The 57,671-nt window shown below is 44.8% G+C and carries 55 protein-coding genes, 4 tRNA genes and 1 pseudogene (1 of these 60 running past the window's edge); 46 read left to right on the top strand and 14 right to left on the bottom strand.

Annotated elements, in window-relative coordinates; all coding sequences use genetic code 11:
• The 25 genes and pseudogenes from Q8O20_RS09030 to Q8O20_RS09150 all read left to right on the top strand — a co-directional run.
• A pseudogene (locus tag Q8O20_RS09030) lies at window positions 1–166 on the top strand (methionine adenosyltransferase); the annotation flags it as partial.
• Window positions 163–1,350 carry a UDP-N-acetylglucosamine 4,6-dehydratase gene (locus Q8O20_RS09035; protein WP_305530886.1) on the top strand — a complete coding sequence of 396 codons (1,188 nt, stop codon included), beginning with the start codon at window positions 163–165 and terminating at the stop codon, window positions 1,348–1,350. The pseudogene Q8O20_RS09030 and the gene Q8O20_RS09035, both read left to right, overlap by 4 nt.
• Complete coding sequence (locus Q8O20_RS09040; RefSeq protein WP_305530887.1) at window positions 1,350–2,492, top strand: LegC family aminotransferase; 1,143 nt, start codon at window positions 1,350–1,352, stop codon at window positions 2,490–2,492. Before Q8O20_RS09035 ends, Q8O20_RS09040 begins: the two co-directional genes overlap by 1 nt.
• On the top strand, window positions 2,489–3,064 hold the full coding sequence (locus tag Q8O20_RS09045) for a NeuD/PglB/VioB family sugar acetyltransferase (RefSeq protein WP_305530888.1): 576 nt from the start codon (window positions 2,489–2,491) through the stop codon (window positions 3,062–3,064). Before Q8O20_RS09040 ends, Q8O20_RS09045 begins: the two co-directional genes overlap by 4 nt.
• Window positions 3,061–4,056 (top strand): N-acetylneuraminate synthase, encoded by a 996-nt coding sequence (gene neuB, locus Q8O20_RS09050; protein WP_305530889.1) that lies wholly within the window; start codon window positions 3,061–3,063, stop codon window positions 4,054–4,056. The genes Q8O20_RS09045 and neuB overlap by 4 nt, the downstream gene beginning before the upstream one ends.
• Window positions 4,053–5,213 carry a UDP-N-acetylglucosamine 2-epimerase gene (gene neuC / locus Q8O20_RS09055; RefSeq protein WP_305530890.1) on the top strand — a complete coding sequence of 387 codons (1,161 nt, stop codon included), beginning with the start codon at window positions 4,053–4,055 and terminating at the stop codon, window positions 5,211–5,213. The genes neuB and neuC overlap by 4 nt, the downstream gene beginning before the upstream one ends.
• Window positions 5,210–6,259: a nucleotidyltransferase family protein gene (locus Q8O20_RS09060; protein WP_304743073.1), complete on the top strand. Its 1,050-nt coding sequence runs from the start codon at window positions 5,210–5,212 to the stop codon at window positions 6,257–6,259. Before neuC ends, Q8O20_RS09060 begins: the two co-directional genes overlap by 4 nt.
• Window positions 6,256–7,167, top strand: coding sequence for a Gfo/Idh/MocA family protein (locus Q8O20_RS09065; protein WP_305530891.1), 912 nt, complete (start codon window positions 6,256–6,258; stop codon window positions 7,165–7,167). The genes Q8O20_RS09060 and Q8O20_RS09065 overlap by 4 nt, the downstream gene beginning before the upstream one ends.
• Entirely contained in the window at window positions 7,160–7,861 is a 702-nt protein-coding gene (locus Q8O20_RS09070) for a cytidylyltransferase domain-containing protein (protein WP_305530892.1), read from the top strand. Before Q8O20_RS09065 ends, Q8O20_RS09070 begins: the two co-directional genes overlap by 8 nt.
• Window positions 7,854–8,624 carry an oxidoreductase gene (locus tag Q8O20_RS09075; protein WP_305530893.1) on the top strand — a complete coding sequence of 257 codons (771 nt, stop codon included), beginning with the start codon at window positions 7,854–7,856 and terminating at the stop codon, window positions 8,622–8,624. The genes Q8O20_RS09070 and Q8O20_RS09075 overlap by 8 nt, the downstream gene beginning before the upstream one ends.
• A complete protein-coding gene (locus tag Q8O20_RS09080; RefSeq protein WP_304743064.1) occupies window positions 8,621–9,178 on the top strand; it encodes a DapH/DapD/GlmU-related protein in 558 nt (185 codons plus the stop codon). Before Q8O20_RS09075 ends, Q8O20_RS09080 begins: the two co-directional genes overlap by 4 nt.
• Window positions 9,178–10,689 carry a lipopolysaccharide biosynthesis protein gene (locus Q8O20_RS09085; RefSeq protein ID WP_305530894.1) on the top strand — a complete coding sequence of 504 codons (1,512 nt, stop codon included), beginning with the start codon at window positions 9,178–9,180 and terminating at the stop codon, window positions 10,687–10,689. Before Q8O20_RS09080 ends, Q8O20_RS09085 begins: the two co-directional genes overlap by 1 nt.
• Window positions 10,682–12,517 (top strand): hypothetical protein, encoded by a 1,836-nt coding sequence (locus tag Q8O20_RS09090; protein ID WP_305530895.1) that lies wholly within the window; start codon window positions 10,682–10,684, stop codon window positions 12,515–12,517. Before Q8O20_RS09085 ends, Q8O20_RS09090 begins: the two co-directional genes overlap by 8 nt.
• A complete protein-coding gene (locus Q8O20_RS09095; RefSeq protein WP_305530896.1) occupies window positions 12,514–13,170 on the top strand; it encodes a DapH/DapD/GlmU-related protein in 657 nt (218 codons plus the stop codon). The genes Q8O20_RS09090 and Q8O20_RS09095 overlap by 4 nt, the downstream gene beginning before the upstream one ends.
• Window positions 13,171–13,196: 26 nt before the next feature.
• Window positions 13,197–13,754: an acyltransferase gene (locus Q8O20_RS09100; protein WP_305530897.1), complete on the top strand. Its 558-nt coding sequence runs from the start codon at window positions 13,197–13,199 to the stop codon at window positions 13,752–13,754.
• A 13-nt stretch (window positions 13,755–13,767) separates the two neighbouring features.
• Entirely contained in the window at window positions 13,768–14,904 is a 1,137-nt protein-coding gene (locus Q8O20_RS09105; protein WP_305530898.1) for an NAD-dependent epimerase/dehydratase family protein, read from the top strand.
• Complete coding sequence (locus Q8O20_RS09110) at window positions 14,901–15,887, top strand: hypothetical protein (protein WP_305530899.1); 987 nt, start codon at window positions 14,901–14,903, stop codon at window positions 15,885–15,887. The genes Q8O20_RS09105 and Q8O20_RS09110 overlap by 4 nt, the downstream gene beginning before the upstream one ends.
• A complete protein-coding gene (locus tag Q8O20_RS09115) occupies window positions 15,884–16,684 on the top strand; it encodes a bifunctional 2-polyprenyl-6-hydroxyphenol methylase/3-demethylubiquinol 3-O-methyltransferase UbiG (RefSeq protein ID WP_305530900.1) in 801 nt (266 codons plus the stop codon). The genes Q8O20_RS09110 and Q8O20_RS09115 overlap by 4 nt, the downstream gene beginning before the upstream one ends.
• Window positions 16,685–16,688: 4 nt before the next feature.
• Window positions 16,689–17,510, top strand: a complete 822-nt coding sequence (locus Q8O20_RS09120; RefSeq protein WP_305530901.1) for a glycosyltransferase — start codon at window positions 16,689–16,691, stop codon at window positions 17,508–17,510.
• Window positions 17,507–18,328, top strand: coding sequence for an NAD(P)-dependent oxidoreductase (locus Q8O20_RS09125; RefSeq protein ID WP_304741627.1), 822 nt, complete (start codon window positions 17,507–17,509; stop codon window positions 18,326–18,328). Before Q8O20_RS09120 ends, Q8O20_RS09125 begins: the two co-directional genes overlap by 4 nt.
• A complete protein-coding gene (locus Q8O20_RS09130; protein ID WP_305530902.1) occupies window positions 18,325–19,485 on the top strand; it encodes a glycosyltransferase family 4 protein in 1,161 nt (386 codons plus the stop codon). The genes Q8O20_RS09125 and Q8O20_RS09130 overlap by 4 nt, the downstream gene beginning before the upstream one ends.
• Window positions 19,478–20,101 (top strand): undecaprenyl phosphate N,N'-diacetylbacillosamine 1-phosphate transferase, encoded by a 624-nt coding sequence (pglC, locus tag Q8O20_RS09135; protein WP_305530903.1) that lies wholly within the window; start codon window positions 19,478–19,480, stop codon window positions 20,099–20,101. The genes Q8O20_RS09130 and pglC overlap by 8 nt, the downstream gene beginning before the upstream one ends.
• On the top strand, window positions 20,098–21,225 hold the full coding sequence (gene pglE / locus Q8O20_RS09140; protein WP_305530904.1) for a UDP-N-acetylbacillosamine transaminase: 1,128 nt from the start codon (window positions 20,098–20,100) through the stop codon (window positions 21,223–21,225). Before pglC ends, pglE begins: the two co-directional genes overlap by 4 nt.
• A gap of 61 nt (window positions 21,226–21,286) precedes the next feature.
• A complete protein-coding gene (locus Q8O20_RS09145) occupies window positions 21,287–23,398 on the top strand; it encodes an STT3 domain-containing protein (protein ID WP_305530905.1) in 2,112 nt (703 codons plus the stop codon).
• Between the two features lie 2 nt (window positions 23,399–23,400).
• The gene (locus Q8O20_RS09150; RefSeq protein WP_305530906.1) at window positions 23,401–25,203 is read left to right on the top strand and encodes a UDP-N-acetylglucosamine 4,6-dehydratase family protein; all 1,803 of its coding nucleotides are present in this window, start codon (window positions 23,401–23,403) and stop codon (window positions 25,201–25,203) included.
• A gap of 5 nt (window positions 25,204–25,208) precedes the next feature.
• Here Q8O20_RS09150 and ilvD read toward each other — a convergent pair whose 3' ends face one another.
• Complete coding sequence (ilvD, locus tag Q8O20_RS09155; protein WP_305530907.1) at window positions 25,209–26,897, bottom strand: dihydroxy-acid dehydratase; 1,689 nt, start codon at window positions 26,895–26,897, stop codon at window positions 25,209–25,211.
• Between the two features lie 143 nt (window positions 26,898–27,040).
• Here ilvD and Q8O20_RS09160 point away from each other — a divergent pair.
• The 5 genes from Q8O20_RS09160 to Q8O20_RS09180 all read left to right on the top strand — a co-directional run bounded on the left by Q8O20_RS09160 (window position 27,041) and on the right by Q8O20_RS09180 (window position 27,816).
• Window positions 27,041–27,115 (top strand) — tRNA-Gly (locus Q8O20_RS09160).
• Between the two features lie 60 nt (window positions 27,116–27,175).
• Window positions 27,176–27,262 (top strand) — tRNA-Leu (locus tag Q8O20_RS09165).
• 7 nt (window positions 27,263–27,269) lie between these two features.
• Window positions 27,270–27,343 (top strand) — tRNA-Cys (locus tag Q8O20_RS09170).
• A gap of 30 nt (window positions 27,344–27,373) precedes the next feature.
• A tRNA-Ser gene (locus tag Q8O20_RS09175) sits at window positions 27,374–27,461 on the top strand.
• A 118-nt stretch (window positions 27,462–27,579) separates the two neighbouring features.
• Window positions 27,580–27,816: a CDGSH iron-sulfur domain-containing protein gene (locus tag Q8O20_RS09180; RefSeq protein WP_305530908.1), complete on the top strand. Its 237-nt coding sequence runs from the start codon at window positions 27,580–27,582 to the stop codon at window positions 27,814–27,816.
• Here Q8O20_RS09180 and Q8O20_RS09185 read toward each other — a convergent pair.
• Window positions 27,813–28,700, bottom strand: coding sequence for an AEC family transporter (locus tag Q8O20_RS09185; RefSeq protein ID WP_305530909.1), 888 nt, complete (start codon window positions 28,698–28,700; stop codon window positions 27,813–27,815). The genes Q8O20_RS09180 and Q8O20_RS09185 overlap by 4 nt on opposite strands.
• A 64-nt stretch (window positions 28,701–28,764) precedes the next feature.
• Window positions 28,765–29,067, bottom strand: a complete 303-nt coding sequence (cowN, locus tag Q8O20_RS09190; protein ID WP_305530910.1) for a N(2)-fixation sustaining protein CowN — start codon at window positions 29,065–29,067, stop codon at window positions 28,765–28,767.
• 156 nt (window positions 29,068–29,223) lie between these two features.
• Between cowN and Q8O20_RS09195 the strand changes: the two genes are divergently transcribed.
• Window positions 29,224–30,138, top strand: coding sequence for an MBL fold metallo-hydrolase (locus Q8O20_RS09195; RefSeq protein WP_305530911.1), 915 nt, complete (start codon window positions 29,224–29,226; stop codon window positions 30,136–30,138).
• Here the strand turns inward: Q8O20_RS09195 and Q8O20_RS09200 are convergent.
• From Q8O20_RS09200 to Q8O20_RS09230, 7 genes are all read right to left on the bottom strand, one after another.
• Window positions 30,099–30,629: a YceI family protein gene (locus Q8O20_RS09200; RefSeq protein ID WP_305530912.1), complete on the bottom strand. Its 531-nt coding sequence runs from the start codon at window positions 30,627–30,629 to the stop codon at window positions 30,099–30,101. The genes Q8O20_RS09195 and Q8O20_RS09200 overlap by 40 nt on opposite strands.
• Complete coding sequence (locus tag Q8O20_RS09205; RefSeq protein WP_305530913.1) at window positions 30,626–31,579, bottom strand: hypothetical protein; 954 nt, start codon at window positions 31,577–31,579, stop codon at window positions 30,626–30,628. The genes Q8O20_RS09200 and Q8O20_RS09205 overlap by 4 nt, the downstream gene beginning before the upstream one ends.
• Window positions 31,576–33,120 (bottom strand): cbb3-type cytochrome c oxidase subunit I, encoded by a 1,545-nt coding sequence (locus tag Q8O20_RS09210; protein ID WP_305530914.1) that lies wholly within the window; start codon window positions 33,118–33,120, stop codon window positions 31,576–31,578. Before Q8O20_RS09210 ends, Q8O20_RS09205 begins: the two co-directional genes overlap by 4 nt.
• Window positions 33,098–33,730, bottom strand: a complete 633-nt coding sequence (locus Q8O20_RS09215; RefSeq protein ID WP_305530915.1) for an ABC transporter ATP-binding protein — start codon at window positions 33,728–33,730, stop codon at window positions 33,098–33,100. The genes Q8O20_RS09210 and Q8O20_RS09215 overlap by 23 nt, the downstream gene beginning before the upstream one ends.
• Complete coding sequence (locus tag Q8O20_RS09220) at window positions 33,727–34,806, bottom strand: FtsX-like permease family protein (protein WP_305530916.1); 1,080 nt, start codon at window positions 34,804–34,806, stop codon at window positions 33,727–33,729. The genes Q8O20_RS09215 and Q8O20_RS09220 overlap by 4 nt, the downstream gene beginning before the upstream one ends.
• A complete protein-coding gene (locus Q8O20_RS09225; RefSeq protein ID WP_304741593.1) occupies window positions 34,803–35,261 on the bottom strand; it encodes a hypothetical protein in 459 nt (152 codons plus the stop codon). The genes Q8O20_RS09220 and Q8O20_RS09225 overlap by 4 nt, the downstream gene beginning before the upstream one ends.
• Window positions 35,262–35,331: 70 nt before the next feature.
• Window positions 35,332–36,327 carry a hypothetical protein gene (locus tag Q8O20_RS09230; protein WP_305530917.1) on the bottom strand — a complete coding sequence of 332 codons (996 nt, stop codon included), beginning with the start codon at window positions 36,325–36,327 and terminating at the stop codon, window positions 35,332–35,334.
• 223 nt (window positions 36,328–36,550) lie between these two features.
• Here Q8O20_RS09230 and Q8O20_RS09235 point away from each other — a divergent pair, with 223 nt between their 5' ends.
• Window positions 36,551–37,156, top strand: a complete 606-nt coding sequence (locus Q8O20_RS09235; RefSeq protein WP_305530918.1) for a hypothetical protein — start codon at window positions 36,551–36,553, stop codon at window positions 37,154–37,156.
• Window positions 37,153–38,034: a hypothetical protein gene (locus tag Q8O20_RS09240; RefSeq protein WP_305530919.1), complete on the top strand. Its 882-nt coding sequence runs from the start codon at window positions 37,153–37,155 to the stop codon at window positions 38,032–38,034. The genes Q8O20_RS09235 and Q8O20_RS09240 overlap by 4 nt, the downstream gene beginning before the upstream one ends.
• Here Q8O20_RS09240 and Q8O20_RS09245 read toward each other — a convergent pair.
• Window positions 38,018–39,175 carry an OmpA family protein gene (locus tag Q8O20_RS09245; RefSeq protein WP_305530920.1) on the bottom strand — a complete coding sequence of 386 codons (1,158 nt, stop codon included), beginning with the start codon at window positions 39,173–39,175 and terminating at the stop codon, window positions 38,018–38,020. The two genes, Q8O20_RS09240 and Q8O20_RS09245, sit on opposite strands and share 17 nt — an antisense overlap.
• A gap of 66 nt (window positions 39,176–39,241) precedes the next feature.
• On the opposite strand from Q8O20_RS09245, the gene Q8O20_RS09250 reads away from it, so the two are divergent.
• Window positions 39,242–40,009 carry an RMD1 family protein gene (locus Q8O20_RS09250; RefSeq protein WP_305530921.1) on the top strand — a complete coding sequence of 256 codons (768 nt, stop codon included), beginning with the start codon at window positions 39,242–39,244 and terminating at the stop codon, window positions 40,007–40,009.
• A gap of 53 nt (window positions 40,010–40,062) precedes the next feature.
• Entirely contained in the window at window positions 40,063–40,353 is a 291-nt protein-coding gene (locus tag Q8O20_RS09255; RefSeq protein ID WP_304741579.1) for a cytochrome c, read from the top strand.
• A 3-nt stretch (window positions 40,354–40,356) separates the two neighbouring features.
• Here Q8O20_RS09255 and Q8O20_RS09260 read toward each other — a convergent pair whose 3' ends face one another.
• Together Q8O20_RS09260 and Q8O20_RS09265 are read right to left on the bottom strand one after the other, a co-directional pair.
• The gene (locus Q8O20_RS09260) at window positions 40,357–42,879 is read right to left on the bottom strand and encodes an EAL domain-containing protein (protein ID WP_305530922.1); all 2,523 of its coding nucleotides are present in this window, start codon (window positions 42,877–42,879) and stop codon (window positions 40,357–40,359) included.
• Window positions 42,876–44,213 (bottom strand): diguanylate cyclase, encoded by a 1,338-nt coding sequence (locus Q8O20_RS09265; RefSeq protein ID WP_305530923.1) that lies wholly within the window; start codon window positions 44,211–44,213, stop codon window positions 42,876–42,878. Before Q8O20_RS09265 ends, Q8O20_RS09260 begins: the two co-directional genes overlap by 4 nt.
• Before the next feature lie 228 nt (window positions 44,214–44,441).
• Between Q8O20_RS09265 and Q8O20_RS09270 the strand changes: the two genes are divergently transcribed.
• From Q8O20_RS09270 to Q8O20_RS11980, 11 genes are all read left to right on the top strand, one after another.
• Entirely contained in the window at window positions 44,442–45,776 is a 1,335-nt protein-coding gene (locus Q8O20_RS09270) for a bifunctional diguanylate cyclase/phosphodiesterase (RefSeq protein WP_305530924.1), read from the top strand.
• 27 nt (window positions 45,777–45,803) lie between these two features.
• Entirely contained in the window at window positions 45,804–46,571 is a 768-nt protein-coding gene (locus Q8O20_RS09275; RefSeq protein ID WP_305530925.1) for a M15 family metallopeptidase, read from the top strand.
• A 3-nt stretch (window positions 46,572–46,574) separates the two neighbouring features.
• Complete coding sequence (locus tag Q8O20_RS09280) at window positions 46,575–47,033, top strand: nucleoside deaminase (RefSeq protein WP_305530926.1); 459 nt, start codon at window positions 46,575–46,577, stop codon at window positions 47,031–47,033.
• Window positions 47,034–47,242: 209 nt separating this feature from the next.
• A complete protein-coding gene (locus tag Q8O20_RS09285) occupies window positions 47,243–49,432 on the top strand; it encodes a TonB-dependent receptor (protein WP_305530927.1) in 2,190 nt (729 codons plus the stop codon).
• A gap of 9 nt (window positions 49,433–49,441) precedes the next feature.
• Window positions 49,442–50,260 (top strand): hypothetical protein, encoded by an 819-nt coding sequence (locus tag Q8O20_RS09290; protein WP_305530928.1) that lies wholly within the window; start codon window positions 49,442–49,444, stop codon window positions 50,258–50,260.
• Window positions 50,253–51,254: a 4Fe-4S binding protein gene (locus Q8O20_RS09295; protein WP_305530929.1), complete on the top strand. Its 1,002-nt coding sequence runs from the start codon at window positions 50,253–50,255 to the stop codon at window positions 51,252–51,254. Before Q8O20_RS09290 ends, Q8O20_RS09295 begins: the two co-directional genes overlap by 8 nt.
• A 3-nt stretch (window positions 51,255–51,257) precedes the next feature.
• On the top strand, window positions 51,258–51,905 hold the full coding sequence (locus Q8O20_RS09300) for a sulfite exporter TauE/SafE family protein (RefSeq protein WP_305530930.1): 648 nt from the start codon (window positions 51,258–51,260) through the stop codon (window positions 51,903–51,905).
• Window positions 51,902–52,588, top strand: coding sequence for a TonB family protein (locus Q8O20_RS09305; protein WP_305530931.1), 687 nt, complete (start codon window positions 51,902–51,904; stop codon window positions 52,586–52,588). The genes Q8O20_RS09300 and Q8O20_RS09305 overlap by 4 nt, the downstream gene beginning before the upstream one ends.
• Window positions 52,589–52,661: 73 nt before the next feature.
• Entirely contained in the window at window positions 52,662–53,651 is a 990-nt protein-coding gene (locus Q8O20_RS09310) for a DUF481 domain-containing protein (RefSeq protein WP_305530932.1), read from the top strand.
• A complete protein-coding gene (locus Q8O20_RS09315) occupies window positions 53,651–54,052 on the top strand; it encodes a hypothetical protein (protein WP_305530933.1) in 402 nt (133 codons plus the stop codon). The genes Q8O20_RS09310 and Q8O20_RS09315 overlap by 1 nt, the downstream gene beginning before the upstream one ends.
• Complete coding sequence (locus Q8O20_RS11980; RefSeq protein ID WP_371131553.1) at window positions 54,042–55,556, top strand: HD-GYP domain-containing protein; 1,515 nt, start codon at window positions 54,042–54,044, stop codon at window positions 55,554–55,556. Before Q8O20_RS09315 ends, Q8O20_RS11980 begins: the two co-directional genes overlap by 11 nt.
• Window positions 55,557–55,581: 25 nt before the next feature.
• Here Q8O20_RS11980 and katG read toward each other — a convergent pair whose 3' ends face one another.
• A protein-coding gene (gene katG, locus Q8O20_RS09330) for a catalase/peroxidase HPI (protein ID WP_305530934.1) crosses the window boundary here: on the bottom strand, window positions 55,582–57,671 show its 3' portion. It continues 106 nt past the right edge of the window; only the last 2,090 of its 2,196 coding nucleotides appear in the window; its start codon lies beyond the right edge, outside the window; the stop codon is at window positions 55,582–55,584.

A 57,671-nucleotide genomic window follows, 5' to 3' on the forward strand; every position in this document is an offset into this window, starting at 1 on the left:
CTTCTCTCTTACCCCTAACTGGATTACCCGTAAATTTGATCTTGACCATCCGAGTGAAGAGACATTCCTTTATGCCGATGTCGCCAGCCGAGGTCAAGTAGGTCAAAGCGATTACCCGTGGGAAAAACTCGATGAACTTGATACATTTGAGAGATTGAAACATTGAGTATTTTGTCATTGATCGGTCGGGAAAAAGAACTTTTTATCGATGACATTAATACTCACGAACAACAACTATCCGAGATAGTATCTTCATCCTCTTTTCTCGTCATCGGTGGCGCCGGATCTATCGGTCAGGCCGTTACCAAAGAGATCTTCAAACGCAATCCGCGCAAACTCCACGTCGTCGATATCAGTGAAAACAATATGGTCGAACTGGTACGGGATATTCGCAGTTCATTCGGATACATCGACGGAGATTTTCAAACCTTTGCTCTGGATATCGGATCGGTAGAATACGATGCGTTTATCAAATCAGACGGCAACTACGATTATGTTCTCAACCTCTCAGCCCTCAAGCACGTCCGCAGTGAAAAAGACCCTTTCACGCTGATGCGGATGATTGACGTCAATATCTTCAATACCGATAAAACACTGCGCCAATCGGTTGAAAACGGAACGAAGAAATATTTTTGCGTCTCCACGGACAAAGCGGCTAACCCCGTCAATATGATGGGGGCGAGCAAACGGATTATGGAGATGTTCTTGATGCGTCGAAGCCGCGAAATCACCATCTCGACCGCCCGTTTTGCCAACGTCGCCTTCAGTGACGGTTCCCTCTTGCACGGGTTTAATCAACGAATTCAAAAACGCCAACCGATTGTTGCCCCTAATGATATCAAACGCTATTTCGTTACCCCTAAAGAGTCAGGAGAGTTATGCCTGATGTCCTGTATTTTCGGCGAAAACCGCGACATTTTTTTCCCTAAACTCAGTGAAGCATTGCACTTGATTACGTTTGCGGACATCGCTGTGAAATACCTCGAAAATCTCGGATACAAACCTTATTTGTGTGAAAATGAAGATGAAGCGAGAGAGCTTTCCAAAACACTCCCTGATCAGGGGCAATGGCCATGTCTTTTTACTCCCAGCGATACGACGGGAGAAAAAGATTTCGAGGAATTTTTTACCGACAACGAAACGCTCGATATGGAGCGGTTTCAGAATCTCGGAGTTATCAAAAATGATCCCGTCTATGATGAGACAAAACTCAACCGTTTTACCGAAACAATCGATCAAATGAAAGCTGATAAACAATGGACAAAAGATCACGTTGTCGAGCTGTTTTTTGAGATGATCCCCGGATTCGGTCATAAAGAGACCGGAAAATATCTTGATGGGAAAATGTGATGGATTTTGAAGCCGTAACGAAGTTCATACAAAAAACATTTCAAACCGAAACATTTTTACCGCTCCATGAACCCCGTTTTATCGGCAACGAAAAAGCCTATCTTAATGAGTGCATCGACTCCACGTTCGTATCGAGTGTCGGAGCATTTGTGGATCGTTTTGAATCAGAGTTTGCGGCGTATGTGGGATCAAGATATGCGGTTGCAACCGTTAACGGCACCGCGGCACTCCATATCGCACTCCTTTTGGCGGATGTTCAACAAGATGATGAAGTGATCACTCAACCTCTCACCTTTATCGCAACCGCCAACGCTATTAGCTACATCGGAGCACACCCCGTATTTGTGGATGTTGATAAAGAGACAATGGGACTCTCACCGGATGCCTTACAAATCTTTTTAGAAGCACATTGTAAAGTGAGTGATGCTCGGTGTATCAACACAACGAGCGGAAAAATAATCAAAGCATGTGTTCCGATGCACACGTTCGGTCACCCTTGCCGAATCGATGAAATCAAAGCCCTTTGCGATCAGTGGCATATTGCATTAGTCGAAGATGCCGCAGAATCACTCGGAAGTACCTATAAAAATCGTCACACTGGCACCTTCGGAGCTTTAGGAGCGTTTAGTTTCAACGGCAATAAAATCATCACCAGCGGCGGCGGCGGGGTTATTGTCACCGATGACGAGGATCTGGCAAAGAGGGCAAAACATATCTCGACAACCGCAAAAATACCGCATAAATGGGAATATGTTCACGATGAAATCGGATATAATTATCGCCTACCCAATTTAAATGCTGCCCTTTTATGCGCACAATTGGAAAATTTAGACCGATTTTTGGAAGATAAACGGATGTTGGCATCGATCTATGAACCATTTTTCAGCTCTGCTTCGATTATCTTTGTTAAAGAACCGCAATCTTCCCGATCAAATTATTGGCTCCAAACTCTTATTCTAAACGATAAAGAAGAGCAAGAAGCTTTTTTGAGCTATACGAATGATCACGGGGTTATGACACGTCCTATATGGAGATTAATGAATAAGCTGGAGATGTTCAAAAAGTGTCAATGCGGTGATTTAAGCAATGCATTATGGCTTGAAGATCGGGTGGTGAATATCCCCAGCGGAGTGCGACTATGAAACTGCTTCTTATCGGTGGCGGCGGACATTGCAGGTCTCTGATCGACGTCATTGAAGCCGAAGGAAAATTTGAGATCGGGGGTATCCTCGATACCCGTGAACGGATCGGTGAAAAAGTACTGGATTACGATATTATCGGTTCCAATGATGATCTGGAACGACTCTTCGGCACCTTTACCCATGCCCTCATCGCATTCGGACAAATCAAATCTCCCGATGGACGAATCGCCATGTTTGAGCGTTTGAGCACAATCGGTTATATGACACCTACCATCATCTCTCCCAGAGCCTATGTCTCTAAACACGCCCGTATCGGAGAGGGTACCGTAATCCTCCACGACGCACTTATCAACGCCAATGCAACAATCGGCAATAACTGCATCATCAATACTAAAGCACTCATCGAACACGACTGTACCATCAATGACCATTGCCATATCTCGACAGGAGCCGTACTCAATGGCGGAAGTATCGTCAAAATGGGAAGTTTTTTCGGAAGCAATGCCGTGTGCAAAGAGGCAATTACGATAGAAGAGCGCTCGTTTATCAAAGCGGGAAGTGTGGCAAAATGAGCATTTTCATCATTGCCGAAGCGGGTGTCAACCACAACGGCTCCATCGAACTCGCCAAAGCGCTAATCGATGTTGCCGCACAATCGGGTGCTGACGCGGTGAAATTTCAAACGTTCAAAGCGGACAAATTGGTCTCGAAAACAGCGCAAAAAGCCTCGTATCAAAAAGAGACAACCGATGCGGATGAATCCCAGTACGCTATGATCAAAAAACTGGAGTTGGACGAGAGGGCACACCATACGCTCATCGATCATTGTAAGAAGAAAAATATCCTTTTTCTCTCAACCGCCTTTGACCATGAAAGTATTGATCTCTTAAATCATCTTGGAATGGAAATTTTTAAAATACCGAGCGGTGAGATCACCAATCTCCCCTATCTTCGTCACATCGGATCACTCAAAAAAGAGGTGATCCTCTCTACAGGAATGGCAACCCTCGATGAAATCGATGCGGCACTCCATGTCCTCACAACGGCGGGAACTGCCAAAGAGAAGATCACCATCTTACACGCAACAACCGAATATCCCTGCCCGATAGAAGAGGTAAACCTGCGTGCAATGGACACCATACGAGAAACCTTTGATATACGCATAGGCTATTCCGATCATACACGCGGCATTGAAGTCCCTATAGCCGCGGCAGCAATGGGGGCAAGTGTGATTGAAAAACATTTTACCCTCGATAGGCAGATGGAAGGACCGGATCATAAAGCAAGCTTAGAGCCTGATGAACTCATTGCCATGGTCCAAGCAATCCGAAACATCGAAAAAGCATTAGGAGACGGCATTAAACAACCATCTCCAAGCGAGATGAAAAACATCCCAATTGCTCGAAAAAGCATTGTCGCGTCACAAGCGATTCAAAAAGGGGAACGTTTGAGTGCCGAAAATATCACCGTAAAACGTCCTGCGCTAGGAATTAGTCCTATGTTGTGGGATGAGATAATCGGTACTATCGCTTCCAAAAACTATCATGAAGATGAGGCGATATGAGAAAAGTTTGCGTCATTACCGGAACCCGTGCGGAGTATGGGCTACTCTGCTATCTGATGAGAGCAATCGAAGCCGATCCGGAACTGGAACTTCAGATTATCGCGACGGGGATGCACTTCAGTCCCGAATTCGGACTCACCTATAAAGAGATCGAGAAAGATTTTACGATCACTAAAAAGATTGAAATGCTCCTTTCCAGCGATACTCCGGTGGGAATTTCAAAATCAATGGGACTGGCACAAATCTCGTTTGCGGAGAGCTTTGAGGAGCTCAAGCCCGACCTAGTCGTTGTACTGGGAGATCGATTTGAGATATTCAGTGCCACCAGCGCCGCAATGATCGCGCGTATCCCTATCGCCCATCTACATGGAGGGGAAACAACGGAGGGGGCGTTCGATGAATCGATCCGCCACAGCATTACCAAAATGTCCCATTTGCACTTTACCGCTGCCGAAGAATACCGTGATCGGGTTATTCAACTCGGTGAACACCCAAACCGAGTTTTCAACGTCGGAGGGATGGGGATCGATGCCATCAAAAGAATCACCCTTTTAAGTAAAGAGGAGCTAGAAAAGAGTATTGACTTTACCTTCGGAACCAAGAATCTCCTCGTTACCTTTCACCCCGTTACCTTGGAAAATCATACAGCCTCCTATCAATTTCAAGAATTATTAGATGCCCTTGATACACTGGAAGATACCCATATTATCTTTACCAAGGCGAACAGTGATACGGACGGGCGGAATATCAACACAATGATCGATACCTACGTGTCAAAAAATACGCATAAAGCCATCGCGTTCACCTCAATGGGGCAACTGCGTTATTTGAGTGCCCTACAGTTTGTCGATGCGGTGGTCGGAAACAGCTCCAGCGGTCTACTTGAAGCACCGAGCTTTAAAATCGGTACGATCAATATCGGAGATCGACAATGTGGGCGGTTAAAAGCAGATAGTGTGATCGATTCGGCTCCGAATCAAGAAGCCATCCGTACGAGTTTGACCAAACTCTATACCCCTGAATTTCAACACCAGTTAGCAACGTGTACAAACCCTTATGGCGAGGGGGGGGCGGTTGAGAAAATCATTCATACCCTAAAACATACCGCACTGGATGATCTGCTGAAAAAATCGTTTTATGATATAGGACTCCGATGAAACCGATAGATGCCATTAAACTCTCTTTAACCTCTACCGTACGGGATGCATTGCAAATTATCAACAACGGTGCCATGCAGATGGCCATCGTCACGGATGATCAGGGGAAGCTTTTAGGAACACTTACCGACGGAGATATACGACGCGGATTGCTGGATGGTTTGAGCCTCGGTGATACCGTTGAAACAATACTACATACCACACCCACCGTGGCAACACTCAGTGATACCAAAGAAGATATTCTCAAAAAAGCGCTGAACAAAAAACTTCACCAAATTCCCATCGTAGACGATCAGTATCGTGTACTGGGTATACAAGAGATCAACGATCTAATCCAACCCGCAACCAAGCCCAATATGGTCGTACTTATGGTCGGAGGATTAGGGAGCCGTCTTCGACCTCTGACCGAAGAGACCCCAAAGCCGATGCTCAAAGTGGGAAATAAACCTATATTACAAACCATCGTAGAAAGATTTGCCGAATACGGGTTTAGTGAAATAATCATGTGCGTCAACTATAAATCTCATATTATCCAAGACTATTTCGGAGACGGCAGTGCGTTTGGGGTTACCATCACCTATATCTTTGAAGAGGAGCGTATGGGAACGGCAGGGGCACTGAGCTTACTCAAAACACTCCCTAATGAACCTTTTTTTGTGATGAACGGCGATTTGCTAACTAATATCAATTTTGATCATCTGTGTAATTATCATCTAGCTCAAAACGCGATGGCAACAATGTGTGTCCGTGAATACGATTTCCAAGTCCCTTATGGGGTAGTGAATATGGAGGGCAATACGATCCTCTCCATTCAAGAAAAACCGGTTCATAAATTTTATGTCAGTGCCGGAATCTATATGCTCAGTCCCGACGTGATCCGATACATCCCTAAAAACCAGTTTTACGATATGCCCTCTTTGTTTGAAACCCTTATCCAACAGCAGCAAAAAGCCCTCTCTTTCCTGATACGGGAATATTGGCTCGATATCGGTCAGATGGAAGAATATGAACGGGCCAACCAAGAATATGCGGGTGTGTTTCAGTGAGGGCGCTCATCATCGGATACGGTTCTATCGGTCAACGTCATTATGATGTTCTCACATCGATAGGAAGCTTTGAAGCGATCCATATCGTCACCTCACAAACACTCAATGATCTTACCACGTTTAAAACCTTGGAAGAGGTTCCGAATATTGACACGTATGATTATTTTGTGATCGCTTCTGAGACCTATAAACACTTTGATCAGCTGATCTATCTTGACCGACACGTCAATCAAAAAATCATATTATGTGAAAAACCCCTCTTTGCTCGATATCAAGAGATCACTATCGAAAACAACCGCGTCTATGTCGGCTATGTTTTACGTTTTCACCCGATTTTTGCCTCCATCCGAACTCTTCTAAACGAAGAGACCCCTATCTCGGTATCGATCAAAACAGGTTCCTACCTCCCCGCATGGAGACCGCAGAGAGATTATCGCACCCTCTATAGCGCTTCCAGCGAACAAGGGGGCGGTGTGTTGCTCGATCTGAGTCACGAAATCGACTATGCCCAATGGCTCTTCGGTCCTCTAAGGCTCTTGAGCTCCTACCAAGGCAAAATTTCGGATTTAGAAATCGACTCAGATGATATCACCGTTATTACCGCTCAAGGTGATCACAATGCACTGATAACGCTCTCGCTCGATTATATCTCCAAAATCCCGATGCGGGAGATGAGTATTCATACGAACAACCAAAGTATACTTGCCGACATGATAAACAATACACTAAAAATCGGCACCAAAGAGGGAGAGATTCAAACCATCGCGTTAGAGCCGTTTGAACGCAATGACCTCTTTATCAAAATGCACCGCTCTGCGTTAGGGGACAAAGAAAACCTATGCACACTCCACGAAGGATTAACCGTCATGAAAACCATCTCATATATTCAGGAACACCATCATGACTAAGGTGCTTTGTACGATATGTGCACGCGGCGGTTCAAAAGGGGTTAAAAACAAAAATATCAAACTCCTCAACGGCAAACCTCTCATCGCCTACACTATTGAGCAGGCAAAGCAATCAGGATTATTTGAGCATATCGTCATCAGCACTGACTCCGATCTCATAGCAACCACCGCTCAGGAATACGGCGCTGAAGTCTTTTTCAAACGCTCTCCTGAAATGGCCTCCGATACCGCCGGAAAATTGGACGTTATCCGTGATGCTTTTATCCGATCTGAAGAGCATTATCAGTGCACGTTTGATACTCTGATCGATTTGGATGCTACCGCACCGCTTCGAAGTGTTCAGGATATTACGGATTCGTACGCGCAATTTCTAAGAGACAATAACGATAATCTCATCACCGCTATGCCCTCACGTCGAAGCCCCTATTTTAATCTGGTAGAGATGGATAACTCAGGGAAAGTAGCATTATCAAAAAAACTGGAGTGTGGTGTCGTACGACGACAAGATGCACCGAAAAGCTATGACATGAACGCATCGATTTACATTTGGAAACGGGATATAATTTTGAATGAAAATTCTCTGTTTCTCGAAAAAACAGGATTATATGTCATGCCTGAAGAGAGATCGATCGATATTGATACGGAACTTGATTTTGAGTTTGTCGAATTTTTGATGAGGAAGAATCATGATTAAAGGACAAGTCGTCGTTATTACAGGCGGAGCAGGACTCATCGGAAAAGAGTTCGTTAAAGCCGTTATTAACAACGGCGGTATCGCTATCATTGCGGATATCAATATAGAAATCGGTACAAAAGTAAAAGATACCCTCTCAAATGAACTCAATACCCACAACATCGATTTCGTGACTTTGGACATCACTTCCAAAGATTCTCTCACTGAGACAATTGGCTATCTGAACCAAAAATACGGAAAAATCGATGCATTGGTCAATAATGCATACCCTCGGAATAAAAATTACGGGAAACATTTTTTTGATGTCGAATACGCCGATTTTTGCGAAAATCTCAACCTCAATCTCGGCGGATATTTTCTCGCCAGCCAGCAGTTCGCCCTCTACTTCCAACAGCAGGGATTTGGAAATATCATCAACATCTCTTCCATTTACGGTGTAATCGCCCCAAAATTTGAAGTCTACGACAATACCCCTATGAGTATGCCGGTCGAATACGCCGCGATCAAATCGGCACTTTTGATGCTGACGCAGTACATGGCAAAATATTTCAAAGGGATGAACATACGGGTCAATGCGATCAGCCCCGGAGGGATTTTCGATCACCAAAGCGAGCCTTTTTTAGAGAGCTATAAAAAACAGTGTCTCAATAAAGGGATGCTCGATAAAAGTGATCTGCAAGGGACACTCATCTATCTGCTCAGCGACATGAGCCGATATGTCAACGGTCAAAATATTATTGTGGATGACGGGTTTAGCTTATGATACAAGAGATCGTTTCCAAATACCGATTCGACAAAAGCAGTGACCGTATCGGTCCGGATTGTCCTTTTACCCACTGGAAACTTTATTTGAAATCTTCCATGGTTGCTCTGTGCCAAAATAAATTTACCTATTTTGGGAAAAATGCAGAGTTTCGCCCTGGGGCATACGCTATTTGCTGTAGCAAGATCTCTATCGGTGATAATGTCATCATCCGTCCGGGAACAATGCTCTTTGCCGACCCTAGAGAAGGGAAAAGCGGCTCTATCACGATCGAAGAGAACGTCATGATCGGTTCAGGTGTCCATATGTACGTCCATAACCATCGGTTTGATGATCCGAATCTTCCGATTATGGTTCAAGGACACTACCCGTCCGAATCGATCACCCTCAAAAAAGGCTCTTGGATCGGAGCCAATGCCATCATACTCCCCGGAGTCACAGTCGGTGAAAACAGTGTTATCGGAGCCGGAAGCGTTGTCACGCACGACATTCCCCCCTTTTCCATCGCCGTAGGTTCCCCCGCACGCGTTATTAGAAAAACAACGGATGCCTGATGTCTAGGGAAGATAGCCTTAAAAAAAGATATCTAATAAAACTTTTTTCAAACCTCATCAACGGTGCTATCAACATCCTTTTCATCGCCCTCATCCCTAAAGCTTTGGGCCCCATAGCGTATGGGCAATTCAGCTATCTGCAACAGTTTTTTTCTCAAATTTTCGGCTTGGCAGATGCCGGAACGTCAATGGCATTTTTCACAAAGCTCTCTTCCAATCCGAAACGCAAAGAGTTGATCTCTTTTTACGCTCTGTATATGGGAACGATTTTTATCCTTATCTCTTTCATGATTTATCTCCTGCGATACACCCCATTCACCGAAATATTTTTCCCCACTATTCCGCAAGAGTATATTTTCATCGCAATGGGTCTAGGATTTTTGACGTGGCTAACCCAAATTTTTATTAAACTATCCGATGCGTATGCCCTGACCGTATCGGTCGAACTCCTCAAAATTGTCCATAAATTTGCCTCTTTGGGATTATTGCTCTACTTTATCTATTATCTCACCTTTGATCTCGTCTCTTATTTTCAGTTTAACTACCTCGTCTCACTACTCTTTATTTTCCTTGCCTCCCTCTTGTTTGTCCGACGTAATGTCTTTAGCTCCGATTTATGGCGACAGAGCGTTCATATCGTCCAAAATATCAAAGAGTTCGCCCACTACAGCCACCCTATCCTTTTGTTTTCGATTGTCGGGGTAGCGATTGCGATGTTTGACATCTGGCTCCTCCAAACGATGGGGGGTTCTGAGCAAACGGGATTTTATACGTTGGCGTACTCTATCGCCGCCGTCTCATTTTTGTTCACAAGCTCAATGACCCCTATCATCACCCGTGAGTTTGCCCGCTCCTTTGCACAGGGAGATATAGAAAAAATTCGGCTCCATTTCAAACGCTACATCCCAATGCTCTATTCGGTTGCGACATTTTTTGCCGTTTTTACCGCATTCCAATCCGATCATTTCATCCAAATTTTTACCGATGAAAAATTTGCCCTCGCCGGATCAGCATTAACGGTTATTGCCCTATATCCGATCCATCAGACCTATGGACAATTGAGCGGATCGCTTTTTTTTGCTAACGGAAATACGTCGCAGTATCGCAACATAGGATTATTCACCTCTCTTATCGGTCTTATTTTTACCTTTCTTTTCCTTTTCGTTTTAAATCTAGGAGCACTCGGTCTCGCGTACAAAATGCTCATCACGCAGCTCATCGGCGTCACGATCCAACTCTATTTCAATACAACCTTTTTAAAAACCAAAATGACCCCTTTTCTCTTTCACCAGATATACTCGTTTCTTTTCTTTCTTATCGCGGCTTTTGTGAGCGTTACCCTCACCTCATCGATACAAATGCCGTGGATCAATTTATCGGTTTGTGCCGTTTTTTATACGGTGTTGACTATAATTGGAACAATCATTTTCCCTCAGATTTTTGCAACATCCCGAGGAGAAATCAAAACACTTTTTTCCAAAAAACCGAAGGATACTGCTGTTGATGCCTAACACCGCTGCACCTATTTTTTCATTGAAATCCGAATACCGAAACATTTTTATTCTCGATTCGATAGAGTGGTGGGAGGATGCGACGTATGATCCCGCATTGGATTTGGTACTCACGTACGACTTTGGACTAAAACACAAAATTCACGCCTTGAGAGGCGAGGTTTACTACATCGACCATCTAATCGATCAAGCCACCATGCAAGAAAATAATTTTTTGGTGACCGATTTCTTAAAAAACTGGCATTATGATGCTAACGGAAAGGATATTTTCACTTACAAAAATATCCCGTTCGGATTTTCATTACGATTGGATATTTGGAACGATCTGGTCTCTTACACACGCCTCTCTTTGTGTCTTGCCCAATTAAAAAACATTTCATTCGATGCTCTCTATCTAGGAAGCGACGATATTCGGATAAACACTATTCTAAATAGATATGGCTTTGACGTTCAACCCTCCTCCAAATTAGCTTCCAAAGCGGTCTTTTATTTTCCGATTGCGCAGTGGCTGGATGAAAAAATCCGCTCAACAGGTTTGCGAGGAGGTTTGGTTCGCCTCAGAGAGATCGTTACAGCCATTTACGGCTATACGCTCCCTATTATTGATGCACTTATCCCCAAATCCAAATCTCAACGTGCCCTTTTTATCCAAGAGTACCATCCGACGAGAAAGCTCATTGAGATTCTCAAAAAAGACCCTGCCTTACGTATCGTCTTGGTTAATTTTACACGAGGATCAAAACTGCTTGATCACCGATTTGAGCGTTTGATCCCCATCAGCGGTTCATTAAACGCATTTGATCTCTATGCCTCGGATCAGTTAAGCGCTTTTAGAGAAAACCGTCATGCTTCTCTTATTCTCACTAACGGCGATAATCTTACCGAAGCGATATACACGATCATCGAATCACGGATTGAGTCACGTATATCTCCTATACTTCGTACATTGCACAGTGTTATCCGCTATCTTGATAAACATCCGATCCAGCTCGAAATATTGATTGCCAATATGGGTCTCACCGCAACATTGGTCGATTGTGTCTGCAAAGCCAGAGGTATTCCGAGCTATCTCATCATCAACGGTATGCTGACCAGAGAGTTTATGGATGAAGCCAAATACGCTACCTATATCAACGCATACTCACCGAGTATCAAAGAGCACTATTTTCGAAATATGAAAGACATTGTTTGTCTCGGAGACCCTCGCATGGATAATTATCCTCCGCTCAAAAGCCTCAGAGTTATTAATCGTACCAGCCCTACCATCACAATCGGTACATCTGGATTTAATCCTATCGATTTGAACTCATACGTAGCGGTAGAATTTGAATTTCTATACGATGTGTTATCGGCACTACAGAAGATGATAAATACCCTTGCCCCGATGGAGATTATTATCAAAGTACGGCCTAACGGATACGAAAAGCAATATTCCGATTTTGTAGCAACCTTTTTCCCCGACCTTCGTGTCCAGCTGATAAGTACCGCCTCTATGAAAAGCGTTCTAGATAAGACTGATCTCTATATCACCATCTATTCGCAGACCCTTTTTGAAGCCTCTTGCCTCGGTATCCCCGCGATCTATTATAAAAAAGATGCTGAAATAATGTATCCTCCGTTTGACGGCACATCGGAACTGGTAACGGTTGGCAGTGTTGATGATTTGGTTCAGGCATTTGTTGATTTTCAATCTGATGATACACGTTATAATGCTTTTTTAGATCGCACTGTCATGGAGCGCTATATCGGTCCGCTCGATGGTAACAACATGCAGAGAAATATCGATTTCGTGTATGAACTATTAGAAAAAGATGGGCAAAACCAATGATTTCAGGTATAAAAAAAGCGATACGACTCTGGCAGCTACGTCGTCGATTTCCTATGAGTACCATTCATGCAGGAGCTATTGCTGATTTTTCATCCGTATTGGAATCGTACTCTGTTTTGTTTCCCGATACGATAGTAATACACTCCTCTTTGGGACGATACAGCTATATACAAAGCGGGTCGGTGATCAACAATGCTCAAATCGGCTCGTTTTGCTCTATCGCCGCAAATGTCCAAATCGGATTGGCATCACACCCGATAGATGGGGTAAGCAGCTCTCCCGTATTTTACGATCCCAGCCAACCGCTTCCCCGTTTTTTGACAGCTACATCTCATTACACGGACAATAGCCCTACAACAACTGTCCATACCGATGTTTGGATCGGAACAGGAGCAATGATCAAAGCGGGTATAACCATCGGGACAGGTGCCGTAATCGGTGCGGGTGCAGTCGTTACCCGTGACGTCGAAGCCTACAGTGTTGTCGGCGGTGTCCCAGCGCGTGAAATCAAAAAACGGTTCAACAACGAGACCATTCAAAAATTGCTAGATTCTAAATGGTGGGAACTGGATGAATCGACACTACGACGGCTTGCCCCGCTCTTTTCCGATCCTAAAGCTTTTTTAGATGCTGTAGAGGAAAATACCAAATGATTTCATTTAGTTTTTATAAACGCGTTATGAACACTCTTCAACGACACTGGTTCGCAGCCTTTTTTGCCCATACCTTCAAGCAGTTTGGTAAAAAAGTGGCTATCCTCAATCCTGACATTATTGAGGGGGAGCGCTATATTTCACTAGGAGATTATGTCTCCATTAACACCAAAGTGTGGCTCTTGGCGCTGCGTCAAAATGATACCCTCCCGCAACTCGTGATAGGAGAGAGAACCACGATCGGCAGATTTGCCCATATCGTCGCACTCCGCGAGGTTATGATCGGCAAAAATGTTCTTATTGCCGACAAAGTCTACATTTCTGATAACCTCCACGCGTATAAAGATATTGCTCAACCAATTATGGATCAGCCGATCGTCTTTAAAAAAAGTGTAAAGATTGGTGATAACAGCTGGATCGGCGAAAATGTCTCCGTTATCGGTGCCTCTATCGGAAAGCATTGTATTATCGGTGCCAATTCGGTCGTTACCAACGATATCCCCGATTATTGTGTAGCGGTAGGAACCCCTGCGCAGGTGATAAAAAGGTATAATTCGACTACCAATCAATGGATAAATGTATAATAAGAAAGTGAGCATGGCTACAACTATTTTAATCACCGGCGGTGCCGGATTTATCGGGTCTAATCTCGCCCTTCGCCTTATCGAACAAGGATACCGTGTCACGGTTCTCGATAATCTATCCCCCCAGATTCACGGCGACAATGGAGAAGACTCTGTCCTTTACCGCGCTATTTGCGACAAAGTCCGTTTTATCAAAGGGAGCGTTTTAAGCTACGACGATTGGAAAAATGCCCTCGAAGGGGTAGAGATCGTTGTCCATTTAGCGGCAGAGACGGGGACGGGACAATCGATGTATGAGATCGAGAAATACACCGACGTCAACATCAAAGGCACCTCGATTTTTCTCGATATTTTGGCGAATGAAGAGCACTCGGTCAAAAAAATGGTCATCGCCTCTTCCCGAGCGATCTATGGAGAAGGAAAACATTCCTGTCCCGATCACGGTATTGTCTATCCGACCGAGCGGCTTGATAGCGACATGAAATCGGGTGATTTCAATGTAAAGTGTCCCCTTTGCTCCCAGAATACCGATCTTTTGCCAACCGATGAAGAGAGCAAAATTCACCCTACCTCCATCTACGGTATCACCAAACAGGTTCAAGAGCAGATGTTTATGGTGATGGGTAAATCGCTAAACATCCCCGCTGTCGCGTTCCGCTACCAAAACGTCTACGGTGCTGGGCAATCGCTCTCCAACCCCTATACGGGGATCCTCTCAATCTTCTCAACCCGTATCAAAAACGGTAACGATATCACCATTTTCGAAGACGGTAAAGAGAGCCGTGATTTTGTCTATATCGACGATGTCGTCGAAGCCACTATCTTGGGTATTGAAAAAGAGGAAGCCGCTTATAGCGTTTTTAATGTCGGCTCAGGGGTCGCAACGGATGTCCTCACGGTAGCGCAAACGCTAAAAAGTGCTTACCAAAGCGACTCAAAGATACATGTGAGCGGAAACTACCGTCTTGGAGATATTCGCCACAACTACGCCGATTTAACACATATTACCGAAAAGCTCGGATTTAAACCCTCCGTGAGCTTTGAGGAGGGGATCCGCCGATTTACAAGGTGGGTTGAGCAGCAAGAGGTCGTTGAAGACAAATACGAACAAAGTATCAAAGAGATGAGGGAAAAAGGTCTTTATAAATGATCGATCTCTCGGGGAAGAAGATCCTTTTTATCGCACCGAAATTTTATTCCTATCACACTCAAATCATCCATTATATGGAATCTAAAAACGCTCTTGTAACCTTTTATCCCGAAGATATCTACACCCCCCCTTACCGAACGGCGAAAAAACTCCTCCCTTTCCTCGCCAAAGCGATCAAAAAAAAATATCTCGATAGGATTTTGGAGAGTGTCTCGCCTAACGCTTACGATATCGTTTTTGTAATCCGTGGAGGTATCCTCACTGCTGATGCAATGGAGACATTAAAGACTAAACTTCCGAATGCCAAGTTTGTGATGTATCAATGGGATTCTAACCAACAAAGCAACTACGAACCCATCATTAGCTATTTTGATCGTGTCAAAACGTTTGACAAAGAGGATGCGAAGCGTTACGGGTTAGAGTATCTTCCCCTCTTTTATACGCACCGATACAAAGAGATCGCCGAACATAAACAACCCAAACAATACGACATCGTTTTTTACGGTGCCTATCACAGCGACCGATTGGAAATCGTCAAATTTATCGATGCCTTTTGCCAAGCAAACGGATTAACCTTTAAACACCATCTCTATATCACCAAAATGGCGCTCTTTAGACTCCTATGCTTCGGTATTCTAAAATTCAAAGATTTAGACTACCTAAAAACCTACTCTGTAGGGATGGATGAGATTTTGAACGTCTACAAAAAGTCATTTGCTACCCTCGATATCGAGCTGAACATACAGTATGGACTCACCATGAGGACATTCGAAGCGCTAGGGGCGGGTTTAAAGTTGATTACGACCAATAAAAACATCCAAGACGAACCTTTTTATAATGATCAAAACATTACAATACTCGATCGAAACCACTTGCACATCGACTTGGATTTTTTTAAAACCGATTTTCTAAGCGATCTTGCTTTTGAGAGATATCTCTTTGAAAACTGGTTTAACAACGTATTTGAAGAGGATAAGAGATGAATACCAATTGGATTTCCGAACAAATCAATTTCACAGTCTCCCAGTGGGATACTTCAATGGAAAACGCCTATCCGCAGGTCAAAGAGTGGAACAAAGATTCCACTAAATATTATCATCAGGTATGCGAAGAATGCAATTTTTTAGATGCAGCCAAACTCATCAACTGGAAAAACTATCTCGTCGATGAGTGCACTATTCTCGATTTGGGATGCGGAGGGGGATGGCTGAGCGGCTACCTCTCGACATTTGAAAAGGTCAAATCAATCCTCGCGGTGGATACGAGTAAAAACTATCTTTATAACATCATGCCAGGAGTCATCGAGATCATGCACGGCGACCCCTCCAAAATCACCATGATCGAGGGGATGTTTTCTCCGATTCAGCTCGAAGAGGGCTCCTTGGATATGGTCGTAGCTTCTGCGGCACTCCATCATGCCGATAATTTACAGTTTTTGCTCAACGAAATACGGAGTAAACTAAAATCTGGCGGGATGTTAATGATTATCAATGAAACCCCCTCAGCTTATGGCAAATATCTCGCACGATTGGCATTTGCATTCTCCAAAATCTTTTTACGTGCCGTTTTGGGAAAATATACCCTCGTCTCTCCTAAAATTTCCTCCGCTTTTTTTGAATACGACCCTTATTTAGGAGATAAAATGTATCCGATGTGGTATTGGAAAGAAGCGATAACCCGCGCAGGATTTGAGCTCACGGAGAGCATCGATACGAAGATGGCAACCCTCAAAGGGACGAAAAAAGAGTCGCTAAAACATTTTATTTGTAAAGCTATCTAGTCCTGTGGAACCGACACTTACCCCTCTCATTTCGATCATTATCCCCCTCTACAACGGTGAACGTTTTATTGCCCAGACCCTTGAGAGCGTTTTGGCACAAACCTATCGTAACATCGAAGTCATTGTCGTGGATGATGCATCAACCGATGGAGGCTGTGACATTGTCCGACGCTATGGCGCCGATGATTCCCGAGTGAACCTGATACTATCCGAAACCAACTTCGGCGGTCCCGCAAGACCTCGCAATATCGGTATTGAAAATGCCAAGGGGGAATTTATCGCCTTTGTGGATGCGGATGATGTATGGAAACCTCATAAACTGCAAACCCAACTCGATTTCTTGATAGATAACCCCGACATCGATATGCTCTACTCACCCGCCGAAATCATTGACGAATACGGGGAAATTTCTCCTAGCCGAAAACAGCGGTTTCTTTCACTCCTCTTGCGATTGATGTCACCGAAAAATGCGATAATTTACGGCAATTTCATCAATATCAATACTCTGATGCTACGACAACCCCTCACTAGCCGCTTCATCGAAGATAGTCGCCTTGTCGCTATCGAAGACTGGATGTTTCATATCCTCAATTTGCAAGATGGAATGACAGCCGCCTCCGTTGAGGAGGCACTCATCTACTACCGTGTCCATTCCGCGTCCATCTCCAACCGACACTCCGATAAAAGCTACCGCAAAATCTTTTATATGCTCTCGCTCCTATTCCTCGAAACGCGCATCTCCTTTGGTCATTTTTGCTTGGCAAATATCCTAAATAGCGCTAAACTGTTGCGACGCAAACTTGCTAACGCATGGAGTTCTCATTGACTACCCTCATCATCGGTCAGCACAGTAATCTAACTCAGGCACTTCTTGCCGAACTTCAGGGTTCTCATGCACTTTCCTCACGAAAACTATCCGAAAACATAGAACTCTTAGCCCCTTATACCGATCAAACTATCAATCTCATCTTCAATAATTTTCAAACGGCGACACAACTCAATGAGTCCGAACATATCGCTCAATACATCGAAAATTCGATCCATATTACCGCCAAAGTTTTAGAGTATTTCAACACAACACCTATTGCCAAGATCATCTATACAAGTAGCAGTTCGGTCTATGGAAACAATATCTTCTGTGATGAACAAGATGAAGTAAAGCCTCTCAACCTCCACGCATCACTGAAAGTAAGCAATGAAAAACTGATCGAAAAATATGCCGAAAACCGTCAGATCGACTACACAATCGCCCGTATATTTAACATGTTCGGCGGAAATGACACGTTCTCGATCATCAATAAAATCCTCACTGCCTATACCAAAAATGAGCCATTAACCATCATCAACAATGGCAATGCTATCCGTGATTTTATCCATATCGACAGTGTCGTCAAAGTTTATCAGCGTTTACTCACCACACCCAATATCCCGATCATTAATATCGGAAGCGGCAGAGGAACATCGATCCGCAACGTCCTCGATTTTTTAAAAAATCATCAAATCGAACTGCAAACTCAAAATCTATCTCGTGATGAACTCAAAATTTCCACTGCCAATAATGCGATTATGTCGGAGCTCCTCACGCATAACACCACTATCGATGTCGAGAGCTATCTGTTGGAACGGCTAAAATGCACCCCATGAAAAAGAAAATTTCGATTATTGTTACCGTTCCTCTCTCTCTGGAAACATGGTTCAAAGGGCAGCCCCGATACCTGAGTGATTACTATGATATCGAGATTATCACCTCGAATGGCAGCAGCATCGAAAAAATCAAAGCGTATGAAAACGTTACGATCACCCTTGTCGATTTTACCCGCCAAATCAATCCCTTGAAAGATCTTAAAATCCTCTTCACTCTCTGGTCGCATTTTCGTCGCAGACGACCCGATATGGTCTATTCTATCACCCCGAAAGCCGGACTGCTCGGGATGATGGCCGCTTGGCTTGCCCGCGTTCCTCTGAGAATACACCTCATTGTGGGATTGGCCTATTTCGGCTCACAGGGAAAACGGCGCTTTCTTCTTAAATCGATCGAAAAAATCACCTATTTTTTTGCTACCCATCTCTATGCCAACAGTCTCAATCTCCCGAAGATCATTGCCGAAGAGTTGACCTCCAAAGAGGTGAACGTGATCGGATACGGATCGGTCAACGGGGTGGATACCGCCTACTTTCAAGATACTATGAGTCTCGAAGAGAAATCCTCGCTCCGCCAAAATCTTAGCATTGATGATAGCGATTTTGTAGCCCTTTTTACGGGGCGCATCGTTGCGGACAAAGGGGTAAACGAGCTTGTTATCGCCTTTGATACCCTTGCGCATAAGCACCCAACCTTTCATCTTCTAATGGTGGGCGATTATGAGCATCATCTCGACCCTATCGCACCCAAGACGTATAAGCTTATCCAAAATCACCCCCACATCCACGTGCTCCCTTTTCAGCACGATATCCGCCCCTACTTTTGTATTTCCGATCTGCTGATTCTCCCCTCATACCGTGAAGGACTCCCCAATGTCCTTATCGAAGGGGGAAGTTGCGGGCTCCCCCTCATTGCAACCGATATCAATGGATGTAATGAAGTGATTATCGAAGGGGAAAACGGCCTCCTCACTCAGCCGAAAAATATTACCCACCTCACCCAAACCGTAGAAAAACTCCTGCATGATCCAAGCCTCTACGCGGCGTTAAAAAATAATGCAAGAAAAAGTATCCTCAACCGATACGACCAACATTTTTATTGGGATGCCCTCCACCGTGAGTTGGAAACCCTCTTAAACACGGATTCTTCGTATGTATAAACACTTTTTTAAACCCCTTTTGGATCGCATCGGTGCCCTTTTGCTCCTATTCCTCTTTATCCCTGTTTTTAGTGCAGTAGTGATTGCCGTCTATCTCAAAATGGGGCGACCTCTCTTTTTTACCCAAAAAAGACCGGGGTATCAAGGAAATATTTTTACCATTTATAAATTCCGTACCATGAGCGATGAGCGAGATGATAACGGCGAGCTTTTAAGCGATGAATTAAGACTTAAGGGGGTAGGAAAAGTGATCCGAGCCCTCAGCCTCGATGAGCTTCCGCAACTTTTAAATGTCCTTAGAGGGGAGATGAGTTTTATCGGTCCTCGTCCGTTACTGGTAGAGTACCTTCCGTTGTATAATAGCGAACAAAAAAGACGGCACGACGTTCTCCCCGGTATCACAGGGTGGGCGCAAGTCAACGGGCGTAATGCCATCAGTTGGGAAGAGAAATTTCGTTACGATGTTGAATACGTGGATAGTCTCTCGTTTTGGAATGACCTCAACATCATTTTTTTAACCCTCAAAAAAGTGCTCATCAAAGAAGGTATCTCCCAAGAAGGCTCAGCAACGATGGAAAAATTCCTCGGAAATCCAACACAAAAGAATCGACTATGAATAAGCGCATTTTTCTCTCTCCTCCCCACATGGGAGGAAATGAACTCTCCTACATCCAAGAAGCGTTTGAGAGTAACTACATCGCACCGCTTGGGCACAATGTGGATACATTTGAAGCGCAGATTAAATCCTATACCGGTGCGAAATATGCCCTTGCCCTGACCAGCGGAACAGCGGCAATTCATTTGGCATTACGGGTTTTGGGGATTAAAGAGGGCGATGAAGTGATGGCAAGTACCTTCACTTTTATCGGCTCTATCGCTCCGATTCTTTACGAACGATGTACCCCGTTTTTTATCGATTCCGATACCGCCAGCTGGAACCTCGATCCTAATCTGCTAGAAGAGGAACTATCCCACCGCGCTTCTACAAGGAAAAAACAACCCAAAGCACTTATTCTCACCCACCTCTACGGCCAATGTGCCGATGTGAAACGGATCGCAACCATCTGTGAACACTATGGCGTTCACCTCATCGAAGATGCTGCTGAGAGTTTAGGGGCAACGTATGAGGGGAAACAGAGCGGAACCTTCGGAAAAATGGGGATTTACAGTTTTAACGGAAATAAAATTATCACCACCAGCGGCGGCGGAATGCTGGTCAGTGATGATGAAGCACTCATTTCCCATGCCCGTCACCTCAGTACCCAAGCACGAGACAATGCCCCCCACTACGAACACACCGAATACGGCTATAACTACCGAATGTCGAATATTGTCGCAGGGATCGGTCGGGGACAAATGGAAGTTTTACCCGAGAGGATTGAGCGGCGCAGAGAGATCTTTGAATATTACCGAAAAGCTTTTTCAGAAGTACCTGAAATATCATTTATGCCTGAATTAAAAGGGAGTTTAGGCAATCGGTGGCTTACCACGCTGATATTACCGGAACACCTCTCACCTGAGCGTATCCGCCTCTCTCTTGAAGAGCAAAATATTGAGTCTCGTCCCCTATGGAAACCGATGCACGCACAACCTCTGTTTCATGGCACTAAAGGGCGTCTAAACGGGGTCAGCGATATGCTGTTTCAAAGAGGAATCTGTCTTCCTAGCGGCTCTTCTTTGAGTACGGATGAACTGGAAAAAATTACTTTCCATCTAAAAGCGGTGATGGCGCATAACTAATTGATAATGCTACATCATTTGGCTAAAATACCCTTATAAAAATACGGAGCAACAAAACGAAATGTTAAAATTACACGAAGAACGCAACTCTTTGCGCACGTTATTTATTTTTATCGCTATCGCCTATATTTTTTCCATTTCACTCCGTTTTATTTGGATTGACGCTCTTGGAGATGCTCCGCAGTTTCGCTGGAATAATGAACTGATGATCAACAATAACGATGGATACTACTTTGCTGAGGGTGCCCGTGATATTCTTGCCGGCAACCATACTGCAAATGATCAATCCCCGATTGATGGGGCACCGGCTCAACTCACCGCCGCCCTCTCCAAAATCATCCCCGTGAGCTTTGAAGCCCTTATCCTCTATATGCCGGGATTTCTTGGCTCTTTGATTGTTATCCCGATGATTTTGATCGGCCGTGCGCTCAACCAAACGACCTTGGGCTTTATATCCGCACTCATCGCCTCCGTTGCCCACAGTTATTACAACCGTACAATGATGGGGTACTACGATACCGATATGCTTAATATCGTATTTCCTGTACTGGAGATGTATTCACTCATCCTCGCACTGACCCATCAGCGTAACCGCTATCTTATCCCTATTACCGTATCGATTGCACTTTACCAATGGTGGTATCCTCAAGCCTACGCGCTCGACACCGCTTTATTCGGGATGATTATCGGCTATGCGATCCTAATTGATCGCAAAAATATTTATCTTTACAAAATAGCCCTCTTTATCCTTATCGGTATTCTAGCAATCCCGATTATCAGTAAAATAAGTTTAGCCCTTATTTTATTCGCACTGTTTCATTTTAAAAGAGACCTTTCTAACAAAGTTTTTTTTGCTACCTTCGCTGCTGTGATCGTCCTCTATTTTTCAACAGGCGGAGTGGATCCGATTCTTCATTTTATTCAGGGGTACTTTTTTCGGGGGAACAGCGAAACGGTTAGTGCTTCTTTGAACTTTTACGATGTTATGACTACCGTAAGAGAAGCCGGACATATCCCATTCAGTGTCTTTGCCGAACGAATCAGCGGACATCCCATCACTTTTGTTCTAGCAGTCATAGGGTATGTTTTGGCACTTATTGCTTATCGTCCGCTCCTCATTACCTTACCGCTAGTAGGATTGGGATTCATCGCCATGTCTGCCGGATTACGCTTTACCATCTATGCCGTACCGCCTATGGCAATCGGTATCGCCTTCTTGATTCTTTATGTCAGCCAATTTTTGACAAAACCTTTTCTTAAGTATTTAAGCATCGGAACCTTTACTCTTGTAGCTCTTTATCCCAACTATACCCACATTAAAGCCTATATGACTCCACCCGTATTGACCAATCATGAGGTTCTTGCACTTAGTGAACTGAACAAAATGGCTTCGAGTGAAGATTATATGATAGGGTGGTGGGATTTCGGTTTTCCTATCCGTTATTATGCTGATGTGAAAACATGGGCGGATGGCGCACAGCACTCGGGCGGACAAAACTACCCGATCTCGTTTGTTCTAACCAACCAAGACCCGATATCCGTGGCCCATATGATGCGGCTTAATACCGAATATATGGAAAAAAACTTTCGCGATAAAAATTCTACCTACTCCAGTGTTTTTGAATACATGATGCATGAAGAGGGATTTAAAGATCCTAATGATTTTATCACGGCTATAGCTCTTGCGGAATATAAGACACCCCCTAAGACACGGGATGTATACCTTTATTTACCGTTGCGTATGATGGAAATTTTTCCCACATCCGCACTCTTTAGCAATCTTGATTTGAAAACAGGGAAAAGTTCCCCCCAGCCTTTCTTTTATGCCTCACAGAGGATTCAAGACGCAGGGAAAACTATCGAGTTAGGACAAGGGGTCTCGATCATTAAAGCAACCAATACCCTTAAGCTTGGAACGCAAAATCTCCCGATCAAAGCCTTTTATCAAGTGGGATACGATCCGAAACAAAAACTCCAGGTCAATCGACAAAACTTTGCTTCAGAGGGATTAACCGTTATTCATATGGCAAGTTATGGGCAGTTTCTTGTTATGGATGATTTTTATTTTAACTCCACCTACATTCAGATGTTTGTTTTGGAGCACTATGATCGAAATTTATTTCAGCCCGTTATCCTTAGCCCGTTGACAAAAATTTTTAAATTAAAGATATAAGTATGGCATTAACTAAAAAAGAGGCTAATTTAGGGCTGCCGGCCCCCACTTTTATCACAAGATCACTCTTTTTTTTAAGTGCTGATTTTATCCTCTTTTTTGTATCGCTTTATTTTGCGTATGCGCTTCGTTTTGATTTTAATATCCCTCTACATTATATGTCCCAATTTTATTTTGTCTTCTTTACTCTCGTATTATTAAAATGGGGAAGCTTTTATCTCTTTGGAATCTATCGTATGACATGGCGTTTTTTCGGTCTGCAAGATGCCAAACAGCTCTTTTATGCCCATATTCTTGCCTTTACAGGTTTTTTTATCCTCTATTTACTCAATACTTCCCTCTTTTTTCCGATGCCTCGAAGTGTTATCGGTATCGATATGGTTTTATCCCTTATTTTAATCGGCGCATTACGTTTATCTAAACGGCTTATGATAGAGTCTTCCAAAGGAGATGCCCACAAACCTACCCTGATTATAGGGATCTCCGCGAATACGGCAAACCTCATCAAAAGTATGCTTGAGGATTCAAACGATTATTATCCCGTAGGAATTATTGCGGTACAAGAAAAAAACTATAACCTGATCAATTCAACCATCCAAAATCTTAAAATATCCGGGGCAAATGACCTTGGTGTATTACTCGAATCAAAACGAGTCTCGGCAGCCATTATTGACGGGTCGCTACCCAGTGAGTATCTGCAACACGCCTATAAAATCCTCTCCGATGCCGGGATAACCGATATTAAGCGCTCCACCCTTTTATCCGATGGAAAAGAGTCTATTACCTCTTTATCGGTGGAAGAGCTCCTCGCCCGCCATCCTAAAGATCTCGATACCCAAACCATTGAAGCCTTTATTAGTGAGAAGTGCGTCCTTATCACCGGTGCTGGGGGAAGCATAGGAAGCGAGATTGTTTTGCAATGTCACCGCTTCGGTGCGCAAAAACTTATTTTGATCGATCACAGCGAATACAATCTCTACCAAATCGGTGAAAAAGTCCCCTCAGCCGAGCTCTATTTATGCAATATTATCGATCGTGACACACTAGACGGAATTATAGAAAAAAGCCGGCCCGACATCGTCATTCATGCGGCGGCGTATAAACACGTTCCTCTCTGTGAAGCAAATATCCAAACGGCGATCATGAACAATGTCATAGGGAGCCGCAATGTCATCGACAGTGCGATAGAACATAATGTTCCGAAAATTGTCATTATCTCAACCGACAAAGCGGTCCGTCCTACTAATGTGATGGGAACAACAAAGCGGGTGGTAGAGCTTTATGCCCAAAATGTCGATCCTCGTAACAGTGAAATCGTTGCGGTACGATTCGGAAACGTTCTCGGCTCCAGTGGGAGCGTTATCCCAAAATTCAAATCTCAAATCGAAGCGGGTGGGCCGATTACCCTGACCCATCCCGATATTACCCGCTATTTTATGCTCATCAGCGAAGCATGCCAGCTTGTTTTACAGGCTGCTGCCATTGCACGCGGAGGAGAGCTCTTTATTCTCGATATGGGGGAGAGTGTCAAAATCGCCGATTTGGCACACACAATGATTCGCCTTTATGCGTCCGTACCTATCGATATCGTCTATACCGGCTTACGCCCGGGGGAAAAGCTCTATGAAGAACTGCTTATCGATGAGAGTGAACAAAAAACGGCATTTGAATCGATTATGATTGCCCGTTCCACCCATTACCCGATTGAAACGTTAAAAGAAGATATAGAAAAACTCTTAGCGAATACTAACGCCATTGAAGCGTTGCAGAAGATTGTACCGGAGTTCCAACCCTCCGGTACATGAGAGGATTATAACTCTGTTTTTAATGCGGCACCGTTAGAGGCGTTAGAGACGAGGAGGCTGTAGCGCTTAAGCCATTTTGATGTGATCTCTTTTTTGATCGGCTTCCAATGCAAACGTCGCTGTTCCAACACTTCATAACTCACATTGAGCTGCAAGAGATGGCTATCAACATCGAGTTCGATCTCATCACCGTCTTCGATAAGTGCGATGAGACCTCCCTCTGCCGCTTCGGGACTGACATGACCGATCGAGGCACCGCGAGTCGCACCGCTAAAACGTCCATCCGTGATGAGCGCAACGCTCTCCCCAAGTCCCATCCCCATAATAAGCGCCGTAGGGGCGAGCATCTCTTGCATCCCCGGACCCCCTTTAGGACCTTCATAGCGGATAACGACGACATCACCCGCTTTTACTTTATGAGACATAATTCCGGCGATGGCTTCATTTTGAGAGTTAAAACAAACGGCAGAACCTTTGAATTGTCGCATATTAGGGGTAATCCCCGCTGTTTTAACGACGGCGCCCTCTTCGGCGAGATTTCCGAAAAGAATCGACAAACCTCCCACTGGAGAGTAGGCATTTTCATTAGTATGGATGATATTAGTATCTTTGATCACCGCATCTTTGATCCGCTCTCCTAATGTCTCACCCGTGATCGTCATCGCATCCAATTCTAACACACCACCTCGTCGGCTCACCTCTTTCATAACGGCATTCACGCCGCCTGCACGATTGATATCATCCATGTGTACCGTCGATAATGAGGGAGATATTTTCGCGATATGGGCTACTTTTTCAGAGATTTCATTGATCTTCGTAATATCGAAATCAACCTCTGCCTCTTTGGCGATACTGAGCAAATGGAGAACCGTATTAGAACTTCCCCCCATTGCCATATCGATAACAAAAGCATTGTGAATCGCTTTATCATTCAAAATATTACGCATATTCCATTTTTGAGCATTTTCATCTTTGACCATCTCGACGATACGGCGTGCCGCCGTCTTAACCATCTCGATACGTTCGGGCGTCATAGCGAGAACCGTACCGTTACCCGGCAAGGCAACGCCCATCGCTTCGCAGAGGGTATTCATCGAGTTGGCGGTAAACATCCCCGAACAGCTTCCGCCGCTTGGACACGCTTCACACTCAATCTCATACAGTTCTTCATCCGACATTTTCCCATCGGCGTGTTGTCCAACCGCTTCAAACGCGGTTGCCAAATCGATCGGGGTACCGTCTTTTTTATGCCCGGCCTTCATCGGTCCGCCTGAGACGAAAATCGTCGGCACATTAACGCGCAATGCCCCCATCAACATCCCCGGAACAATCTTGTCACAATTCGGAATACAGATAAGACCGTCGAGTTTATGGGCATTCATCACCGTCTCGATACAATCCGCGATCAACTCACGGCTAGGAAGGGAGTAAAGCATCCCATCGTGTCCCATCGCGATACCGTCATCGACACCGATGGTATTAAACTCAAAAGGGACTCCCCCCGCTTCGCGGATTGCCTCTTTTACGATTCGTCCGTACTCTTGAAGGAAAAAATGTCCCGGAATAATATCGATATGAGAGTTTGCCACCCCGATAAACGGTTTGTCAAAATCTTCGTCTTTAAGTCCGGTTGCTCGGAGTAAACTTCGGTGAGGAGTTTTATCAAATCCCCGTTTAATGGTATCACTGCGCATTTTTATCCTTTATATCTCGTCATTCCCGTGAAGATGGAAATCTAACTCATAATTTTATAATAAAGTGATTATACGGCAAGTTTCTCTAAAAACTCTTTACACACACTAAAAATTTTGATATACTTCCAGTCCACAAAAACAATGCGGGAATAGCTCAGTGGTAGAGCACAACCTTGCCAAGGTTGGGGTCGCGAGTTCGAACCTCGTTTCCCGCTCCAGAATCTCAGTTGAAACATTGCTTTTTGATGTTTGAACTGAGATGTTTTTTTCTACGTGAAGCCCGGATGGCGAAATCGGTAGACGCAAGGGACTTAAAATCCCTCGGTGGTAACACTGTGCCGGTTCAAGTCCGGCTCCGGGCACCATCATGGTGGCGGCATAGCCAAGCGGTAAGGCATGAGCCTGCAAAGCTCTGATCCCCGGTTCGAATCCGGGTGCCGCCTCCAGCATAGAAAAAGATAGCTTCATTTTTATACGGGTCACTGGCAGAGTGGTCGATTGCACCGGTCTTGAAAACCGGCGAGGGTTAAACCTCCCAAGGTTCAAATCCTTGGTGGCCCGCCATCACAAAACTACATAACTTCCTACCTATCAATTATTTCAAATTCTATTAATCCTAAATTTTTATTTCATTCCATTCAACTCATGTTATGATTTTCTACTTTCGCTTGAGGAGTAGTGTATGGAAACCCATTTTCAAAACAACCCGTTTAAAGCCTCATTGGATGCCGATAAAGAGTATTGGTACTGCACCTGCGGACAATCGAGTACCTTTCCGTTTTGCGACGGAAATCATGAAGGAACCGGCAAAACACCGATCAAATTTTCTGAAGAGGTTGAAACCGATAGATGGTTATGTCGATGCGGACGATCCGGTCGTAAGCCCTACTGTGACGGATCGCATCAACAGGGAGGCTAAAGCAACCTCTCCATCAAATACGCGAGCAACGGTAAAGTCACTAATGCCGCAAGTATCCCATACCCTACCAATGCGGCACTAAGTGCCGGAGCAAACCCTGAGGCTATGGCCAATGCACCGGCAGTAATCATCGAAGGCATCCCCGATTCAAGTACCGCCGTTTTCAGAGCGAGCGGGTCGGTTCCCATCGCAAACAAAATCCCAAAAGCAATAAGGGGCATCACTATTAATTTTAGACTCAGTGCTTTTGTAAAAAGGGGATAATCAATATCTCCCCCAAAACGGAGCGAATACCCGACCGATATCAACGCTAAGGGGACAAGAGTTGAAGAGAGGGTTTGTACATAGGGTTGTATAACAAAAGGGAGTTCCCCCCACGCAAGAGCAAACAGCAAAATCAAAAAAGGGGGAAACAGGAGCATCTTTCGGACAATCAGCCGCTTATGAATTTTCCCGCTCTCATATCTCGCAATCACGGCACTTCCATACAACGAGAGGATCAAAAAAGTCCCAAACTGATCATACATTAAAACATACGCAATCGCATCTGAGCCGAGTAAGGTCTGAGTAATAGGAATTCCCACGAATGAGGTATTACCAAGCGGCAGGACAAGGAGCAAGGCGGCGCGGACATGAGAGGGATGATTACGGGTCATCACTATAACGATAGCCACAGTAATCGGTAATAATAGCCAAGGGATCAGCACCACCCCGAATGCCGACATATCCAAATGAATCTTCGGAACCTGCAGTAGTACGGTAGCAGGCAAGGAGACATAAATAACAAAAAAATTGAGACTTTTAGCAAAATCTACAGGAGCAGAACCTCTTTGAAGTGCCATACCGATCAGCAACAAAGCTATGATAAACGCAAACTGCTCCATTTCCTACTCCGATTTTAATTACCGCAATAGTAGTCACAACCCCCTTTCAATCCTCTAAAAAATCTTAGCAGCACTGATACTCGCAGTTTTTCATTAATTCAAGACCTATCGTATGTTGGCTCTCCTCAAATAGCTCTTCGATATAAAAAACAGACGCGCAAACATGGTAGAGAACTTTTTCATCGGATTGTTTCTCATGGTAGCTTTGGGGTATTTTTTCTTTAAATACCTCCCAAAAACGGTTGTTGTATTTTTCATCCTCCGTCACTTCAATAATGGCGTCTATCACTTCGGTCGCATGCTTATAACAGTCGATATTCATAAAAGTGACATATCTATCCACTGTTTCTTTGTTCTCGTGTTCCATCGTTTCCCCTCATCTCATGTGAGAGAATTGTATAGCAGATACGAGAGAACAATGTCCGTTTATACTGGAAAAATTGCTCATTTCTGTCTAAAAAAAAGGCATGAGTGATTAATCATCCAAACGGTACAATTACCTATTGAGAAAAAAAGGGATATTATGCCGCATCATCACACTTCCCCTAAGGTATCCTTTACGACGATACTCAAATGGCAATTCTCTAAATCTTTTCGAAAACGGCGCACAGATCGATCTAACCTCCCCATCCTCTCTCAAGAAGCTCTTCCTGAGGGCGAATATGCTCTCTGGCTCGGACATGCATCGCTGTGGCTTAAAGTGGGAGAAACAACGGTAGCCGTCGATCCTGTTTTAGGAAATATCCCCCTCTACCGACGGCATAGCCCTCTTCCAATCCCAAAAGAACGCCTGCGTGCTGATGTAATCCTCATCACCCATGCCCACTATGACCATTATGATAAATCTTCCGTTTTATTTTTATTGCAACAAAATCCAAATACGATCATTGTTGCCCCCGCTGGATTTTGGCGCTATCTCAAAGGAAAAATAGCCCGCGAACGGTGTTTTGAATTGGAGTGGTGGGAATCGGTTATGGTAGGAGAACTCTTCATCACCTTTGTCCCCTCAAAACATTGGAGCAATCGTACAAATATCGATATGAATAAAGCATTATGGGGGGGATACGTCATCCAAAATAATAATCACACGCTCTATCATAGCGGTGACAGTGCGATGGGCGAGCATTTTAAAGAGATAAAAGAGAGATTTGATATCAATGAAGCGTTTTTACCGATCGGAGCGTACCGACCTGAGCCGATCATGCGCCATTTTCATATTTCACCCCTCGAAGCACTCCAAGCAGCACACGATTTAGGAGCGAAAACTCTGATCCCGATTCATTATGGAACATTCAAACTCGCTGATGATACTTTAGATGAACCGATCGAATGGTTTGAAAAGCTGATCGGTACAAAAAAGTATCCCTTTGAATCTAAAATCCTCCGTGTCGGAGAGATTTATCGTTTTAAAACGACATCCACATTCAAATCAACCTGATCGCGTACGACTAAAAAAACCATTTTCGGCGGAGTGATCCCAAAATCGGTCATTTTCATACTGCTTTTGACTTTGATACGGACTTTTGACGCTTCTTCGCTAACCGTCCCCTCAAAACTCATCGGTTTCGTAACACCGTGGAGATTCATTGCCCCTTTGAGGATGACGTTATCTCCCCCTTTAACCACAACCTCTTTGACTTCAAACACCGCTTTAGGGAAAGTAGATGATTCCAATGTCTCTTGCATATTGGTATCACGCTTTTTATTATCACTAATCAAATCAGACATAGAGATTTCAATCGTCCCTTTTAACGTTGCGGGAGCCGCATCCATTGACAAATGCGATGTTGCTTTTTTTGCAGTCGGATCAATCGAGCTGTCTCCGAATACTTCGGTATGTGCTTTTATACTTCCCGATTCAAAGCTCAAATTCCCCGCAAACGCAGAAGTAGCCAATAAAACCGCCGCCAAACTCACTATTTTTTTCATGTCAATCTCCTAAAATAAAATGGGTATACCAATGCAAAAAGAGTTAGAATAACTGCCGCTATCCAAATCTCATTGTGCAAAGCAATGCCGTTAGCTGCCGATGCCGCTATCCAGCCGACACCGACCATCGATAATCCGATAAGACGTATATCCGCCAAACGTATCAGCGCTTGAAACAACAAAACATTATAATACGAAATGGCAATCGGATAGACAATAGCCAACAAAATCGGCTCTTCTATCCAATACAAAAGATAGCTCAGGACAAATAGAACCCAAATAAGACGGGTTTGGCTCATCAGCTCGCCTCCATAGCGAAAGGCGGCATAGACTCCCGCTAAATGGGCGGTGATAATAAGCAGTGTATACTGACTCCAAATATCCATACTTCCCGATCGGCTAAGGGTCTCAAAGAGTGCCGAATCGGCAAAAATCCAAAGCATCATCACCCCGAGCGTCGGCCAATGAAACGGTTTTTTTTCACTGGTGCGTGTCGATTTAAGCTTGGCAAAATATAACGCGACAATGGAGATAAAAGGAAAAAGAATCGCAATACTGCCGCGCGCTTCAAACGGATAGGTATAAAGAGCCGTTCCCACCGCATAGGAAATGGCCATCCCTACAGATAGCTGTAGCTTGCTCTGAGACTTGAAAATATACAGAAGCAACGGCGTTGTGTAACCGACGACAAAACCAAGCGCCAAGAGCATTCCCAGCGAGTAGTTGGGATAAAACCATGAAATCATGATCTGAATACCGAATAAAAACGAAAGCTCATGTTTCAGCGCGTGATGACGCCAAAATGCACTGAACAGTGCCCCTATCACTCCGCCGATGGGGAGGGTAAAGAGGTCGTGGATATGGGAATCAAATACTCCCACGACTCCCGTTTGTGCAATAAGGAGATAATAAAGAAGCTGTGAGCTGAGGACAATGACGAGAAGATTCACTCTTTACCTCGCAATACCAGCCAATAAAACAGGGCAAATAGCCCATCATAAAATCCCACTAAAAGGGCAATTCCATCCATGGCACCCGCCATATAAAGTGCGACAAATACGGAAGCACAGAGGGCACGCACACTCGCGCTAAGTTCTGCAAAGCGGTGCGGATCGCTGTGGATTCCATACCAGTGCATCAATCCCGTCCCGATCATAAAAGTAAATACAATATACTCATACGTTCCGCTAAAGCTAAATCCCAGCAAAGGAAAAAGTGCCGCACCGCCGAGGATAAGGATTACCCCGCCCCCCGCATCACTCAAAAAACCGCTTAAATGGTAAAACTTCAGCGGTGAATCGAGACGGAATCGAAGCCTCTCATAGGTAATCCAAAGTACCATTCCCACAAGTAACGCACCGATCAACGCTCTAAGGCTCAAGAAAGGCTCTACCACCCCGCTAAATCCTCCCGCTTCGATAATCCCTGCTATCGTGAGGGCAAGTGCCATCAGCGCCATCAACACCGTCCAAATCACCGCATACACACGACGGAACAGATTAGGCAAAAGATAATGCAAAATTGCGAGACCCATAAATGCCACCCCAAGCCCCATCGCGATATGAGCATGCCCCACTACCAAATCGTTACGGTGGATCAAAGCGCGGATTTCAGGGATAAAGAGAAAATTCCCCTGAAGATCGACAAAAACAAAAGCACCGATGGAGAGAATCAGATACGGGTTTGTTTTAAAGTTCACCCCCGCATCACGTAACCATACCCATAACAAAGGGAGGTACAACAGCGTTAAATACTGAAAAAACCACTCTTCACTGTAGCTCAAACTGTGAAAAAAATTACGGATAATGAGCGAGAGGGCATAGCCTGTGAGAGGAACGATCCACAACCAATGCCAGCGGGGTTTAAACTCCCCTGAGCCTACCAGCTTGATGAGAAGATAATAGATCGGGACCAGGGTAAAACTCATCCCCAAGGTATTATCCCCATGCGGCCCCACAAGGGTCTGCTCCACCTGACCGTAATCAGGGTTCATCAATACCACCAACGCGATGGGTGCTGCGATAACCGCCACAAGCGAGACATTAACCCACAAAGGGCGTTTTTCATAGCGGCGCAAGGCATCCACGAGGGCGAGGAGATAAAACAGACCGCTAAAAGCGAGGAGAAAATTGAGCTGATAGGGGAAATCGTAAAACGGCAATCCCCGAATATTTCCAAACAACAATGCCATAGACATAAAGAGTAAAAAGAGGTTCCAAACAACGAAATAGCGGCGCAAATGCCCAATTGCCGTTTCGGACAGTACCCCCTCTTTTTGAAATAGGGCAAAGGGGAGCAGCGAGAGGATCAACGGAAAAAATCCGTACAGCATCTGCGAGATATGAAGCGATCGTGCACGCTCGGGAGAGAGGAGTGTCATGGAACCGTCCAATCCCACCATCTCTACCGCATAGACCAACCCCGCAAAAAGTCCGAGAATCAGCCACAAAAAGGCGAGGGGAAGCTCATCATTTATGAATTTGTTTAACAATGCCATCCTCCATCTCAATAATAACGTCTGCGTAGTCGGCTATCTTTTTATCATGCGATGCTACGACAAATCCTGTTCCTGCGCGCGAAAACTCTCTAAATAATTCATACACCCCAAGTGCATTTTTACTGTCCAAATTCCCTGTCGGCTCATCCGCAAATACGACTGAGGGATGATTGATCAAGGCTCTGGCGATCGCGGCACGCTGACGCTCTCCTCCTGAGACCTCATCACTGTAGCGTTTACCCAGCCGCTCAATCCCCAGGCTTCCCATCAACGGATCGATCAATGTCGCATCCAATGCCGCCAACGCAATATTTTCACGTAATGTCAAATAGGAGATAAGATAGTGAAACTGAAATACAAACCCTATGTTATGCTGACGAAAATGGTCAATGTTTCCGAGTTCATTCAATAGCTTACCGTCATATCGGACGCTTCCTAATGAGGGCTGAAGCAGCGTTGAGAGAATAGAGAGAACGGTTGTTTTCCCGCTTCCGCTCTCCCCGATAATGGCGGTAAAACTTCCCGGTAGAATCTCGATATCAACACCGTTCAATACTTTTTCATGGCCGTAAAAATGTTCCAGCCCACGTGCCTCGATTTTCATGCGCCACCTCTTTGAATCAGACTCATCGGGTCGATACGGGAAGCATACACGGCAGGGAGCAAGGTTCCGAATAATGCCATCGTAACGGAGACGATAAAGACCTTAATCATCAACGCTGCGGTTATCTCACCGTTGATGTAACCCTGAAACTTATCGGCATGCTCGATCATCTCCAAAATACCCAGCGAAGCCCCAAGGGCCACCGCATAGGCGAGAATCGCGATAATCAACGTCTCACTTAAAAGCTTCACAATAATCGTTGTCGAAGAGAGCCCGATGGAACGCATAATGCCAAACTCCCCCTTACGGTCATTCACCACCATACTCATCATGCTCACAATCCCCAGTATTCCCATCAAAAAGGCCATAGCTCCGATCACATCGGAACTGGTTTTGATGATCTTGAACTGATTGTACGAATCGATAAAGCTCTCGGTCGTTTTTGCCTCAATGTCAGAGCTCAGGCTGTTGATCTGCTTAACAATCCCCTCGCTTTTCCCGAGGTCGTCCAAGCTGATCAAAAAGATAGAGGCACTTTTATGAAACAGTTCTCCCGCATCGGTGAGATTCATAACAACCCCGCCGTCTTCAAATCCGATACGGCTTTTAAAGACACCGCTTACGACAAACGTTTTTTTGGAAAGGACGATTTTAGTCGGTTTTTTGAGCGTTTCATAGATTTTTGATCCCAGCATTACTTCGCCCGATTTAGGATAGGTACCTTGTTTGAGGAGATAGCTTTTATACCTGTTCTCGCTTGCTCCGTATATTCCGACAATCGGAAGAGGATCAACTGGTGCGGCACCCAAAATCAACGCGCTCGCCTCTTTAACCCCCTCCATCTTTTCTATAGAAACACTGAGAGAACGGTTAATATCACTGAAAAAAGTATCGGCAATCCCTTTTTGAGTGACAATAATATCACCGTCGGTTTTGAGCATTGCACTGTACATACTCACTACGCCACCCGAAATAGCGCTGATAAGAAAGATAGCGGCAATCGATACGCTCATGCTGATAAAAATAAGGGCGGTTTTAAACCGGTTTTTACGAAGAGCTTTGATCGGTGTAATCACTGCTCAATCGCTTTTTTAAGTTCAGCGGCCGTTTCGATAAACTCCACTTTGGTCAAGAAATTTCCCCGAAATTTCATCACGGTGATCTTATCTTCCTGATATGGAAAATTAAGCCCCTGTACTTCGTCTTGAATCAAGAGTACCGTATGGGAATATTTTCGCATTTTCGGCAAAGCAAAACTCTCGGTGATAAATTTCGGCATCTGGCTGATATCGGCGACAAACGCCGCTTTATTTTTGGCTAAATACCCTTTTTCTTGAACGGTAAGGTATTCATTCACCGTCGCACCCGTCCCTTTTTCGAATGCCATAATCAGCGTTTTCGGCATCATTTTAAGGGCAACGCGCTTGCCGAACTGATCACTCAAATCAAGCGGCATTACCGATTGGCCTACTTTATAGGGAGCGGCCCAGAGAGTTAATGTCACGAATAGTAAAATGATAACCTTTTTCATAATAATCCCTTATACCTAATAATATGACGAAAGTATAGGTGAAAAAAGGATAATTGACGGTTAATAGAGTTTAATGGGTAAGTTTACTCAATACGTTTTCGAGTTTTGTATGCTGCTCGAGAGTGAAAAGAAACGTATCATCCATCACTTTATCCAAATGATTCATTTCGGTGAGGGTAATTCCGAACGGATCTTTTTTTGCCACTTTACTCCCCCCCGACCCAAGCACCACGTTATCTAGTTTTTTAGAGCTGTGACGGATAAAATAGGTCAAAAAGTAGCCGCCGGAGTGATCTTTTTCAATAGCGACGACAACTCGTGATGCGTTTGAACCGTTCCAGCTCAAATCAGGTGCAAGGATTTTAAAATCTTCAACCGAGAGAAATCCGACATACACTTTCGTATAGATATCATGATAGCGCTGTGTCGCGGCACGACGGAAAAATTCTAAATCGATCGGATCTTTCCCGCGTAGGGAACGAAGCATCCACGAGAGGGTTGCATAGTATTTAAATGCCGCAACTTTCAACTCTTCCGCATGAGCGATTTTGCTGCTCTCGATCCGAATCATCGGGGCACGCTCGGACTTAGAGCTCAAACGTTCCAAAATATGGCGTGCGCTGTAAGGTTTTGTCAGCCATACCGACGCATACGGCGGCAAATCAGACGTTCCTGTCGCCCCTTCGTTGAGGACTAAAAGCGCCTTAACACTGTAACGGGGGAAAAGAACTTCGAGCAATGCCCGTTTTTTACGAAGCCGTTTTTTGAGATTGCTCACCGATTTAACCAACGTCATCTCGACAAAATAGAGCTCTTTATCGGTAAAGAGAAGTCCGTCGAATTCACCGATCTCTTTGTGACGGGCACGGTAGATAATCTGCCCTTTCCAGCTCACAGAGAGGGCATCACTTTGAGCGCGGGTACGGTGTTTATGAGGCCCTTTTATAATAAAGCTTTTGATGCGCGGCTCATTGGCGGCGTAGCGGAGAAGCTTTTCATAAATATAGTTCTCATATACCTCCCCCTCAAAAGAACGAAACGCACTGATGTACCCTTCGTCTTCCATCGTGAGCCCTTTCGCTTCAAGGGAGAGAAGATGGTCAATGTTGTAGTCATAATATAAAAGATTATCGCCGAGTTCTGCATCACCTTCGGGGATAATAGTATGGTCGAATGTTAGGATGGGAGCCTCTTCTGGCGGATTAAGGTACTTTCACAAATACCCGCTAACATTTTACCTTATTTTTGACCTAACACTACTCTAAAGATCATCGTGATATACTTTATTTATGCAAAACCGACCGACCGAAGATCAAATCCGTACTCAATTCGTCACTTCGTTGATGAATTATTTTAAAATTGATGAAGATGTTTTTTTACGCAGCCATATCGATGAGCTTATCCGCCCTATCGGATCCACTCGATACAGTAGCTTTCTAAATCGACTCTCATCACGTGAAATGCCGTATAAAACTGCATTTGAAAAAATTGCCCTTATTGCTGAAGAATTTGAAAATGAGACGCTTAGCCCAATTGAGCATGAAGCGCAAGAGCGTGCAGAAAACTTATACCATTTGATGTACGATATCAGACGGGATGTGAGCTTGGTACGTGATGGTGAGAAAAGTGCGTTGGAGCGATTTGAAGCGATCCGATTTACTTCGATCAAACACGCAAACGAAGATAAACCTCTGCTGGATGAAACCGATATTAACGTTGTTAAAATAGTGACGAAGCGATGGATTTACGACTATGTTTCGTTGGATCGGAGCCTCTTTGAAGCGCGCGTTATCCACGAGTACCGTAATGAAATTCTCCGCCGCGAGCGGGAAAAAAATAATGTATTAGCCGCTCCGCTCAAAGCTAAACTTCTCCGTTCGGTAAAAGAAAAATGATTACCCTTCCCACCTCTTTGATCGATCGTGACGATTTGAGCCTCTTAGAGCGCGCGTTGCTCCCCCTCATCGCCCGTTATACGCAACAATGGGGAGATAAACCCGGAGATGTTGATGCATCTACTCTCGCACAAGCTCTCAGGAACACCCCTAGAGAAGTGATCGAAGCACTCGATAGTATGGTGAAAAAAGGGATTCTAAAAACCCTCCGACGCAAAACCGATCAGGGGATGATGATCTACTATACCTTTGCCCCTGTTTCCGTCCTCACATCTGCGGTTGTAACCCTCAGCGCAACTGAATACAGCGATAGCAACTATTATCTTAACCTCTCAAATGAAACATACACAGAGTTACACGCATATGCACTTGAGCTATGTGATCGCGAGGGACTAAGACGGGAGTTATTCGAAGATTTCAATTTGTACCAACGGAGTCAAAACCGCCGATCTTTCGACTGGTGTGCCGAGTTCGAGCGGTGGGTACGCCGTGAAATCGCTTCCAATGCGCCAGTTTTAGCATCGGCACAAGAGCTTGCCGAAACCAAACCAACTATGGAAGAGTTTGAAATGGCGCAGTATTTTATCCGCCATCTCGCCTCCATTGATCCACAGTTCGAAATGCCGGACAATGTTCAAAGCTGGGCAAAGCAGATTAAAACTCTCCTTGATACGGAAGGATACACTCTACTCGATATAAAATCGGCGATTGACTGGCTCTTCAGTGCCAAAGGGGACTGGTTCCGCCCCAACGTTCCCGATGCTTACCATTTACGTAAACATTTCAAACGGCTCATATCCAATACCCGTTCATTTCGTGACGGGAAGCCCCGTCTGCCGGATGGGGTTAATATCTTCGATATTATCGGGCGAGAATAAACTCTACCCGTCTATTTTTCGATCGACCCTCTTCGTTTTCATTGGAAGCTACAGGATCGGCATCGCCCATCCCTTTGACGGTAATAGCACCTGCATCAACTCCCTGTGTCAATAGATAATCGGCCACCATTTTTGCACGTGCTTCCGAGAGGATACCATTCGTCGCATATTGTGCCTTAAGCCGTTGCGGAGGGATATTGTCGGTATAACCTTTGATGGTTACCGAGCTATAACCGCCCGATTTAAAAAGCTTCGCCCATTCGCGCAGACGCTCTTTCCCCACTTCACTGAGAGCAACTACCCTACTTTCAAATAGTTGAAAATTTCGAAAATACTGAGCCGGAGTTGCGGTCGAAGCAACCGGTTTTTCTAAAATCGGCTTTTCGACTATCGCGACAGGTACTACTTCAACTTTTGGTTCTACAACGGCAACGACGACAGGAACTTCAGGCTTTATTTCTTCGATAATCGGTACAACCTTCGGCTCAACATTAACCACTTTTACAACTTCAACTTTTTCTACCTTGGAGAGAGGTTTAATCGGGTCTGCCATCGCCACAACACTTTGACCCGGCTTTAATCTCTCTAGCTCCATCATCACACACGCCCCTTTGACATCGCGGGCGGTGAGCGTAAAGGTATTTCCTTTACGATCCCATTGCGGGTTTTTGAGAGGTTTGAGGTCTTGATCCAACCCCTGATATTTTCGAACACCGTACCCTTTGGGTACATTTACGGTAAGGATATTCTCCGCCGTAACGCAATCAGGGCTCCCCTTACAATCCCCTCCGCTAAGGAGAATCTTCACGACACCGTTTTCTTCAGAGACTAAAAAGTCATCTCTAAAGGCACGTTGAAGATAGGAGTAGCGATCGGTATTGGCAAAAGAGAGCTTCGTCATCCCCTCTTTTGTTTTTTCAATTGTATGTGTAGCGGGGCGGACATACACGATACGATCCGCGTCAAACCCTTTCTCGAACATAAACCCGTAATTTTTATTTTTTTCGCCTTGATAATTAAAGTGAAAAATACCCTCCGAAAAATCGGCTTGCGGATAAAAAATCATCTCTGAAACATCTGCTGAAATAGGACTCCAGCTCAACCATAACCCTAGAAATCCGACTGCTATTTTAGTTTGCATTATCACCTCATTGTAATAAAGGGATGATACAATAAATCAAACCAATTTTCGGTTAAAGGGACGACTATGAATCTACTCTCACTCTATTTGAACCATCCCCTGACAACTGCAACCGTTGAATACGCTCTTGATGTTACCCTTGTGCGAGGGGTAGAAAACGGTTATTACGGGAAGAATGATCTCCTCCACGTCGTACTGGCTCCGTTTGGAGTCCTGACTCTGATCGCTAGAGAGAAAAAAGAGATACTCAACGCCCTCTCATTGCTAAATATCTCGTTAGATTCACAAAACCTCATCACCCAAGATTATCCGATCCTCATCAATCCTCATCTTGATGCACTTTTTGAAGTGACTAATGAAGCCATACTATTGCGTGAAGCTTCAATACTGAATCTCAACGTTATTGCCCTCGCGATTAGCCAAAGCGTCGGATTGGAGCATTACGAGAAACGGCTCGACACCCTCTTCTCCCAAAGTCGCCGTATCGTCGAATCGATCCATACGTTCTCCATCAGCCGACGCTCTCATTTGATGCAATTTGCCAAACGTCTTGCCCTCACTCGACACGATATGGTGAGCAATCTCCTTCTACTCGACAAACCGAATATCCTGTGGGACAATGAAGATGCCGAAACCCTCTATATACGGCTGGCATTCATCCTTGAACTCAACGATCGGCATGAAATTGCCCTCTCTAAACTCTCTCAAATCAAGGAAGATGTTATGCTGGTTATGGATATTATTAACCATAAAAAAAGTGAGTTTTTAGAATGGATCATTATCATCCTCATCGGTGTCGAAATAGTCATGGGAGTTATTGATTTTATCCGCTAGTGTGGCATTACTTTTATGCTACAATAATCCCCTACACTTTGGAGGTGATGAGAATGATGAAAAAGTTACTTGTTTTAGCGGTTCTTGGAGTATCAGCATTGTGTGCTGCCGATGGAGCCAAAATTTTTGGTGCAAAATGTGCTGAATGTCATGGAGCAAACGGAAAAGAAGCTTCTATCTCCGGAAAAGCGATTGCCGGAGACACTGGCGCATTGAGTAAACTAACAGGATACAAAAGCGGATCATTCGGAGGTGAGCAAAAAGCAACTATGCAAGCGTCTCTTGAAGGGCTGAGCGATGAGGATATTAAAGCTCTCGCGGCGTATGTCGGAAGTCTCAAGTAAGCGTTATCCCAACAGTTTTTCAAACTCCTCCGCCTTCACCGGCGGACTTTTAAAATATCCCTGATACATCGTGCACCCTTTTTCTCTTAAGAAATCGATCTGTTCTACCCGTTCCGTCCCCTCAGCCAAAACTTGAAATCCTAATGCCTGCCCCATCGCGATAATAGCCGTAACAATCGCCATATCATCACGTTCATACGGGATATCATCCACAAAACTTTTATCGATTTTAAGGACATCTATCGGAAAGCGTTTGAGATACGAGAGGGATGAATATCCCGTTCCGAAATCATCGATCGCCAAACGGATACCGTGTGCACGAAGAGAATGGAGCATAGTAACCGTCTCTTCTTCGCGCTGCATCAACGCACTCTCGGTAAGTTCAAGCTCCAGCCGATCGGCCGGATAACCGCTTTTTTTAAGAGCCGTCTCAACCATAAGGAGTATATTTTGATGGCGTACCTGATGGGCCGATACATTGACCGCTAAGGTGAGTCTATGTCCTTTGTCGAGCCAAATTTTTCCCTGTCGGCATGTTTCGCTCAAAACCCACTCGCCAATCTCACCGATAAGTCCGATCTCTTCAGCAACATGAATAAATTCGCTAGGCATAACGAGCCCTCTCATTGGGCAATTCCACCGTATTAGTGCCTCAGCTCCGACAATACGCCCCGTCTGCATATGAACCTGTGGTTGATAATAAACTTCAAACTCTTGATTTAGTATCGCACGTCTCAAGCGGGTCTCACACTCGATACGCCGCCGCGCCGAATCGGTCAGTTCATCCGTATAATAGTGATAGACTCCCCGCCCCTCTGCTTTAGCTTTATAAAGTGCCGCATCGCCATGTTGGAACAACATGGCGGCATCTGCTCCGTGATCTGGGAACAATACGATTCCGGCACTTGCCCCGACATGGATGAGTGCACCGCCTGAGAGTCGATACGCTTCAGCCAATGTACCTAACATCTCTTGGGCTAAATGCCCCGCATCTTCAGAATGGGTGATAGTTTCAACTACAACCGCAAACTCATCCCCCCCTAAACGTCCGATCAAATCACCCTCTCGCAGACGTGAAGAGAATCTCTTTGATACCATTTGTAAAAGTTCATCCCCCGCACTGTGCCCATAGCTATCATTGATATCTTTAAAGCGGTCTAAATCAAACATCAAAAGAGCTATTTGCGTTTTATTCCGATTCGCCTTGTCAATCGAATTTTGTAAATGAGCATGAAGCAGCCCGCGATTTGCCAAGCCCGTAAGCGGGTCAAAGTTGGCTAAGATTTCCAGCTGTTCTTCATGCTTTTTACGTTCACTTATATCACAATAAACCGCCATCATATACGGATGGTTTAAAAATCTAATGGCGACAACATTCACTAAAACATCCAGCAATTCGCCGTTTTTAGCCTTATGTTTGGTTTCAAAACAATCTCGACCGTTTTGTATAATAGATTCAATGCGACGGCGTGTTTCGTGGGGAAATTCGATCGCTTCATAATCCGAAATGGTAAGTTCTGAAAACTCATCGGAGGTATACCCCAAATGCTCATACGCGGCACGGTTAAATTCTACTGCCCTCATTGTAACCGAGTCAATCAGCACTACCCCATCGGGAAGTGCTTCAAACAAGGTTCGGAGCTTCAGCGCATTTTGCTCGCTTGAGATTTTTTCCGCTTTTAGCTCGTTTTTGCGCTCTCCGATTTTAGCAATCGTCTCATTTTTCTGATCGATTACCCGAAGGAGAAATTCAAAATAAGCCCCATTGATCGCATGTAAAACATCATGACGGCTCAGCAGTCCAACGAGGTTTTCCCCCTCATCGACAACGATAAGCTGATGGACACCGTGCTCTTCCATCCGTATTGCCGCCTCTTGAAGAGGGGTCCCCTTTTGGATGAAATGAACATTGCGAAGGAGCAGTTTTTCTATTTTTATATCGTTTGAGTTCCCCTTAAGAGCATACCAATGTGCAATATCCCGCTCTGTCACGAGACCGACAGGCTGAGCTCCGCGAAGGACAACCGCATAGTCACATTTACGTTCATGCATCAAGGCCGCCACTTCAAAAAGAGGGCTCTCCAATGAGACAATTAAGGGTGAACCGCTCATCGCATCTGCGACCAGTTTAAATTTTCCCAACTCCTCAAACCCGATATGACGGAGGAAATCTCCCTCGCTTACCACTCCGACAAAACACTTCTGTCCATCAACGACGACTAAATGACGATACCCTTTTTCTTCCATTATCGTATAGGCATCATGCAAATAGACACTCTCTTCAACGCAAAAAGGTTCAAGAGTCATCACCTCACTTAAGGGCTTTTCAAGATTGATAGAATCGGCAACAACACGGAGTGCGTCTCGTTCGGTAAAAATTCCTATCGGCCGGATATCGTCATCAACAATAATAACAGAACTGAAAGAACGCTCCGACATCATTTCAAGGGCGTTTGAAATCGTTTGAGTAGCCCGCAGCGAAAGTACTTGATCGGAAACGATCGATTTAAGGGTAATTAATTTCATATGCGATTAGAACACGCTATAGTCCGATTTCGCCCCATATCTTTTGCCGCATATAAAGCACCGTCTGCACGTTCGATAGCGCTGTGGAGGGAATCTTCCTCAGATACCTCCGTAATTCCGATACTGCACGTAATATGTCCCGCATCCTCAAACACTTGCGATTCGATTAAACTTCGAATTTTTTCTCCTACGCCATAAGCCTCTTCACACCCAGAATTTCGAAGCAGCAAAACGAATTCTTCCCCTCCCCATCGTGCGAATAAATCAGCTTCGCGAATCGTAGAAGCAACTAAAGAGACAAAATTTTTCAGCACATAATCGCCGATATTGTGCCCATAGGTATCATTGACTTGTTTGAAATGATCCAAATCGATCATCATCAAAGAGAGCTTTGTCCCTTGTCGCTTTGCAACGGAAAGTTCTTGAGAAAAAAGTTCGGAAAACATATGCCGATTATGAATCTCCGTCAAAGAGTCTTTCGTCGCCAACTGTGTCAAATGACGATTCTTTTGCTGGAGGATCTGGGTGATCTCTTCAAACTGCTTAAAATGATCCTGCATTAACTGAGACCATTTCAAATAGGTTCGTGAAATAAGGTCCTGTTGGGTAACAATTCCTACCACATGCCCCTCATCATTGATAACGACAATCCGCTTAAAATGGCCGTTGCGCAAATATTCAAGTCCCTCGCTAATCGACGCCTTATCACTCAGCGTATCAACGGGAGAAGACATCACATCCCGTACCTCAATAGAGGCACAGTTCCCTTCTCCGATAAAGTTAATCACATCCTTGGAGGTCAGTATCCCTACCGCCATTCCGCCATCTTGGATAATGACACAATCGCTCAATGAATCTTTCATAAACTCTAGAACGTCCAACATCACTGTAGTGGGGGAAAAACTTTTATACCCGTATTTTTTCTCAAAAATCGTCGAAATTTGAAGTGACTCCAAAATAACTTGAGGATCGACGCTCCCCACAATATCACTGTTGGTGACAAGCCCGTACAAACTTCCATCTTTATTACAGACACAGATATGCTCATCAATATCATTGGTTAAATTGAGGGCATTGATAATATTGCTATCTTTATCGATCAAGGGGAGCGGACGAAGGATGATTTGCGAGAGAGGGGTAGAAAAGTCCACTCTTTCGAGACGTAATCGGATAATATCTTTGGTTGTAATGATGTAATGCAGTGTTTTATTGACCACAATGATACTGCGATGATTATGTTCATGCATTTTATCGAGCGCATCTTGAATAGTATGATACATATCAACGCTAATCACATCGGTGGTCGCTATCAGACCGAGAGTAGGGAAAAACATAAGGAAATCTCCTCTTTACTAGTGTTTTAATTATACCGTTTACAAACACAAAATAGACTCAAACAACCAAGATAGTTTAATGTTAAAATTATATATAACATTATACAATGCATAAAATTGCCTTAAGGATATCGTCTGAATCCCATGAGTTTTTGTATACGCTTAGCCACTTGTATCGGTTGTATTGTTCCGCTCGCGATTGCTTGGCGTGTGTCTCGAATATAATCAGTGATAGAGCTTGTTGCAATCCCCTCTCTCGTACTCGTTTTAGCTCTTTGGGTCGTTCATTCCATCTTTTTAAATCGTCGTCTTATCGAAAGTCAGAAACGGTATCTGCAATTTTTCAGTGATTCCCCTGTTGCTCTGATTGTAATTGATCGTGACTATCGTATCATTGAGTGGAACCAGAGCGCCGAAGCGATTTTTGGATGGAACTACACTGAAGCGGTGGGTGAGAATATCATCGATTTTATCGTTCCCAATTTTGACAAAGACCATGTTGTTTCCGTACTCCAAAAAACCTCTCTTGAGGGGGTAAGCTACTCCAAAAATTACAATACCACCCAGCAACATAATGAAATTTTTTGCGAATGGCGTAATCGTCTTCTGGAGGGGGGAAAAGGGGAAATACTTTGCATGGCGCAAGATATCACCCTCTCAAAAAAAACACTTGATGAACTTAATAAACGTTCTGCCGCCTTGGAAAGTGCCGGCGATGCCATTTTTTATACTGACCATAAAGGGATCATTGAGTTTGCCAATCCCAGTTTTTTCGCCCTTTCACTTAACGATCAACATACCCTCTACGGCACCCATATCGGTAAATATCTTTTTAAAGAACGACTCACATTTAATACAATCTTCTCCCAATTCAGTACAAATCACACATGGAGAGGAACTCTCACTAAAAACTCAGCGTCAGGGGAAAAAGTTTTCAGTACCACCATCACGGCGATCTATCATCACAACCGCCTTGTCAGTTATGTGGCTAATCTCCATGATATCACCCATATCACTTCCCATGTCGATGCCCTGACCTATCGTGTCCAGCATGACCCTCTCACCGGAGCCACAAACCGCACGACATTAAACGATCGACTCGAACATGCTATCACTCGTTCAAAACGGCGTAAAGATAAAATAGCCCTCTACTTTATTGACTTAAATGATTTCAAACTGGTCAATGACCGTTACGGACATGAAGCAGGAGATCGTCTATTGCAAGATGTCGCGAAAAACATTCGGGCATGTTTACGTAACAGCGATACGGTTTGCCGCTATGGGGGAGATGAGTTTATCGTAATGATCGAAGAGGTCAAAGGGGAAGATCATCTGCAAAGCATTCGAGATGCGATAGCGGCTGCCATAAGCGAACCGATCTATCTGGACGAAAAAACCACCCTTTTCGCAAAAGCGAGTATCGGTTTGGCATGCTATCCCGACGATGCAACCGATACGGATAGCTTGATTAAAGCAGCTGATATGGCAATGTACGCCGTCAAAAAAGAGAAAAATTCTAGCGAACGCGCACCAATGCTTTGCGTTGACAGTTACACTCGGTAAAATAGCACCCATTATCGGAGGAACATTATGCGTATATTCACTCTTTTTGCCGCTTCGGCATTACTCTTTTCACATCTCAGCGGAAATCCCCAATGCTATGTCGAAGGATATAACGACCTCATCGCTTCTGCTGATGAAAACGCTCTCATCCTCAAAGACGGAACAAAATTCCCCTATCATACCGACAGTTCAAAATCTTCGTGGGAGGATAAAATAAACAATGCCGACCTCGCCACGCAACTCATCCAAAGCTACGATGCAGGGGGAAGCGAAACACCTCCGCCGTATCTGTTCGATCCGGGACGCTTACGCTATCAGCCCTTTTTTCAATCTCTTTACGGCAAAAACAAAAAAGAGATAGAGAAAAACCTCGTCACCATTACTTGGCCGACACTGGGAGGCTCGGTTAAACTCCCCGTCAATAAAGTGGGAGGGGTGGATAAAAAACTCTACGCCATCGGTCAGGAGATTTCCAAACTACCCAAACGTGATCGTATTTGGGCCGAGGGGGCAACCACTTATGCGTATCGGGTAATCAAAGATACCGACCGACTCTCCATGCACAGTTTCGGAATCGCAATCGATTTGGCACCTGCCAAAACCCAATACTGGAAAGACGAAGCCTCTTCAGAAACGGCTCACATCGGTTACAAAAACACGATGCCCCTCTCCATCGTCCGCATTTTCGAAAAACACGGCTTTATCTGGGGAGGACGATGGTATCACTACGACACGATGCACTTTGAGTACAGACCGGAACTCCTCGCATCTTCGTGTGTAGCAACGGCAAAGTAGTCCATGAACAAATGGATGGCTATGGCTTGCGATGAAGCGCTGAGGGGGATGGGAGCAAACGATGGAGGACCCTTCGGCGCGGCTATCGTCCGTGAGGGTAAACTCATTGCAACGGCACATAATGAAGTACTGGGGACAAATGATCCTACCGCTCATGCCGAAATCAATGCCATACGTCGTGCTTCTGCCGCACTCGGAAAATTCGATCTCTCTGACTGCACTCTCTATACAACATGCTACCCATGCCCGATGTGCATGGGGGCTATTTTCTGGGCACGAATCCCCACGGTTTATTATGCCTCATCCATGAAAGATGCCGCAGAGGGGGGATTTGACGATGAACATTTTTATACGATGATCCGCAGCCCCGAAACGGCTATCGATCTACGTCCTTTGGATGCCGAAAAGGGAAAAAAGCTATTCTCCCAATGGAATGCAAAAGAGGATAAAAAACTCTACTAGCCGATAAATTCAACTACTTTTTCTTCCAATAACGTGAGTGCTTCACGCCATTTTGAACATTTGGGGTTATGCCAGATGGTTGTCATAGGATTTCTCTTTTTCTGACATTATAACTTTTCATATAGTATTAATTTATTCTTATTATTTTTACTTAACACAAATGTAACACTAATTCTTCATAATCCCACACTTTATTATTAGGAGTGGTGATGACAAAAATCCCTCACAGTATTCTTCTCTCTGCCCTGTTGGCTAGCTCTTGTATCGCTGCTGAAAACCTTGGGGTCATCGAAATCGATTCTACGACCATCGACGATCGCTTCGCAACCAAACGTACCGAGGTATCGAGCACCTCGACGATCAGCGGCGAGAGTGTTGACAATGCCCATACCGAAAATATCCAGCAAATTCTTCAAAGTATTCCGGGCATTACAACCGAAGTAAAAACGGGAGACAGTATCAAAATCCATATTCGCGGTATAGAAAACCAAGTCTATATGGGGGAAAAGCCGGGGGTTGCCGTCGTTGTGGACGGTGTTCCCGTATTTGAGCGGACGGGTTCGGTGAACATCGACCTTGATAATATCGAATCGATCAAAGTGATCAAGGGGGGGGCATCGTACCTCTTCGGGGATGATGCCCTAAGCGGTGCGGTCATCATTACCACCAAAAAAGGGGCAAAATACAATCAAAATTTTGCCGCCATCGAGCGCGGGAGCTTCGGTTACCAAAAATTATTAGCGAGAACCGGATACGCTAATGATGACTTTAGTTTTCATATCCAAGCGAGCGAACGCAAAGCAGACGGCTACCATGAGGATTCCGATTACACCGCCCAATACCTCAACGGCAAACTTCAATACTACATCGACAGTACCAGTGATCTGACATTCGGGCTCGAAGCATCAAAGCGAAAAAAAGATTCCCATGGAACCGTAGGGGGTGAAACAGAGGCGCAAACGAATCCTGAAAGTATTTTCACGGGGGATATGGAGAGCAGAGACTACACCCGAAAGTTTGATGTTGAACTGTTGAAACTATTCCTCACCTATTCAAAAGATTTTTCCAATAACTCTAATTTACTCATCAACGGATATATGTATACCGATGACACCTATTTTTGGTCGAGTCCTCAAACTAAAAACGGGAGCGGTGCGAGCGGAGTCTATACCGATGACGACTATGTCTATGATAACTACTACGAACAAATCCAAAAAGGGATCAAAAGCGAATACAGAGCGTCGTTTGACACCTTCGCAACACTCTTGGGACTAGACGTAAGAGACAATAATTATAAAAATAAAGTCCTCTATCGGGTTGATCAGCGAGTTGGAGCACCGGGGAATTACACCTATTTACTCGCCGGCGATGAAAACAGCAACAACGAGACAGATGAAACAGTGTACGCTCTCTACGGTGAGTACAAACAAGGGATCACGGATAAACTCAGCGCTACCTTCAATATTCGGTATGATGATATTAATCTTGACTACACCGATTCCCGCTCTAACGCTCTTGAGAAATCATTCGATGTTTATTCCTACAGAATCGGGACTAACTATAATTTAGATCCTCAAAATAACCTCTTTTTAAATTATTCGACAGGGTTCAGAGCGCCGACGATTACACAACTTTTTGCAGGGGATGTGAGCACCTACGGCAGCACGCAGAACAATCCCGAATTAAAACCTGAACACGCCAAAAACTATGAAATTGGGTTACGGGGAGCTATCAGTAATATCAATTACGAAGCTTCTGCTTTTAGAATTGACCGAAAAGAGTTCATTATGAAAACTGCCGGGAATTACGGAAGTGTAGATAGTACCATCACCGATATGTGGGACAACATAGGGGGGGCGAAACACCAAGGGCTAGAACTTGCAATGAACGCTAAAATCAATGATCACTTCTCCTATAACCTAGCCTACACCTATCTCAACGCAAAATACACCAAATACGATAACTTCGGTATCCATTTTGATGCCGATCATGACGGAAGAGTTGATGCAGGTGAAGTCGCGTATTACGATGTGACCGGAAATGTCATACCTCGAACCTCCAAACATAACCTCAATTTTATACTCGACTACCAGCATAATTCGAATATCAAGTTCTCTACGGAGTACAGCAAAAAATCGGATTATTATGCGGATGATCTAAACAAAATTGAAATTGACGGTCAAGAAGCGGTTAATATCTTGGCCGAATATAAAGCAAAAATGAACACGGTAACGTATGCATTTTTCGCAAGAATCGACAATCTATTCGACAACCAATACTACAACACAGCACGTGCAAGCAGCGATAGAGATACAAACTTACTCTTTAATGCAGAAGACCTCTCCATCACCGTGAATCCGGGACGTGTTTACACTGCCGGTCTTTCAATCAAATTTTAAGGAACTGATATGAAAAAAATACTCTTCTCACTCTTACTGGGAGTCTCCCTTTGGGGATATGGCGAGGGAGTTCTTTATTGGACTCCGCACGGATGCGATGAGGGGAAAACGACCGCATCCAAACACGGCGGACATGGAAAAGGGGAGAGTGCTATGTTCGCTTTAATGAACAGTGACGCGAACGCTTCGGCTCACCTCATCCTCCCTGATCTCTCGGAAAAAGCGTTGACGTTTACCTTAAATACCATAATGCTACCTAAGCCCTCTATGGGGGGATATTATGCCATGGTAGCCGAAGTTTCTACCGCAACCCGGGTTCAAAGCGCCATCCGCTATCTCTCCCTTCAAGGGCGTCCAGCCAAAGTTTCCCCCACTCTACTCATCGCTTTGTCTAAAACAGCATTAGAGATTGTCCCCGATCCTCTGCACCGTGAGCACGACCGTTATACTGCCTCAAAATCGTACCGATTTATCCTCATGTTTCAAAACAAACCGCTCAAAAATGCAACCGTTACTTTAGAAACCCACAAGACTCCTATTCAAAACTATATGAGCGATGAAAGAGGGTCATTTACCATTACACTCCCCAATGATTTTACCAATGTCCGTGTCGGTCGAAGTGAAAACAAACCTTCTGAATTCCTCCTAAGTGTTCATCACAATGATAATTTTACAGCGTATACAAGCACGTTTTCAATGCCCTACCATATCAATCCAAACGATTTTTGGCAATCACAGAGCTGGGGAATCGGTGCGATTTTTCTTGGATTTTTAGGTGGGATATTTCTCTATCGCAGACACAAAAAACAAGGAGTTTCTCGTGGATAAATTCTTAACCGTTACGGCTCTTAGACGGGTCGTTCAACTTACCGCCTTTGTCTTTTTTGTGTATGGAGCTATGATTTTTGCCACTTTTTATACGGATGACAAACTGACCCAAGCCCTTCCGGCTCTCTCATGTGCCTATGATATGAAGGGGGGAGACTACTGCGCCCTAATCCCTCTTCAACATCAGATGGATCACCGTGTTTCCACCCTCTTTACCCAAAATGCAGGGGCGATGGAAGCATTTATGGGGACACTCATCACTATCGGTACCGTTGCCCTTTTGATTCTTATCCTCAACAAAGCATTTTGCGGATGGCTCTGTCCTCTCGGATTTTTTCAAGAGACCATCACGATGATCGGCACCAAACTTGGATTCACCCAGCTTACGTCACTAAGCCGTGAGACGATCACTAAAATCCGCCCGATCAAATGGTTTATTTTCCTCTTTTTGGTTCTCATTTTACCTCTGCTTACGGGGATCGGTTTTCTAGGACACGAGTGGGGAAATCCTTATTGTTCCATCTGCCCGAGTCGCATCATGACAACGGCCATGACGGGTGATATGTCTCAAGTTTATATCTCTCAGGCCAACGGAGGCTACTTTGCCCTCTCACTGATCGCCGATTTACTCTTCGGACTGATGATCGCCCTCGCCCTCTTCGTCCGTCAGCCGTTTTGCCGTATCTGCCCGATTCTCCCGATGCAGACGCTGTTTAAAAAAATCGGTCTTTTACGTCTCGTCAAAAATGGATCCTCCAGCTGTGAATCGTGCGGAAACTGTATCAAAGCGTGTCCGATGGATATTTATGAGATTCAAGACCAAGCCGAAAACCGTAACATCACCCACAGCGACTGTACCCTCTGCGGACGATGTGTCGAGTTTTGTCCTCATGATGGGGTCATGAGCTTCAAATACGGTCCGCTCACCCTCTATAGCTCTTCCAAAGAGAGGTTCAAAAAGCGGACCAAAATCGATAAATGGTGGAAGGGTTAAAGAGTGGAACCGCTAGCCTTCCTCTCCCTTTTTATCGTTGCCCTCTCCTATGGAGCGACAGCCTGTATGCTCACCTGCATGCCGCTCCTCTCCCCCATACTTTTGGCCAACAGTGCAACACGCCAACAAAGCCTCCGAGTCCTGCTCCCTATCAGTTTAGGGCGTATCAGCGGCTATATAGCCCTCTCTGTTGTTGCTTACTATGGTGCAACGATGATTAAATCTCTCATCAGCGATACCATCCTAATGGGGTACCTGCTGGGGAGTGTCACCCTCATTCTCGCAGGGCGATTATGGTTCTCCCTTAGAACCTCATCCTCCTGCTGTAGCACCACAACTGATACACCCCAAGAGGCAATACCCCTTTTTATGACCGGAGTTTTCTTATCGATGTCACTCTGTGCCCCCGTTATCACGATGATGACCCTCAGCGCAACCACCCCCTCTTTAATCTGGGCAATTGCCTATGGCTTTACCTTCGGATTAGGGGCAACACTCCTATGGTTCCTCTTTTTTTCCGTGGTTCTCACCGCCATACTCAAAGAGAGTCTACTTCACCTCTCTCGCTACCGAGTAGTGCTCCAACACACCGCACCGATCCTCCTTGCGGGGGTAGCGATTGCAATCTTTAACGGATGGATACACCTATGATGACAACCGCACGTAAATCGTTTTTCCTCTCCCTTACCTTTCATGCCCTCATGGGTTCTTTGGCTTTTGGGGTACTAACCCAGCTCACTACCCCCCCCAAACTTGTGAAAATCCCTATGCATCACGTGAGCCTGATCTCTCTCTCAAAACCCTCCCCATCTCCAAAACTCCAACCTCGTCAACCTCTTCAACCGCCTCTTGCGGAGACAATAAAACCTCTTGTGAAAGAGCCGCAAAAGCCGTTATTACAAAAACAGAGTGTCGCAAAAGAACCAATCGCAGCACCGATTCAATCGTCTGTACTATCGCAAGTAACACCGACTGCACCTCTTGCACAAGCGATTATTGCACCCGCACCGCCACCGGTAAAAGTGTCGCCTAAACCCGATCTAACGGCTGCAAAAAGATCATTTTTTGCCTCTTTGCGCACCACGATACAGAACCATTTACGCTATCCGAGCGCGGCACGACGCAGAGGGATGGAAGGGGAAATCGATGTCCGATTCACATTGGCTAATGATGGAACGATTAATACCATTTCGGTTCAGCGGGGAGAGGCTATTTTCCATAATGCGGTCAAAACCGCCGTTTCCTCAGCTTCAGGTATCGATGTTCCGAAAAATCTTGTAGACTCTTTACCGATGGAGATTGAACTGACGTTAGAGTTTAAGCTGAACAGCTAAGGAATAAGCTCAGCTTAGCCCTATTTGTGGTAGGATTAAACTTATTGAATTCGTCGCGCTATGAGGATTGTTCGTGTCCCTAAAATTACCCTTTTCTTCTTTACTCCTCCTTTTCATCTCTACGTATGCGCACGCTTACGAATTGGGTCGCGGGGCACAAATAAACGATCATATCAATGTAGGCGGATATTTTTCGAGCGAATTTGAAGCAGGCCGAAGCGATGAGACCTTTACTCTCGATGACGTAGCCGTCATGGCCTATGGGGACATTAACCCTATGATTTCGTATTTAGCAGAGTTTGAAGCGGTCGGGTTTTACCACAAAAACCTCAGCGACGGGAGCGACGGGGGAAGCCAAAAGTTCCATGCCGAACGGCTATACGGTGATCTGTGGATGTCGGATGATTTTAATATCCGTTTCGGAAAACAAATCACCCCTATCGGATATTGGAACATGGAACCGATCAACGTATTACGCGATACGACCTCTAACCCCCTTTACAGCATGCTTCTTTTTCCAAAATTTCTAACCGGTATCGATATCAACGGCTATGTACCAAATACTGAAGGGTTGCGCTATCACCTTTTTGCCCAAAAAAATCATGATTTGGACGAAGAGTACATCAATATTCCCAACACCCATTTTTACGGTTTTGCCGTTGAAAAAGAGTTTTCTATGGAGTGGAACGGCGGCGGAAGCGTAGGGGAATATATTACGAAAACCAACCAACGAACGCGTTTTCTTCAAGCGAATGTCAAATACGATGATACCAAGTGGCAACTCGTCAGTGAAGCGCTGCTTGCCAAAAGTGACTACAACAGCAGAGAAGACGATTATACCCTCTCAGGCTATGTGCAGGCAATGTATCATTATATGCCCGAACACGCTGTAGTCGGAAGAATTGAGCATTATAACGACCATTTCTCTGACTATAAAGATACTATCATCACGTTGGGCTACAGCTATCGTCCCCTTTACCCCGTCTCTTTAAAAGGGGAATACCAATGGCATTCTCAGAATGAGGAGAATCGTGCACTCTTCTCTTTTTCGGTACTCTTCTGATGAAAACCATTACGCTACTCCTTATTGCTGCCTCAGCCCTCTTTGGAGCACAATACAGTGTGATCATCTCAAAAAAAGCCGATGTGGGGGCATTATCCGCACAACAGATTCGGGATATTTTTTTACAGAAACGGCACTCTTTAGGAAATCAGAAAATCATTCCCCTCAATTTAGTCGGTCAAGAGGCTTCTCGAATCGCATTTGAGAATGACGTTTTAGGAATGGGGAGAGATCGGTTAAATGCCTACTGGGTCAAACAGCATTTCCAAGGGATTACCCCTCCGATCACCCAGCCCTCCCATGAATCGATCAAAGCGTTTGTCCAAAATGTGGAAGGCTCTATCGGATATATCCCCTCTTCCATGGCCGATGGCAGCGTAAAGGTGATCTATGAGTTTTAAACTTAAAACCATTCTCCTCTTTTTAGGGGTCAGCCTTATCCCCTATGCGTTGAGTATGATATTGCTGGGCAGCTCGTTTCGTCAAGAACAATATAATGCCGTTACGCAAGAGATGAATACCCAGCTAAGCCTTACGGTAGAGCGGATCGATCAGCATCTGCAAACCCTCCAAAACGATATGGCATTTATTGCCAAATCAGAAGTTATGAACGATCTCTATACCCAAGATTTGGATCGTCGTATCAGTACCATGCTTCTCTCTAAAAAAAATGATATGAAGATGAGCGGTGATTTTTATGTCATAGACGTAAACCGTAAAATTATCGCGTCCAGTGACTTTAGCACTATTTCCAAAATCAAATCCATACAACCTTTTTTTGCAATCCCTATTCACTCAACCTTTACCCAAGAAAAAATTGCTGAACTCATCGTCACCTATCCGCTCGATAACTTCCAACCATTTTTTTCCAACTCTCCGCAGCGCCATTATTATCTCAAGCATCGTAATGGAACCATCGCGCTTCGACCCAATGTTTTTGAAGAATCGCTCCAAGTCTCCCATCCGCTCAAACATCAGCCGGAACTAACCATTGTTTTGGAAGAGGAAAAAGGGTTCGCGTACCGATTGCTCTACAAATATGAACAATGGTTTATCGCGCTACTGATCGCAGGTGCCATTTTCATAGCCGCCGCTGCCTATTATATTGCTACGGGGCTTATCCGCCCCGTAATTGCCCTCTCCGATACGGCCAAAAAAATCACCCGCACTCAAGATTACACCCAGCAAGTTTCCGTTGATCGGGATGATGAGATCGGGCAGCTTTCCGATGCTTTCAATACGATGATCGGGGGGATGGATAAAGCATTGGATGAAATCACCACCCTAAATCATGAAATCGAAGATACTCAGCGGGAAGTCGTTTTTACAATGGGTTCCATCGGGGAGAGCCGTTCCAAAGAGACGGGAAATCACGTCAAAAGAGTGGCGGAATATTCCAAACTTCTTGCTCTGTATTACGGCCTTAATGAAGAAGATGCTGAGATGCTTAGACAAGCCTCCCCAATGCACGACATCGGAAAAGTAGCCATCCCCGATGCCGTTTTAAACAAGCCGGGGCGTTTTGATGAGGAAGAGCGGCGTATCATGGATACCCACGCCGAATTAGGGTATGAGATGCTCAAACACTCCAACCGACCGCTCCTTAAAATGGCCGCGACGGTGGCGTATGAACATCACGAAAAATACAATGGAAGCGGGTATCCAAGAGGCTTGAGCGGTGAAGAGATCCATATCTACGGCCGTATTACGGCATTGGCCGATGTGTTCGATGCACTGGGAAGTGATCGTGTCTATAAAAAAGCGTGGGATGATGAGCGGATTTTTACCCTTTTTAGGGAAGAGCGCGGGGAACATTTCGATCCTAAACTGATCGATATCTTTTTTGAGCATTTGGATGAATTTCTCGCGATTCGTGAGACCTTTAAAGATACCCACGAATCTTAAAGCAATTTTACTTTCTACTATAAAGTTATTTAAGATCGAACCTATCCGCATTCATCACGGTGTTCCAAGCCGCCACAAAATCATGGACGAATTTTTCTTTTGCATCTGCTTGAGCATACACTTCCGCAATGGCACGGAGTTGTGAATTGGATCCGAAAACGAGATCGACTCGGCTGGCGGTGTATTTGACTTTTCCCGATGTTCGATCTTTTCCCTCGAACGTCTCTTCCTCTTCACCGACATTGCTCCAGAGTATACTCATATCCAAAAGATTCACAAAAAAATCGTTAGTGAGCACACCCCCTTTATCGGTGAAAATTCCTTTGGATGAGTTGTCATAATTTGCCCCCAAAGCCCTCATACCACCGATAAGCACTGTCATTTGCGGGGCAGTAAGACCTAAGAGTTGCGCTTTATCAACCAATAACTCTTCGGCACTGACGGCATATTTCTTTTTCTGAAAATTTCTAAATCCATCGGCTATCGGTTCGAGATACGAAAAAGAGGGGGCAAAGGTTTCCTCTTGTGTAGCATCTGTTCTCCCTGCCACAAAGGGAACGGTTATCTTCATGCCGGCATCCTGTGCCGCTTTTTCGATTCCTGCGGCTCCCCCTAGGACGATTACGTCGGCTAAAGATACTTTTTTGCCCTCCGTTGAGGAATCATTGAATCCTTTTTGGATTTCTTCGAGTTTGGCAATGACGCTCTCACATCCCTGATTCGCTTCCCAGTTTTTTTGCGGTTCCAACCTTATTCGAGCACCGTTTGCACCGCCACGTTTATCCGAGTCTCGGTAGGTTGAAGCAGATCCCCACGCCGTTTTGACAAGTTGGGAAACACTAAGCCCGCTTTCGAGTATTTTTGTTTTCAACGATTCGATATCCGCATCGTCCACAAGTTTATGATCTACCGATGGTACGACATCTTGCCAGATCAAATCCTCAGCTGGAACTTCGGGTCCGAGATAGCGCGATTTTGGTCCCAAATCACGATGGGTTAATTTAAACCATGCTCGCGCAAACGCATCGGCGAACTCCTCGGGATTTTCATGAAACCGTTTCGAAATAGGACCATAAATCGGATCCATTCTCATAGCCATATCGGCGGTAGTCATAATGGTTTTTACTTTTTTACTCGGATCATGGGCTGCGGGTGCCATATCTTCCTCTTTGGGATTGATCGGAGTCCATTGCCAAGCCCCCGCCGGACTTTTTTCCAGATTCCAGTCGTATCCAAAGAGGATATCAAAATAGCCGTTATCCCACTTCGTCGGGTTCGCCGTCCAAGAACCTTCGATTCCGCTACTGATCGTATCGTCTCCTTTTCCGCTTAAAAACTTGCTCAGCCAGCCAAGCCCCTGAGCGATCAAACCTTCTCCTTCGGGTTCAGATCCGACATGAGATGCATCCCCCGCACCGTGGCACTTGCCGAAGGTATGACCCCCTGCCACCAAAGCAACCGTTTCACTATCTCCCATCGCCATTCGAGCAAAAGTTTCGCGGATATCTTTGGCCGATTCGAGAATATTGGGCTCACCGTTGGGACCTTCGGGGTTGACATAGATCAGACCCATCTGTACGGCGGCTAAGGGATTTTCCAAGCCGTCTCGGTTCTCTTTTTTCTCATATCGTTGATCCTCGAGCCATTTATCTTCACTCCCCCAGTAGATATCTTCTTCGCTCTCCCATACATCTTCTCTGCCGCCGGCGAATCCAAATGTTTTTAATCCCATAGATTCAAGCGCTACGTTCCCGGCTAATACCATCAGGTCTGCCCAAGAGATTTTATTACAGTATTTTTGTTTGATAGGCCAAAGAAGACGTCTGGCTTTATCGAGATTGATATTATCCGGCCAACTATTGAGTGGTGCCAAGCGCTGACTTCCGCTAGCGGCTCCGCCTCGGCCATCCCCTGTTCTATAGGTACCGGCACTGTGCCATGCCATACGGATAAAAAGCGGACCGTAATGGCCGTAATCTGCCGGCCACCACTCCTTCGAATCAGTCATAAGGTCTGTCAGATCTTTTTTCAGGGCATCGAAATCGAGCTTTTTAAATTCTTCTTTATACTCAAATTTTTCACCGAGAGGGGTTACTTTATTGGAATGCTGTGAAA

The sequence above is a fragment of the Sulfuricurvum sp. genome, from assembly GCF_030691015.1.
GTDB lineage: Bacteria > Campylobacterota > Campylobacteria > Campylobacterales > Sulfurimonadaceae > Sulfuricurvum.

What these genes read in the sequence shown, in the direction of transcription:
- cowN (WP_305530910.1), bottom strand. Translation starts at nt 29,067, where the DNA reads ATGGAACACGAGAACAAAGAAACAGTGGATAGATATGTCACTTTTATG.
- Q8O20_RS09260 (WP_305530922.1), bottom strand. Translation starts at nt 42,879, where the DNA reads ATGAAATTAATTACCCTTAAATCGATCGTTTCCGATCAAGTACTTTCG.
- Q8O20_RS09150 (WP_305530906.1), top strand. Translation starts at nt 23,401, where the DNA reads ATGGCATTAACTAAAAAAGAGGCTAATTTAGGGCTGCCGGCCCCCACT.
- Q8O20_RS09285 (WP_305530927.1), top strand. Translation starts at nt 47,243, where the DNA reads ATGACAAAAATCCCTCACAGTATTCTTCTCTCTGCCCTGTTGGCTAGC.
- Q8O20_RS09085 (WP_305530894.1), top strand. Translation starts at nt 9,178, where the DNA reads ATGTCTAGGGAAGATAGCCTTAAAAAAAGATATCTAATAAAACTTTTT.
- pglC (WP_305530903.1), top strand. Translation starts at nt 19,478, where the DNA reads ATGTATAAACACTTTTTTAAACCCCTTTTGGATCGCATCGGTGCCCTT.
- Q8O20_RS09305 (WP_305530931.1), top strand. Translation starts at nt 51,902, where the DNA reads ATGATGACAACCGCACGTAAATCGTTTTTCCTCTCCCTTACCTTTCAT.
- Q8O20_RS09250 (WP_305530921.1), top strand. Translation starts at nt 39,242, where the DNA reads ATGAATCTACTCTCACTCTATTTGAACCATCCCCTGACAACTGCAACC.
- Q8O20_RS09230 (WP_305530917.1), bottom strand. Translation starts at nt 36,327, where the DNA reads ATGGAAGACGAAGGGTACATCAGTGCGTTTCGTTCTTTTGAGGGGGAG.
- Q8O20_RS09110 (WP_305530899.1), top strand. Translation starts at nt 14,901, where the DNA reads ATGATCGATCTCTCGGGGAAGAAGATCCTTTTTATCGCACCGAAATTT.
- Q8O20_RS09225 (WP_304741593.1), bottom strand. Translation starts at nt 35,261, where the DNA reads ATGAAAAAGGTTATCATTTTACTATTCGTGACATTAACTCTCTGGGCC.
- Q8O20_RS09145 (WP_305530905.1), top strand. Translation starts at nt 21,287, where the DNA reads ATGTTAAAATTACACGAAGAACGCAACTCTTTGCGCACGTTATTTATT.
- Q8O20_RS09235 (WP_305530918.1), top strand. Translation starts at nt 36,551, where the DNA reads ATGCAAAACCGACCGACCGAAGATCAAATCCGTACTCAATTCGTCACT.
- Q8O20_RS09240 (WP_305530919.1), top strand. Translation starts at nt 37,153, where the DNA reads ATGATTACCCTTCCCACCTCTTTGATCGATCGTGACGATTTGAGCCTC.
- Q8O20_RS09255 (WP_304741579.1), top strand. Translation starts at nt 40,063, where the DNA reads ATGATGAAAAAGTTACTTGTTTTAGCGGTTCTTGGAGTATCAGCATTG.
- Q8O20_RS09195 (WP_305530911.1), top strand. Translation starts at nt 29,224, where the DNA reads ATGCCGCATCATCACACTTCCCCTAAGGTATCCTTTACGACGATACTC.
- Q8O20_RS09105 (WP_305530898.1), top strand. Translation starts at nt 13,768, where the DNA reads ATGGCTACAACTATTTTAATCACCGGCGGTGCCGGATTTATCGGGTCT.
- Q8O20_RS11980 (WP_371131553.1), top strand. Translation starts at nt 54,042, where the DNA reads ATGAGTTTTAAACTTAAAACCATTCTCCTCTTTTTAGGGGTCAGCCTT.
- Q8O20_RS09080 (WP_304743064.1), top strand. Translation starts at nt 8,621, where the DNA reads ATGATACAAGAGATCGTTTCCAAATACCGATTCGACAAAAGCAGTGAC.
- Q8O20_RS09265 (WP_305530923.1), bottom strand. Translation starts at nt 44,213, where the DNA reads ATGTTTTTCCCTACTCTCGGTCTGATAGCGACCACCGATGTGATTAGC.
- Q8O20_RS09070 (WP_305530892.1), top strand. Translation starts at nt 7,160, where the DNA reads ATGACTAAGGTGCTTTGTACGATATGTGCACGCGGCGGTTCAAAAGGG.
- pglE (WP_305530904.1), top strand. Translation starts at nt 20,098, where the DNA reads ATGAATAAGCGCATTTTTCTCTCTCCTCCCCACATGGGAGGAAATGAA.
- Q8O20_RS09290 (WP_305530928.1), top strand. Translation starts at nt 49,442, where the DNA reads ATGAAAAAAATACTCTTCTCACTCTTACTGGGAGTCTCCCTTTGGGGA.
- Q8O20_RS09090 (WP_305530895.1), top strand. Translation starts at nt 10,682, where the DNA reads ATGCCTAACACCGCTGCACCTATTTTTTCATTGAAATCCGAATACCGA.
- Q8O20_RS09095 (WP_305530896.1), top strand. Translation starts at nt 12,514, where the DNA reads ATGATTTCAGGTATAAAAAAAGCGATACGACTCTGGCAGCTACGTCGT.
- Q8O20_RS09040 (WP_305530887.1), top strand. Translation starts at nt 1,350, where the DNA reads ATGGATTTTGAAGCCGTAACGAAGTTCATACAAAAAACATTTCAAACC.
- Q8O20_RS09180 (WP_305530908.1), top strand. Translation starts at nt 27,580, where the DNA reads ATGGAAACCCATTTTCAAAACAACCCGTTTAAAGCCTCATTGGATGCC.
- Q8O20_RS09275 (WP_305530925.1), top strand. Translation starts at nt 45,804, where the DNA reads ATGCGTATATTCACTCTTTTTGCCGCTTCGGCATTACTCTTTTCACAT.
- Q8O20_RS09130 (WP_305530902.1), top strand. Translation starts at nt 18,325, where the DNA reads ATGAAAAAGAAAATTTCGATTATTGTTACCGTTCCTCTCTCTCTGGAA.
- Q8O20_RS09060 (WP_304743073.1), top strand. Translation starts at nt 5,210, where the DNA reads ATGAAACCGATAGATGCCATTAAACTCTCTTTAACCTCTACCGTACGG.
- Q8O20_RS09075 (WP_305530893.1), top strand. Translation starts at nt 7,854, where the DNA reads ATGATTAAAGGACAAGTCGTCGTTATTACAGGCGGAGCAGGACTCATC.
- Q8O20_RS09315 (WP_305530933.1), top strand. Translation starts at nt 53,651, where the DNA reads ATGAAAACCATTACGCTACTCCTTATTGCTGCCTCAGCCCTCTTTGGA.
- Q8O20_RS09245 (WP_305530920.1), bottom strand. Translation starts at nt 39,175, where the DNA reads ATGCAAACTAAAATAGCAGTCGGATTTCTAGGGTTATGGTTGAGCTGG.
- Q8O20_RS09280 (WP_305530926.1), top strand. Translation starts at nt 46,575, where the DNA reads ATGAACAAATGGATGGCTATGGCTTGCGATGAAGCGCTGAGGGGGATG.
- Q8O20_RS09100 (WP_305530897.1), top strand. Translation starts at nt 13,197, where the DNA reads ATGAACACTCTTCAACGACACTGGTTCGCAGCCTTTTTTGCCCATACC.
- Q8O20_RS09045 (WP_305530888.1), top strand. Translation starts at nt 2,489, where the DNA reads ATGAAACTGCTTCTTATCGGTGGCGGCGGACATTGCAGGTCTCTGATC.
- neuB (WP_305530889.1), top strand. Translation starts at nt 3,061, where the DNA reads ATGAGCATTTTCATCATTGCCGAAGCGGGTGTCAACCACAACGGCTCC.
- Q8O20_RS09215 (WP_305530915.1), bottom strand. Translation starts at nt 33,730, where the DNA reads ATGAAAATCGAGGCACGTGGGCTGGAACATTTTTACGGCCATGAAAAA.
- ilvD (WP_305530907.1), bottom strand. Translation starts at nt 26,897, where the DNA reads ATGCGCAGTGATACCATTAAACGGGGATTTGATAAAACTCCTCACCGA.
- Q8O20_RS09185 (WP_305530909.1), bottom strand. Translation starts at nt 28,700, where the DNA reads ATGGAGCAGTTTGCGTTTATCATAGCTTTGTTGCTGATCGGTATGGCA.
- neuC (WP_305530890.1), top strand. Translation starts at nt 4,053, where the DNA reads ATGAGAAAAGTTTGCGTCATTACCGGAACCCGTGCGGAGTATGGGCTA.
- Q8O20_RS09115 (WP_305530900.1), top strand. Translation starts at nt 15,884, where the DNA reads ATGAATACCAATTGGATTTCCGAACAAATCAATTTCACAGTCTCCCAG.
- Q8O20_RS09200 (WP_305530912.1), bottom strand. Translation starts at nt 30,629, where the DNA reads ATGAAAAAAATAGTGAGTTTGGCGGCGGTTTTATTGGCTACTTCTGCG.